The sequence below is a fragment of the Cellulomonas sp. ACRRI genome (genome assembly GCF_022346185.1).
GTDB lineage: Bacteria > Actinomycetota > Actinomycetes > Actinomycetales > Cellulomonadaceae > Cellulomonas.
Genome location: NZ_JAKRMS010000010.1, coordinates 1 through 51,134 on the forward strand (window position 1 = coordinate 1; position 51,134 = coordinate 51,134).

At 72.9% G+C, this 51,134-nt stretch carries 49 protein-coding genes; 46 read left to right on the forward strand and 3 right to left on the reverse strand.

Annotation, left to right across the window (positions count from 1 at the left end):
- From MHY85_RS03915 to MHY85_RS04130, 44 genes are all read left to right on the forward strand, one after another.
- Nucleotides 1-1,335: D-alanyl-D-alanine carboxypeptidase family protein (locus MHY85_RS03915; RefSeq protein WP_239193349.1), on the forward strand; the 1,335-nt coding region annotated here is incomplete at its 5' end.
- Nucleotides 1,336-1,449: 114 nt separating this feature from the next.
- The gene (locus MHY85_RS03920) at nucleotides 1,450-1,890 is read left to right on the forward strand and encodes an OsmC family protein (protein ID WP_154728237.1); all 441 of its coding nucleotides are present in this window, start codon (nucleotides 1,450-1,452) and stop codon (nucleotides 1,888-1,890) included.
- A gap of 119 nt (nucleotides 1,891-2,009) precedes the next feature.
- Nucleotides 2,010-4,964 (forward strand): FAD-binding and (Fe-S)-binding domain-containing protein, encoded by a 2,955-nt coding sequence (locus tag MHY85_RS03925; protein ID WP_374232815.1) that lies wholly within the window; start codon nucleotides 2,010-2,012, stop codon nucleotides 4,962-4,964.
- Nucleotides 4,965-5,240: 276 nt separating this feature from the next.
- On the forward strand, nucleotides 5,241-5,771 hold the full coding sequence (rplJ, locus tag MHY85_RS03930) for a 50S ribosomal protein L10 (RefSeq protein WP_154728239.1): 531 nt from the start codon (nucleotides 5,241-5,243) through the stop codon (nucleotides 5,769-5,771).
- A gap of 81 nt (nucleotides 5,772-5,852) precedes the next feature.
- Nucleotides 5,853-6,245 (forward strand): 50S ribosomal protein L7/L12, encoded by a 393-nt coding sequence (gene rplL / locus MHY85_RS03935; RefSeq protein ID WP_147794369.1) that lies wholly within the window; start codon nucleotides 5,853-5,855, stop codon nucleotides 6,243-6,245.
- Nucleotides 6,246-6,675: 430 nt separating this feature from the next.
- Nucleotides 6,676-10,182, forward strand: a complete 3,507-nt coding sequence (gene rpoB, locus MHY85_RS03940; protein ID WP_239193350.1) for a DNA-directed RNA polymerase subunit beta — start codon at nucleotides 6,676-6,678, stop codon at nucleotides 10,180-10,182.
- A gap of 121 nt (nucleotides 10,183-10,303) precedes the next feature.
- Nucleotides 10,304-14,173: a DNA-directed RNA polymerase subunit beta' gene (locus tag MHY85_RS03945; RefSeq protein WP_239193352.1), complete on the forward strand. Its 3,870-nt coding sequence runs from the start codon at nucleotides 10,304-10,306 to the stop codon at nucleotides 14,171-14,173.
- 447 nt (nucleotides 14,174-14,620) lie between these two features.
- On the forward strand, nucleotides 14,621-14,989 hold the full coding sequence (gene rpsL, locus MHY85_RS03950; RefSeq protein ID WP_122147700.1) for a 30S ribosomal protein S12: 369 nt from the start codon (nucleotides 14,621-14,623) through the stop codon (nucleotides 14,987-14,989).
- Nucleotides 14,990-14,993: 4 nt separating this feature from the next.
- A complete protein-coding gene (rpsG, locus tag MHY85_RS03955; RefSeq protein ID WP_122147699.1) occupies nucleotides 14,994-15,464 on the forward strand; it encodes a 30S ribosomal protein S7 in 471 nt (156 codons plus the stop codon).
- A gap of 42 nt (nucleotides 15,465-15,506) precedes the next feature.
- Nucleotides 15,507-17,624 (forward strand): elongation factor G, encoded by a 2,118-nt coding sequence (gene fusA / locus MHY85_RS03960; RefSeq protein ID WP_308191310.1) that lies wholly within the window; start codon nucleotides 15,507-15,509, stop codon nucleotides 17,622-17,624.
- A 121-nt stretch (nucleotides 17,625-17,745) separates the two neighbouring features.
- Entirely contained in the window at nucleotides 17,746-18,936 is a 1,191-nt protein-coding gene (tuf, locus tag MHY85_RS03965; protein ID WP_239193354.1) for an elongation factor Tu, read from the forward strand.
- 312 nt (nucleotides 18,937-19,248) lie between these two features.
- Nucleotides 19,249-20,238: a type IV toxin-antitoxin system AbiEi family antitoxin domain-containing protein gene (locus tag MHY85_RS03970; protein WP_239193356.1), complete on the forward strand. Its 990-nt coding sequence runs from the start codon at nucleotides 19,249-19,251 to the stop codon at nucleotides 20,236-20,238.
- Nucleotides 20,239-20,598: 360 nt separating this feature from the next.
- Nucleotides 20,599-20,907: a 30S ribosomal protein S10 gene (gene rpsJ, locus MHY85_RS03975; RefSeq protein ID WP_122147693.1), complete on the forward strand. Its 309-nt coding sequence runs from the start codon at nucleotides 20,599-20,601 to the stop codon at nucleotides 20,905-20,907.
- 23 nt (nucleotides 20,908-20,930) lie between these two features.
- Complete coding sequence (gene rplC / locus MHY85_RS03980; protein WP_158374050.1) at nucleotides 20,931-21,590, forward strand: 50S ribosomal protein L3; 660 nt, start codon at nucleotides 20,931-20,933, stop codon at nucleotides 21,588-21,590.
- Nucleotides 21,591-21,595: 5 nt separating this feature from the next.
- Entirely contained in the window at nucleotides 21,596-22,288 is a 693-nt protein-coding gene (gene rplD / locus MHY85_RS03985) for a 50S ribosomal protein L4 (RefSeq protein ID WP_218706665.1), read from the forward strand.
- A complete protein-coding gene (gene rplW / locus MHY85_RS03990) occupies nucleotides 22,285-22,587 on the forward strand; it encodes a 50S ribosomal protein L23 (RefSeq protein WP_154728246.1) in 303 nt (100 codons plus the stop codon). Before rplD ends, rplW begins: the two co-directional genes overlap by 4 nt.
- 33 nt (nucleotides 22,588-22,620) lie before the next feature.
- A complete protein-coding gene (rplB, locus tag MHY85_RS03995; protein ID WP_154728247.1) occupies nucleotides 22,621-23,457 on the forward strand; it encodes a 50S ribosomal protein L2 in 837 nt (278 codons plus the stop codon).
- Between the two features lie 15 nt (nucleotides 23,458-23,472).
- Entirely contained in the window at nucleotides 23,473-23,754 is a 282-nt protein-coding gene (gene rpsS, locus MHY85_RS04000; RefSeq protein ID WP_146838615.1) for a 30S ribosomal protein S19, read from the forward strand.
- A gap of 56 nt (nucleotides 23,755-23,810) precedes the next feature.
- The gene (rplV, locus tag MHY85_RS04005; RefSeq protein WP_147794357.1) at nucleotides 23,811-24,176 is read left to right on the forward strand and encodes a 50S ribosomal protein L22; all 366 of its coding nucleotides are present in this window, start codon (nucleotides 23,811-23,813) and stop codon (nucleotides 24,174-24,176) included.
- Between the two features lie 2 nt (nucleotides 24,177-24,178).
- Nucleotides 24,179-25,009: a 30S ribosomal protein S3 gene (rpsC, locus tag MHY85_RS04010; protein WP_239193358.1), complete on the forward strand. Its 831-nt coding sequence runs from the start codon at nucleotides 24,179-24,181 to the stop codon at nucleotides 25,007-25,009.
- A 3-nt stretch (nucleotides 25,010-25,012) separates the two neighbouring features.
- A complete protein-coding gene (rplP, locus tag MHY85_RS04015) occupies nucleotides 25,013-25,429 on the forward strand; it encodes a 50S ribosomal protein L16 (protein WP_154728249.1) in 417 nt (138 codons plus the stop codon).
- A complete protein-coding gene (rpmC, locus tag MHY85_RS04020; protein ID WP_109130752.1) occupies nucleotides 25,429-25,668 on the forward strand; it encodes a 50S ribosomal protein L29 in 240 nt (79 codons plus the stop codon). The genes rplP and rpmC overlap by 1 nt, the downstream gene beginning before the upstream one ends.
- A 7-nt stretch (nucleotides 25,669-25,675) precedes the next feature.
- Nucleotides 25,676-25,969, forward strand: a complete 294-nt coding sequence (gene rpsQ / locus MHY85_RS04025) for a 30S ribosomal protein S17 (RefSeq protein WP_255731977.1) — start codon at nucleotides 25,676-25,678, stop codon at nucleotides 25,967-25,969.
- Between the two features lie 76 nt (nucleotides 25,970-26,045).
- On the forward strand, nucleotides 26,046-26,414 hold the full coding sequence (gene rplN / locus MHY85_RS04030) for a 50S ribosomal protein L14 (protein WP_146838605.1): 369 nt from the start codon (nucleotides 26,046-26,048) through the stop codon (nucleotides 26,412-26,414).
- A 1-nt stretch (nucleotide 26,415) separates the two neighbouring features.
- On the forward strand, nucleotides 26,416-26,763 hold the full coding sequence (rplX, locus tag MHY85_RS04035; protein WP_154728251.1) for a 50S ribosomal protein L24: 348 nt from the start codon (nucleotides 26,416-26,418) through the stop codon (nucleotides 26,761-26,763).
- A complete protein-coding gene (gene rplE, locus MHY85_RS04040; protein WP_239193360.1) occupies nucleotides 26,763-27,344 on the forward strand; it encodes a 50S ribosomal protein L5 in 582 nt (193 codons plus the stop codon). Before rplX ends, rplE begins: the two co-directional genes overlap by 1 nt.
- A 1-nt stretch (nucleotide 27,345) precedes the next feature.
- The gene (locus tag MHY85_RS04045) at nucleotides 27,346-27,531 is read left to right on the forward strand and encodes a type Z 30S ribosomal protein S14 (protein WP_122147680.1); all 186 of its coding nucleotides are present in this window, start codon (nucleotides 27,346-27,348) and stop codon (nucleotides 27,529-27,531) included.
- Nucleotides 27,532-27,614: 83 nt separating this feature from the next.
- Nucleotides 27,615-28,013, forward strand: a complete 399-nt coding sequence (gene rpsH, locus MHY85_RS04050) for a 30S ribosomal protein S8 (protein ID WP_158374054.1) — start codon at nucleotides 27,615-27,617, stop codon at nucleotides 28,011-28,013.
- 25 nt (nucleotides 28,014-28,038) lie between these two features.
- Complete coding sequence (rplF, locus tag MHY85_RS04055; protein WP_158374055.1) at nucleotides 28,039-28,578, forward strand: 50S ribosomal protein L6; 540 nt, start codon at nucleotides 28,039-28,041, stop codon at nucleotides 28,576-28,578.
- A 3-nt stretch (nucleotides 28,579-28,581) separates the two neighbouring features.
- Entirely contained in the window at nucleotides 28,582-28,953 is a 372-nt protein-coding gene (gene rplR / locus MHY85_RS04060) for a 50S ribosomal protein L18 (protein ID WP_158374056.1), read from the forward strand.
- A 37-nt stretch (nucleotides 28,954-28,990) separates the two neighbouring features.
- On the forward strand, nucleotides 28,991-29,635 hold the full coding sequence (gene rpsE / locus MHY85_RS04065; RefSeq protein ID WP_154728256.1) for a 30S ribosomal protein S5: 645 nt from the start codon (nucleotides 28,991-28,993) through the stop codon (nucleotides 29,633-29,635).
- Entirely contained in the window at nucleotides 29,635-29,817 is a 183-nt protein-coding gene (rpmD, locus tag MHY85_RS04070; protein WP_146838591.1) for a 50S ribosomal protein L30, read from the forward strand. The genes rpsE and rpmD overlap by 1 nt, the downstream gene beginning before the upstream one ends.
- A 2-nt stretch (nucleotides 29,818-29,819) precedes the next feature.
- Nucleotides 29,820-30,515, forward strand: a complete 696-nt coding sequence (gene rplO, locus MHY85_RS04075) for a 50S ribosomal protein L15 (protein WP_239193362.1) — start codon at nucleotides 29,820-29,822, stop codon at nucleotides 30,513-30,515.
- A gap of 262 nt (nucleotides 30,516-30,777) precedes the next feature.
- Nucleotides 30,778-32,073 (forward strand): preprotein translocase subunit SecY, encoded by a 1,296-nt coding sequence (gene secY, locus MHY85_RS04080; RefSeq protein WP_239193363.1) that lies wholly within the window; start codon nucleotides 30,778-30,780, stop codon nucleotides 32,071-32,073.
- Entirely contained in the window at nucleotides 32,070-32,666 is a 597-nt protein-coding gene (locus tag MHY85_RS04085) for an adenylate kinase (RefSeq protein ID WP_239193364.1), read from the forward strand. The genes secY and MHY85_RS04085 overlap by 4 nt, the downstream gene beginning before the upstream one ends.
- 14 nt (nucleotides 32,667-32,680) lie before the next feature.
- On the forward strand, nucleotides 32,681-33,532 hold the full coding sequence (map, locus tag MHY85_RS04090) for a type I methionyl aminopeptidase (RefSeq protein ID WP_239193365.1): 852 nt from the start codon (nucleotides 32,681-32,683) through the stop codon (nucleotides 33,530-33,532).
- A 309-nt stretch (nucleotides 33,533-33,841) separates the two neighbouring features.
- Entirely contained in the window at nucleotides 33,842-42,478 is an 8,637-nt protein-coding gene (locus MHY85_RS04095; protein WP_239193366.1) for an SdrD B-like domain-containing protein, read from the forward strand.
- A 373-nt stretch (nucleotides 42,479-42,851) separates the two neighbouring features.
- Nucleotides 42,852-43,073, forward strand: a complete 222-nt coding sequence (gene infA, locus MHY85_RS04100; RefSeq protein ID WP_146838576.1) for a translation initiation factor IF-1 — start codon at nucleotides 42,852-42,854, stop codon at nucleotides 43,071-43,073.
- A 74-nt stretch (nucleotides 43,074-43,147) separates the two neighbouring features.
- Entirely contained in the window at nucleotides 43,148-43,261 is a 114-nt protein-coding gene (gene rpmJ / locus MHY85_RS04105) for a 50S ribosomal protein L36 (protein WP_013117849.1), read from the forward strand.
- A gap of 200 nt (nucleotides 43,262-43,461) precedes the next feature.
- Nucleotides 43,462-43,842 (forward strand): 30S ribosomal protein S13, encoded by a 381-nt coding sequence (gene rpsM, locus MHY85_RS04110; protein ID WP_147794342.1) that lies wholly within the window; start codon nucleotides 43,462-43,464, stop codon nucleotides 43,840-43,842.
- A 93-nt stretch (nucleotides 43,843-43,935) separates the two neighbouring features.
- Nucleotides 43,936-44,337 carry a 30S ribosomal protein S11 gene (gene rpsK / locus MHY85_RS04115; protein WP_147794341.1) on the forward strand — a complete coding sequence of 134 codons (402 nt, stop codon included), beginning with the start codon at nucleotides 43,936-43,938 and terminating at the stop codon, nucleotides 44,335-44,337.
- A 145-nt stretch (nucleotides 44,338-44,482) separates the two neighbouring features.
- Nucleotides 44,483-45,493 (forward strand): DNA-directed RNA polymerase subunit alpha, encoded by a 1,011-nt coding sequence (locus MHY85_RS04120; protein ID WP_154729327.1) that lies wholly within the window; start codon nucleotides 44,483-44,485, stop codon nucleotides 45,491-45,493.
- A 66-nt stretch (nucleotides 45,494-45,559) separates the two neighbouring features.
- Complete coding sequence (gene rplQ / locus MHY85_RS04125; protein WP_239193367.1) at nucleotides 45,560-46,102, forward strand: 50S ribosomal protein L17; 543 nt, start codon at nucleotides 45,560-45,562, stop codon at nucleotides 46,100-46,102.
- 98 nt (nucleotides 46,103-46,200) lie between these two features.
- Complete coding sequence (locus MHY85_RS04130; RefSeq protein WP_239193368.1) at nucleotides 46,201-46,941, forward strand: alpha/beta fold hydrolase; 741 nt, start codon at nucleotides 46,201-46,203, stop codon at nucleotides 46,939-46,941.
- A gap of 194 nt (nucleotides 46,942-47,135) precedes the next feature.
- Here MHY85_RS04130 and MHY85_RS04135 read toward each other — a convergent pair whose 3' ends face one another.
- The gene (locus tag MHY85_RS04135) at nucleotides 47,136-47,660 is read right to left on the reverse strand and encodes a hypothetical protein (RefSeq protein WP_239193369.1); all 525 of its coding nucleotides are present in this window, start codon (nucleotides 47,658-47,660) and stop codon (nucleotides 47,136-47,138) included.
- 71 nt (nucleotides 47,661-47,731) lie between these two features.
- Between MHY85_RS04135 and MHY85_RS04140 the strand changes: the two genes are divergently transcribed.
- The gene (locus MHY85_RS04140; RefSeq protein ID WP_239193370.1) at nucleotides 47,732-48,583 is read left to right on the forward strand and encodes an HNH endonuclease signature motif containing protein; all 852 of its coding nucleotides are present in this window, start codon (nucleotides 47,732-47,734) and stop codon (nucleotides 48,581-48,583) included.
- Between the two features lie 113 nt (nucleotides 48,584-48,696).
- On the opposite strand, the gene MHY85_RS04145 is transcribed toward MHY85_RS04140, so the two are convergent.
- A complete protein-coding gene (locus MHY85_RS04145; protein WP_239193371.1) occupies nucleotides 48,697-49,707 on the reverse strand; it encodes a YafY family protein in 1,011 nt (336 codons plus the stop codon).
- Between the two features lie 96 nt (nucleotides 49,708-49,803).
- On the opposite strand from MHY85_RS04145, the gene MHY85_RS04150 reads away from it, so the two are divergent.
- Entirely contained in the window at nucleotides 49,804-50,232 is a 429-nt protein-coding gene (locus tag MHY85_RS04150; protein ID WP_239193373.1) for a VOC family protein, read from the forward strand.
- Nucleotides 50,233-50,248: 16 nt separating this feature from the next.
- Here the strand turns inward: MHY85_RS04150 and MHY85_RS04155 are convergent, their stop codons facing one another.
- On the reverse strand, nucleotides 50,249-51,022 hold the full coding sequence (locus MHY85_RS04155; protein WP_239193375.1) for an ROK family protein: 774 nt from the start codon (nucleotides 51,020-51,022) through the stop codon (nucleotides 50,249-50,251).
- Between the last annotated feature and the right edge of the window lie 112 nt (nucleotides 51,023-51,134).

Consider the following 51,134-nt stretch of genomic DNA (forward strand, 5'->3'; position numbering starts at 1 on the left):
GCGCGGCGGCGCGCCGGCCGCCGGTCCGCCGCCCCCGGTGGCCGCCGCGCCGCCGCGCCGGCGACCGCCCGCGGCTCCCACCGCGCCGAGGGCCGCGCGTCCGTGCGCACGCCGTCCCGGGGGGTGCCCGTGGCCACCCTCGCCACGGCCGACGCCGCCAACCGCGCCGAGCGCCGCCGTCGCCGCGCCCCGCGCCGGTCCGCCGCGCGCATGGCGCAGGGCGCCGTGGCCGTGGGCCTCGCCCTCGGCGTGGGCGGGTTCGCCATCGCCCCGGCCGCCGTGGGCGGCGCCTCGTTCGGCGCCGCGAAGAACACGGAGCCCACCCCGTCGCCGAGCGCGACCGACGCCGAGGCCGCCCTCACCCCGCAGGTGGTGCAGGAGCGCGGCGCGGCTGTCGTGGCCGCCGCCGGCACGGTCCAGGAGGCCGGCAACGCCAAGGCCGACGCGATCGCGGCCGCGGTCCCCGCCGACGCCACCGCCGCGCTGGACACCGCGGTGGCCGAGCTCGACACCCTGATCGCGGCGACCCAGGCGGAGCAGCCGGCGCTCAGCGCGCTGCAGCCCGCGACGGACAGCACCCCGGCGCCGGTGCTGTCCGGCGAGGCGCTGGCGGAGGCGGTCGAGCAGGCCGGGTCCTCGGGCCTCGCGGACGCCGCGGCCGCCGCCGGTGCGCAGACGACGTCGGACGACGACGCCGGCGAGCCCGCCGCGTCGCCGTCGGCGCTGCCCACCGGTGCGGCCGCCACGGCCGAGGCGCCCGCCGACGCGGACGCCGACCCCGCCGCCGTCCGCCTCACCGCCGCCCGCGACCGGGTGGCGACGCTGACCGCGGAGCTGCAGACCGTCACGCAGCAGGCGCAGGAGGCGGCCGCCGCCGCCGAGGCCGCCCGGGTCGCCGCCGAGGCGGCGCGCAAGGAGGCCCAGCGGACGTCGCTCGAGGGCTACGCCAACGGCCGCATCCCGTCCTCGGCGCTCTGCGAGCTCGACTTCGCGGCGGGCCAGGAGCTGCGCTGCGACGCCGCGGAGGCGCTGGAGCAGCTGAACGTCGCCTTCACCCAGGCGTTCGGGACCGCCCTGGTCATCACGGACTCCTACCGGTCCTACAGCCAGCAGGTCGCGTGCCGGGCGCAGAAGGGCAGCCTGTGCGCCACCCCGGGCACCTCGAACCACGGCGGCGGCGTCGCGGTCGACCTCGGCGGCAACGCGTACACGTTCGGCACCGACCAGCACGACTGGATGCTGGCGCACGCCGAGGAGTACGGCTGGACGCTGCCGGCCTGGGCCCGCTCGACCGGGTCGAAGCCGGAGCCGTGGCACTGGGAGTACATCGGCTGACGCCGGCGGGCGCGACGTCCCGGACCGGGGGGTGCGCGGCCGGTCGGGGCGACCTACGGTGAGCAGCGCGGCGGCCGCCCGGCCGCCCGGCCACCACTCGTGAGGAGCCCCGACATGCCCACTCGCACCGCACGCACCGCCTGGAACGGGACCCTCAACGAGGGCGGCGGCCAGGTGGAGCTCACCAGCTCGAAGGTCGGCACCTACGACGTGTCGTTCCCGAAGCGGGCGGCCGACGAGGCCGGCGGCACCACCAGCCCCGAGGAGCTGATCGCGGCGGCGCACTCGTCCTGCTACGCGATGCAGCTGTCCGCGCTGATCGGCGAGGCCGGGGGCACCCCCGAGTCGCTGGAGGTCACCGCCGACGTCACGCTGAGCCCGGACCCGGCCGGCGGCTTCCGGATCAGCGGGATCGCGCTGACGGTCCGCGGCGAGGTGTCCGGCCTCGACGAGGCGGGCTTCCTCAAGGCGGCCGACGACGCGAAGGCGACCTGCCCGGTCAGCAAGGCGCTCACCGGCACCGAGATCACCCTGGACGCCGCGCTGGAGTCCTGAGCCGGCGGACCGCCGCACGCACGCCCCCGTCGGCCCACCCGGGCCCGGCGGGGGCGTGGTCGCGTCCGGGGCCTGGACGGTGCGCCACCCAGCGCCCGGGCGGGTGGAACACTGACCGCGTGCCGACCGCCACGTCCCTCCCCCCGGGCGCCGACCCCCGCACGCCGGACGGCCCCGACGCCGCCGAGCTCGTCCGCGCCCTGCGCGCCGCCGTCGCCGGCGGGGTGGACGACTCCGCCCGCCGGCGCGCCGAGTACTCGACCGACGCGTCCAACTACCGCGTGGTCCCGTCCGTCGTCGTGTTCCCCCGGGACGTGGACGACGCCCTCGCCGCGCTGGACGTCGCTCGCGGCCTGGGCGCCCCGGTGACCTCACGCGGCGGCGGCACGTCGGTCGCCGGCAACGCCGTCGGCACGGGCGTCGTGCTCGACTGGTCGCGGCACGTGAACCGGGTGCTCGACGTCGACCCCGAGGCGCGCACCGCGCGGGTGGAGCCCGGCGTCGTCATGGCGATGCTGCAGAAGGCGGCCGCGCCGCACGGGCTGCGGTTCGGCCCCGACCCGTCGACGCAGGCGCGCGCCACGCTCGGCGGGATGATCGGCAACAACGCCTGCGGTCCCCGCGCGGTGGCGTACGGGCGGACCGCCGACAACGTGCTGGAGCTCGACGTCGTCGACGGGCGGGGGCGGCGGTTCACCGCCGGGAAGGGCCTCGACCCCGTCGCCGGCCTCGACGCCCTGGTGCGCGCCGAGATGGCGACCCTCCGCACCGAGCTCGGCCGGTTCGGCCGCCAGGTGTCGGGCTACTCCCTCGAGCACCTGCTCCCGGAGAACGGCGCCGACCTCGCGAAGGCGCTCGTCGGCACCGAGGGCACCGTGGTCACGCTGCTCGGCGCGACCGTCCGCCTGGTGCCCGTGTCCGCCGCGCCGGTGCTGGTCGTGCTCGGGTACCCCGACATGGCGACCGCCGCCGACGCCGTCCCCGCGCTGCTGGCGCACCGGCCCCTGGCTATCGAGGGCATGGACGCCCGCCTGGTCGACGTCGTGCGCCGGGTCAAGGGCGCCGCGGCCGTCCCGCCGCTGCCCGAGGGCGCGGGCTGGCTGATGTGCGAGGTCGGCGGCGACACCCTGGACGAGGCGCTGGAGCGGGCGCACGCCCTGGCGGCCGACGCCGGCACCGGCGCGGTCGGCGTGTTCCCGCCCGGGCCGGAGGCGGCCGCGATGTGGCGCATCCGCGAGGACGGCGCCGGCCTCGGCGGCCGGACGCCGTCGGGCGAGCAGGCGTGGCCGGGCTTCGAGGACTCCGCGGTGCCCCCCGAGCGCCTCGGCGCGTACCTGCGGGAGCTCGAGGCGCTGATGGCCCGGCACGGCGTCGACGGCCTGGCGTACGGGCACTTCGGCGACGGCTGCGTGCACCTGCGGCTGGACGTCCCGATGGAGCGGTCCGGCGACCCGATGCGCGCCTTCATGACCGACGCGGCGCACCTCGTCGCGTCGCACGGCGGCTCGCTGTCCGGCGAGCACGGCGACGGCCGCGCCCGCTCCGAGCTGCTGCCGGTCATGTACTCCGCGCAGGCCATCGGCGCGTTCGAGGCGTTCAAGGCGCTGCTCGACCCCGACGACCTGCTCAACCCCGGGGTGCTGGTCCGACCGCGACCGCTGGACGCCGACCTGCGCCGCCCGCACGCCCGGCCGATCCCCGCGGGCCACGGGGGCTTCGCGTTCGACCACGACCACGGCGACTTCACCACCGCCGTGCACCGGTGCATCGGCGTCGGCAAGTGCCGCGCGGACTCGTCGGCGGCGGGCGGGTTCATGTGCCCGTCGTACCTGGCGACGAAGGACGAGAAGGACTCGACCCGGGGTCGCGCCCGCGTCCTGCAGGAGATGGCCAACGGCACGCTGGTGTCCCGCGGCTGGTCCTCGCCCGAGGTGCACGAGGTCCTCGACCTGTGCCTGTCCTGCAAGGCCTGCTCCTCGGACTGCCCGGCCGGGGTCGACATGGCGCAGTACAAGGCCGAGGTGCTGCACCGCACGTACCGGGGCCGGCTGCGCCCGGTGAACCACTACGCGCTCGGCTGGCTGCCCCGGTGGACCCGGCTCGTCACCGGTGTCCCGGGGCTCGCGCGGCTGGCCAACGCCGCGCTGTCGGTCCGGCCGCTGGCCAAGGTCGTGCTGAAGCTCGGCGGCATGGACACGCGCCGGAAGATGGTGTCGTTCGCGCCCGCCCCGTTCCGGTCCCGCGTGCGTCGCGGCGAGGTCGAGGCGCGGCCGGGCGCGGCACCGACGGCCCAGGGCGCCGGGGCGCTGTCCGTGACCGGCACCTCCGGCCGCCCGCCCGTGCTGCTGTGGACCGACTCGTTCAGCGACAGCCTCGCGCCGTCGGTGCCGGTCGCGGCCGTGACGGTGCTGCGGGCCGCCGGCTACGAGGTGCTGGTCCCCGAGCACGACGCGTGCTGCGGCCTCACCTGGATCTCCACCGGCCAGCTCGACGGCGCCCGCAAGCGGCTCACCCACCTGCTCGAGGTGCTGGGGCCGTACGCGGTGAACGGCGTGCCGATCGTCGGGCTCGAGCCGTCCTGCACCGCCGTGCTGCGCTCGGACCTGCTCGACCTGCTGCCGGGGGACCCGCGGGCCGTCGCCGTCGCCCGCGCCACCCGGACGCTGGCGGAGCTGCTGACCGCGCCCGCGCCGATCGGGCCGGGGGACCGGTGGCAGCTGCCGGACCTGTCCGACGTCACCGCCGTGGTGCAGCCGCACTGCCACCACCACAGCGTGATGACGTACACGGCCGACCACACCCTGCTCACCGAGGCCGGGGCGTCGTTCTCGGAGCTCGCCGGCTGCTGCGGGCTCGCGGGCAACTTCGGCATGGAGGCGGGCCACTACGACGTGTCCGTCCAGGTGGCCGAGCGCGCGCTGCTCCCGGCGCTCCGCGCGGCCGCGCCCGGCGACGTGTTCCTGGCCGACGGCTACTCCTGCCGCACCCAGGCCGACCAGCTGGCGGACGTGCGGGGCGTGCACCTCGCGGAGCTGCTGGCGGCGCACCTGCCGGCGGCGACGGCGGAGCGGTAGGCGGCCGGCCTGCGGATTTGGGCCGCGGCGCCGCGTGCCGTACTCTGGTCGCTGCCCAAGACCGCAGGTCGTCGGCCCCCGTGCTCTCCCCGCCTCCGTGGGGTGCGCGCGAGAGCCGCCCGAAGTCCCGCTCACGCGGAGGCCCGCGCAGGTGATCGATGTTCGATGGTGAGGCGCGCGAGCGCGTCGACTGCGAGCCCCGGCGCCTGCGCCGGGGCTCTTCTCGTGCCGGGGCCGAGGACGACGCCCGGCGGCACCACCATCGGAAGGATTGCCATGGCGAGGCCGGACAAGGCAGCCGCAGTCGCCGAGCTCACGGACCAGTTCCGTGACTCGAACGCTGCCGTGCTGACCGAGTACCGCGGGCTCACCGTCGCGCAGCTCAAGCAGCTGCGCCGGTCGCTGAGCGGCAACGCGAACTACGCCGTGGTGAAGAACACGCTGACCGCGATCGCGGCCAAGGAAGCCGGCATCGAGGGGATCGCCGACGAGCTCAAGGGCCCGTCCGCCATCGCCTTCGTGACCGGTGACCCGGTCGAGGCCGCCAAGGGTCTGCGTGACTTCGCCAAGGCGAACCCCGCACTGGTCATCAAGGGCGGTGTCCTCGACGGGCGCGCCCTGACCGCTGCGGACGTCACCAAGCTCGCGGACCTCGAGTCCCGCGAGGTCCTGCTGGCCAAGGCGGCCGGTGCGATGAAGGCCAAGCTGTTCCAGACGGCGTACCTCTTCACCGCGCCCGCCTCGAAGGCCGTGCGCACCGTCGAGGCGCTGCGCGTCCAGCAGGAGACCGCCGACACCGCTGCCTGAGCCACCCCGGCTCACGCGCTCCCCACACTGCCCCGCACGGTCGACCCGACCGGCGAGGACCGAACGGAAGGAACCGCCATCATGGCGAAGCTCACCACCGACGAGCTCATCGAGCAGTTCAAGGGCCTCACCCTCATCGAGCTCTCCGAGTTCGTGAAGGCGTTCGAGGACGTCTTCGAGGTCACCGCTGCGGCCCCGGCCGCCGTGGCTGTCGCCCCCGCCGCCGGCGGTGCCGGTGCCGAGGCCGCCGCCGAGGAGGAGAAGGACGAGTTCGACGTCATCCTCGAGGCCGCCGGCGACAAGAAGATCCAGGTCATCAAGGAGGTGCGCGGCCTCACCTCGCTCGGTCTGAAGGAGGCCAAGGACCTCGTGGACGGCGCCCCGAAGCCGGTCCTGGAGAACGTCAACAAGGAGACCGCGGACAAGGCCAAGGCCGCCCTCGAGGGCGCCGGCGCCACCGTCACCCTCAAGTGACCCGCTCCGGCGGTCGCTGACCGCCGGGTCGCCTCGCACGCAGGCCCGCACCCCTCGGGGTGCGGGCCTGCGTCGTGCCCGGGGAGGGGGCGCCGGTCGTGCGGCGTCACGGCTCGGCTCCCCGGCAGCGGCGGCGCGCGGAATGTGCGCGCCGGAGCGGGCGTTGCAGCACCCGGAGGCACGACGGAGTGCCCGGTCCGGGCCGCCCGGGGCACGCCCGACCAGGTGTGTCGCACGCCCCATACCACGACGCGTGGACATCGCGCCACGTCTGTACTACGCTAGCGCTTTGCGCTGGCCTGTGCCCGCGACCCCGTATAACCCGCGCCCGACGGCATCGTAGTACGCGATGCCCGCTGGGCCTGAGGCCGGGGGGTCGCGAACCGCCGGGCCCGTCGCAGGGAACTCGATCTGCTGGGAAGGACCCCTCTTGGCTGCCTCGCGCACCTCCTCCGCAACGTCCGAAGCCATCGCGAACCGCACCATCTCCCGCCGCGTCTCGTTCGCCCGGATCGACGAGCCGCTCGAGGTCCCGGACCTCCTGGGGCTCCAGACGGAGAGCTTCGACTGGCTGCTCGGCAACGAGAAGTGGCAGGCCCGCGTCGCCGCCGCTCTCGAGAACGGCCGGCAGGACGTCCCGGAGACCGCTGGACTGGAGGAGATCTTCGAGGAGATCTCCCCCATCGAGGACTTCGGCGGCACCATGTCGCTGTCGTTCCGCGAGCACCGTTTCGAGCCGCCGAAGTACACGGCCGACGAGTGCAAGGAGAAGGACTTCACCTACGCGGCGCCGCTGTTCGTGACCGCGGAGTTCGTGAACTACACCACCGGTGAGATCAAGAGCCAGACGGTCTTCATGGGCGACTTCCCGCTCATGAGCGAGCGCGGCACCTTCATCATCAACGGCACCGAGCGCGTCGTCGTGTCGCAGCTCGTCCGCTCCCCGGGCGTGTACTTCGAGCGCACCGCCGACAAGACGTCCGACAAGGACATCTTCTCGGTGAAGATGATCCCGAGCCGCGGCGCGTGGCTGGAGTTCGAGATCGACAAGCGCGACAACGTCGGCGTCCGCGTCGACCGCAAGCGCAAGCAGAACGCCACCGTGCTGCTCAAGGCGCTCGGCATGACCGAGTCGGAGATCCGCGAGGAGTTCGCGCAGTTCCCGGCCGTCATCGACACCCTGGAGAAGGACCACGTCCAGACCCAGGACGAGGCGCTGCTCGACCTCTACCGCAAGATCCGCCCGGGCGAGCCGCCGACCGTCGAGGCCGGCCGCGCGCTGATCGAGAACTTCTACTTCAACCCGAAGCGCTACGACCTGGCGAAGGTCGGCCGCTACAAGCTGAACAAGAAGCTCGGCATCGACGTGCCGCTCGCCGACTCGGTGCTGTCCAAGGACGACATCGTCGCCGCGATCAAGTACATGGCGGCGCTGCACGCCGACGTCGCGACCCTGCCGGGGCAGCGGGGCGGCGAGGCGATCGAGGTCCGCGTCGAGACGGACGACATCGACCACTTCGGCAACCGCCGCATCCGCGCCGTGGGCGAGCTCATCCAGAACCAGGTCCGCACGGGCCTGTCCCGGATGGAGCGCGTCGTGCGCGAGCGCATGACGACCCAGGACGTCGAGGCGATCACGCCGCAGACCCTGATCAACATCCGCCCCGTCGTGGCCTCCATCAAGGAGTTCTTCGGGACGAGCCAGCTGTCGCAGTTCATGGACCAGAACAACCCGCTCGCCGGCCTGACGCACAAGCGTCGCCTGTCCGCGCTGGGCCCGGGTGGTCTGTCCCGCGACCGCGCCGGCATGGAGGTCCGTGACGTCCACCCGTCGCACTACGGCCGCATGTGCCCGATCGAGACCCCCGAGGGCCCGAACATCGGCCTCATCGGCTCGCTCGCGACGTTCGGGCGGATCAACCCGTTCGGCTTCGTCGAGACCCCGTACCGCAAGGTCGAGTTCGGCCGCGTGACGGACGAGGTGCACTACCTCACCGCCGACGACGAGGACCGCTACGTCATCGCCCAGGCCAACGCGGCCGTGGACGCCGACGGCAAGTTCGCCGACGACACCGTCCTGGTCCGCGTCAAGGGCGGCGACACCGAGGACGTCCCGGCCGAGACGGTCGACTACATGGACGTCTCGCCGCGCCAGATGGTGTCGGTCGCGACGGCGCTCATCCCGTTCCTCGAGCACGACGACGCCAACCGCGCGCTCATGGGCGCCAACATGCAGCGCCAGGCCGTGCCGCTGGTCCGCTCCGAGGCGCCGCTGGTCGGCACCGGCATGGAGTGGCGCGCGGCCGTCGACGCCGGCGACGTCATCGTGGCGAGCAAGCCGGGTGTGGTCACCGAGGTGTCGGCCGACCTCATCACGGTCGCGAACGACGACGCGACGACGAGCACCTACCGCGTGGCGAAGTTCCGCCGCTCGAACCAGGGCACGTCGTACAACCAGCGCGTCCTGGTCGACCAGGGCGCCCGCGTCGAGGTCGGCTCCGTGCTGGCCGACGGCCCGGCGACGGACGAGGGCGAGCTGTCCCTCGGCCGCAACCTGCTGGTCGCGTTCATGTCGTGGGAGGGCCACAACTACGAGGACGCGATCATCCTGTCGCAGCGCCTCGTGCAGGACGACGTCCTGTCCTCGATCCACATCGAGGAGCACGAGGTCGACGCCCGCGACACCAAGCTGGGCCCCGAGGAGATCACCCGGGACATCCCGAACGTCTCCGAGGACGTGCTGGCGGACCTGGACGAGCGCGGCATCATCCGCATCGGCGCCGAGGTCTCCGCGGGCGACGTGCTGGTCGGCAAGGTCACCCCGAAGGGCGAGACCGAGCTGACCCCGGAGGAGCGCCTGCTGCGCGCGATCTTCGGCGAGAAGGCCCGCGAGGTCCGCGACACGTCCCTCAAGGTGCCGCACGGCGAGTCCGGCACGGTCATCGAGGTGCGCACGTTCAACCGCGAGGACGGCGACGAGCTGCCCGCCGGCGTGAACGAGCTGGTCCGGGTCTACATCGCCCAGCGCCGCAAGATCACCGACGGCGACAAGCTCGCCGGCCGCCACGGCAACAAGGGCGTCATCTCCAAGATCCTGCCCGTCGAGGACATGCCGTTCCTCCCGGACGGCACCCCGGTGGACATCGTCCTGAACCCGATGGGTGTCCCGGGCCGCATGAACGTCGGCCAGGTGCTGGAGGTCCACCTCGGGTGGATCGCCAAGCAGGGCTGGGACGTGCAGCTGGCCGAGGGCGACCTGTCGTGGGTCGACGAGGTCCCGGAGATCGCCAAGTCGTCGCAGCCGGGCGTCCCGGTCGCGACGCCGGTGTTCGACGGCGTGCCGGAGGAGACCCTCACCGGTCTGCTCGGCTCGACCCTGCCGAACCGCGACGGCGAGCGCATGGTCGGCGTGGACGGCAAGGCGCGGCTGTTCGACGGCCGCTCCGGCGAGCCGTTCCCGGACCCGGTGGCCGTCGGCTACATGTACATCCTCAAGCTGCACCACCTCGTGGACGACAAGATCCACGCCCGGTCGACCGGCCCCTACTCGATGATCACGCAGCAGCCGCTGGGTGGTAAGGCGCAGTTCGGCGGCCAGCGGTTCGGCGAGATGGAGGTGTGGGCCCTCGAGGCGTACGGCGCGGCCTACACGCTCCAGGAGCTCCTGACCATCAAGTCGGACGACATCCCGGGCCGCGTGAAGGTGTACGAGGCCATCGTCAAGGGCGAGAACATCCCCGACTCGGGCATCCCGGAGTCGTTCAAGGTGCTCCTCAAGGAGATGCAGTCCCTCTGCCTGAACGTGGAGGTGCTGTCCTCCGACGGCGTGTCGATCGACATGCGGGAGAACGACGACGAGGTGTACCGCGCCGCCGAGGAGCTGGGCATCGACCTCTCGCGCCGGCCGAACGCCGCGAGCACCGTCGACGAGATCTGACGCCGAGCGTCCGCCGGCCCCCTCACCGGGGCCGGCGGGCCGCCCGCACCCCTTGCAGCATCTCCATTCCGCCGGAAGCAGGCGCCCCGAGCGCCCCGGCATGCGAAGGAAGTAGGACCCCTTGCTCGACGTCAACGTCTTCGACGAGCTGCGCATCGGCCTGGCCACGGCCGACGACATCCGGACCTGGTCGCACGGCGAGGTCAAGAAGCCCGAGACCATCAACTACCGCACCCTGAAGCCGGAGAAGGACGGGCTCTTCTGCGAGAAGATCTTCGGCCCCACCCGGGACTGGGAGTGCTACTGCGGCAAGTACAAGCGCGTGCGCTTCAAGGGCATCATCTGCGAGCGCTGCGGCGTCGAGGTGACCCGTTCCAAGGTGCGTCGTGAGCGCATGGGCCACATCGAGCTGGCCGCGCCCGTCACGCACATCTGGTTCTTCAAGGGCGTGCCCTCGCGCCTCGGCTACCTGCTCGACCTCGCCCCGAAGGACCTGGAGAAGGTCATCTACTTCGCGGCGTACATGATCACGTGGGTCGACGTCGACGGCCGCCAGGAGGACCTGCCGAACCTCCAGAACGAGATCGACCTGGAGCGCAAGGAGATCGCGGACCGCCGCGACAACGACATCAACACCCGCGCGTCGAAGCTCGAGGCCGACCTGGCCGAGCTCGAGGCCGAGGGTGCCAAGGCCGACGCGCGCCGCAAGGTCCGCGACTCGGCCGAGCGCGAGATGGCGCAGATCCGCAAGCGCGCGGACGCCGAGATCGAGCGCCTGGACACCATCTGGGACAAGTTCAAGAACCTCAAGGTCGCCGACCTCGAGGGCGACGAGCTGCTCTACCGCCAGCTGCAGGACCGCTACGGCAACTACTTCGAGGGGTCGATGGGCGCCGCGGCGATCCAGAAGCGCCTCGAGGCGTTCGACCTGGACGCCGAGGCCGAGAACCTGCGCGAGATCATCCGCACCGGCAAGGGCCAGCGGAAGACCCGTGCGCTCAAGCGCCTCAAGGTCGTCAACGCGTTCCTCACCACGACGAACTCGCCGACCGGCATGGTGCTGGACGCCGTCCCGGTCATCCCGCCGGACCTGCGCCCGATGGTGCAGCTCGACGGCGGCCGGTTCGCCACGTCCGACCTGAACGACCTGTACCGCCGCGTCATCAACCGGAACAACCGCCTCAAGCGGCTCCTGGACCTGGGCGCGCCGGAGATCATCGTCAACAACGAGAAGCGGATGCTCCAGGAGGCCGTGGACTCGCTGTTCGACAACGGCCGCCGCGGCCGCCCGGTGACGGGCCCCGGCAACCGCCCGCTGAAGTCGATCTCCGACATGCTCAAGGGCAAGCAGGGCCGGTTCCGCCAGAACCTGCTCGGCAAGCGCGTCGACTACTCGGGCCGTTCGGTCATCGTCGTCGGCCCGCAGCTCAAGCTGCACCAGTGCGGTCTGCCCAAGCAGATGGCGCTCGAGCTGTTCAAGCCGTTCGTGATGAAGCGCCTGGTCGACCTGAACCACGCGCAGAACATCAAGTCGGCCAAGCGCATGGTCGAGCGCGCCCGCCCGGTCGTGTGGGACGTGCTCGAGGAGGTCATCACCGAGCACCCGGTGCTGCTGAACCGTGCACCCACGCTGCACCGTCTCGGCATCCAGGCGTTCGAGCCCCAGCTCGTCGAGGGCAAGGCGATCCACCTGCACCCGCTCGTCTGCGGCGCGTTCAACGCCGACTTCGACGGCGACCAGATGGCCGTGCACCTGCCCCTGAGCGCCGAGGCGCAGGCCGAGGCCCGCATCCTCATGCTCTCGAGCAACAACATCCTGAAGCCGTCGGACGGCCGTCCGGTGACCATGCCCTCGCAGGACATGATCATCGGCCTGTTCCACCTGACCTCCGACAAGGAGGACGCGAAGGGTGCGGGCCGGGCGTTCAGCTCGGTGTCCGAGGCGATCATGGCGTTCGACCAGGGCTCGCTGGACCTCAACGCGGTCGTCAAGATCCGCATGGAGGGCCTCGTGTTCGGCCCCGGCCAGGAGCCCGAGGGCTTCTCGGCCGACCAGCCGTACCTGTTCGAGACCTCGCTCGGCCGGGCGCTGTTCAACGAGCTGCTGCCGGTGGACTACCCGTACGAGAACGGCGTCGTCGACAAGAAGCGCCTCTCCGTGATCGTCAACGACCTCGCGGAGCGGTACCCGAAGGTCGAGGTCGCCGCCTCGCTCGACGCCCTGAAGGAGGCCGGCTTCCGCTGGGCCACCCGCTCGGGCGTGACCATCGCGATCTCCGACGTGGCGGCCCCGTCCGCCAAGCAGGAGATCCTCACCGAGCACGAGGCGCGCGCGGCGAAGGTGCAGGGCCAGTACGACAAGGGCCTCATCACCGACGACGAGCGTCGTCAGGAGCTCATCGAGATCTGGACGCAGGCCACCGACAAGGTCGCCAAGGCGATGCAGGAGAACTTCTCCGCCCGCAACACGGTGTTCCGGATGGTCGGCTCGGGTGCGCGTGGTAACTGGATGCAGGTCCGCCAGATCGCCGGCATGCGCGGCCTCGTGGCGAACCCGAAGGGCGAGATCATCCCCCGCCCGATCAAGTCCAACTACCGCGAGGGCCTGTCGGTCCTGGAGTACTTCATCGCGACGCACGGCGCCCGCAAGGGTCTGGCGGACACCGCGCTGCGGACCGCCGACTCGGGCTACCTCACCCGTCGTCTGGTGGACGTCTCCCAGGACGTCATCGTCCGCGAGGAGGACTGCGGCACCGAGCGCGGCCTGACGATGCCGATCGGCGTCCCGGGCACCGGTGGCGCCCTGCGCCGGCACGACAAGGTCGAGACCAGCGTCTACGCGCGCACCCTGGCCACCGACGTCGAGATCGACGGCGAGGTCATCGGGAACGCGGGCGACGACGTGGGCGACGTCCTGCTGGACCGCCTGCTGGCGGCCGGTGTCGAGTCGCTCAAGGTCCGCTCCGTGCTGACCTGCGAGTCGCGCGTCGGCACCTGCGCCAAGTGCTACGGCCGCTCCCTGGCCACGGGCAAGCTGGTGGACATCGGCGAGGCCGTCGGCATCATCGCGGCGCAGTCCATCGGTGAGCCCGGCACGCAGCTGACGATGCGGACCTTCCACACCGGTGGTGTCGCGTCGGCCGAGGACATCACGCAGGGTCTGCCGCGTGTCCAGGAGCTCTTCGAGGCCCGCACCCCCAAGGGTGAGAGCCCGATCGCGGAGTTCTCGGGCCGCATCGCCATCGACGAGGCGGACCGGACGCGGCGCATCGTGCTGACGCCGGACGACGGCTCGGAGGAGATCGCCTACCCGATCACCAAGCGCTCGCGCCTGCTCGTGTCCGACGGCGACCACGTCGAGGTCGGCACGCAGCTGGTCCAGGGTGCGGTGGACCCGAAGAAGGTCCTGCGCATCCTCGGCCCGCGCGCCACGCAGAAGCACCTGGTGGACGAGGTCCAGGAGGTCTACAACTCCCAGGGCGTGGACATCCACGACAAGCACATCGAGGTCATCGTGCGGCAGATGCTGCGTCGCGTGACCGTGCTCGACTCGGGTGACACGGACCTGCTGCCGGGCGAGCTGGCCGAGCGCGGCCGGTTCGAGGACGCGAACCGCCGGGCGGTCGCCGAGGGCGGTCAGCCGGCCTCGGGTCGTCCGGAGCTGATGGGCATCACGAAGGCGTCGCTCGCGACGGACTCGTGGCTGTCGGCGGCGTCCTTCCAGGAGACGACCCGCGTCCTCACCGAGGCCGCGATGTCGGGCCGGAGCGACCCGCTGCTGGGCCTGAAGGAGAACGTCATCCTCGGCAAGCTGATCCCCGCCGGTACGGGCCTGCCCCGCTACCACGAGGTGTCGGTGGAGCCCACCGAGGAGGCGAAGGCCGAGCTGTACCCGTCCTTCGGCTACGACGAGATCGACTTCCCCGCCCTGGGCCTCGGCTCGGGCGAGGCGATCCCGCTCGAGGACATCGACTTCGGCGACTACCGCTGACGTCGACCCTCACCGGTCCGAGGGGGTCCGGTCGCGCCGCGTGCGTGACCGGGCCCCCTCGGCCCGTGCGGGGGAGGGCCCGGGAACACCCGGGCCCCCGCCGCTGTTGTGATGGACGTCCTACCGGCCGACCGCCACCAGGTGCTTTGACCCTGGGGTGACGGCCGAGTAACGTGGGACACCGTGCCCGCGCCGTCGGGCCCTCGCGCGCGCTCAGGTGGGTGACCACCTCGGGCGCCGGGTGGACAGCCCCCACCGCACCCCGATCCCGGACCCCCGGGAACCGGTGCGCGGACCAGGAGGGGCCGACACGCCCGGGTGCGGGGGTCGGTTCGGGACGCAAGACCCCCCGGGGTAGTCGCGCGACGGGCGACGATCCGGACCAAGCCGGCCGTCCAGGGCGACGGGTGCCGGTCAGACCAGACTCATCAACAAGACGGAGACGTAGTGCCTACGATCCAGCAGCTGGTCCGCAAGGGCCGGACGCCGAAGACGAACAAGTCGAAGACACCTGCCCTGCAGGGCAGCCCGCAGCGCCGCGGCGTCTGCACCCGCGTGTACACGACCACCCCGAAGAAGCCGAACTCGGCTCTCCGCAAGGTCGCGCGCGTCAAGCTCTCCTCGGGCATCGAGGTCACGGCCTACATCCCCGGTGAGGGCCACAACCTGCAGGAGCACTCCATCGTGCTCGTCCGCGGCGGTCGCGTGAAGGACCTCCCCGGTGTGCGCTACAAGATCATCCGTGGTGCTCTGGACACCCAGGGCGTGAAGAACCGTAAGCAGGCGCGCAGCCGCTACGGCGCGAAGAAGGGCTGAACCGATGCCTCGTAAGGGTCCCGCCCCCCGCCGGCCGCTGATCGTCGACCCCGTCTACGGCTCGCCGGTCGTCACGCAGCTCATCAACAAGGTCCTCCTCGACGGCAAGAAGTCCGTCGCCGAGGCCATCGTCTACGGCGCGCTCGAGGGCGTCCGCGAGAAGACCCAGGGCGACCCGGTCGTCGTGCTGAAGCGCGCGCTGGACAACGTCCGCCCGTCGCTCGAGGTCCGCTCCCGCCGCGTCGGTGGCGCCACCTACCAGGTCCCGGTCGAGGTCCGCCCCGTCCGCCAGACCACGCTCGCGCTGCGCTGGCTCACGGACTACTCGCGCGCTCGCCGCGAGAAGACCATGACCGAGCGCCTCATGAACGAGATCCTCGACGCCAGCAACGGCCTGGGCGCCGCGGTGAAGCGCCGCGAGGACATGCACAAGATGGCCGAGTCCAACAAGGCGTTCGCCCACTACCGCTGGTAATCCCAGCAGTAGGGCGGACCCCACTACCGAGGGGCTGAACCTGTGGCACTGGACGTGCTCACGGACCTGCACAAGGTCCGGAACATCGGCATCATGGCGCACATCGATGCCGGCAAGACCACGACGACCGAGCGGATCCTGTACTACACGGGCGTCAACTACAAGATCGGCGAGACCCACGACGGCGCGTCGACCACGGACTGGATGGAGCAGGAGCAGGAGCGTGGCATCACGATCACGTCCGCTGCTGTGACCGCCTTCTGGAACAAGGGCAAGTCGAACGAGACGCAGATCAACGTCATCGACACGCCCGGTCACGTGGACTTCACCGTCGAGGTGGAGCGCTCGCTGCGCGTGCTCGACGGCGCGGTCGCGGTGTTCGACGGCAAGGAGGGCGTGGAGCCCCAGTCGGAGACCGTGTGGCGCCAGGCCGACAAGTACGAGGTCCCCCGCATCTGCTTCGTCAACAAGATGGACAAGCTGGGCGCGGACTTCTACTTCACGGTCGACACCATCGTGAACCGCCTCAAGGCCAAGCCGCTGGTCATCCAGCTGCCGATCGGCTCCGAGAACGACTTCATCGGCGTCGTCGACCTGGTCGAGATGCGCGCGCTCGTGTGGCGCGGCGAGACCGAGATGGGCGCGAAGTACGAGATCGAGGAGATCCCGGCCGACCTCCAGGAGCGGGCGGAGCAGTTCCGCAGCGAGCTGCTCGAGGCCGTCGCCGAGACCGACGACGAGCTGCTCGAGAAGTTCCTGGGCGGTGAGGAGCTCACGGTCGCCGAGATCAAGGCCGGCATCCGCAAGCTCACCATCTCCGGCGAGGCGTTCCCGGTCCTGTGCGGCTCGGCGTTCAAGAACAAGGGCGTCCAGCCCATGCTCGACGCCGTCGTCGACTACCTCCCGTCGCCCCTCGACGTCCCGGCCATCCAGGGCCACGACGTCAAGGACCCGGAGGTCGTCATCGAGCGGCACCCGGACGCCACCGAGCCGTTCTCGGCCCTGGCGTTCAAGATCGCCGCGCACCCGTTCTTCGGCAAGCTCACCTTCATCCGGGTCTACTCGGGGAAGGTCGTGCAGGGCGCCCAGGTCATGAACTCGACCAAGGGCAAGAAGGAGCGCATCGGGAAGATCTTCCAGATGCACGCCAACAAGGAGAACCCCGTCGACGAGGCCACGGCCGGCCACATCTACGCGTTCATCGGCCTCAAGGACGTCACCACCGGTGACACCCTGTCGGACATGAACGCGCAGGTCATCCTCGAGTCGATGACCTTCCCCGAGCCGGTCATCGACGTGGCCATCGAGCCCAAGACGAAGGCCGACCAGGAGAAGCTCTCCACGGCGATCCAGAAGCTCGCCGAGGAGGACCCGACGTTCCGCGTCCGCCTGGACGAGGAGACCGGCCAGACCGTCATCGGCGGCATGGGCGAGCTCCACCTCGACATCCTCGTCGACCGCATGCGGCGCGAGTTCAAGGTCGAGGCCAACGTCGGCAAGCCGCAGGTGGCGTACCGCGAGACGATCCGCCGCAAGGTGGAGAAGATCGACTACACGCACAAGAAGCAGACGGGTGGCTCGGGCCAGTTCGCGAAGGTCCAGATGACCTTCGAGCCGCTGGAGACCGAGGACGGCGAGCTGTACGCGTTCGAGAACGCCGTCACCGGTGGTCGCGTCCCGCGCGAGTACATCCCGTCGGTCGACCAGGGCATCCAGAGCGCCATGCAGCTCGGCGTGCTGGCCGGCTTCCCGCTGGTCGGCATCAAGGCCACGCTGCTCGACGGTGCGGCGCACGACGTCGACTCGTCCGAGATGGCGTTCAAGATCGCCGGCTCGATGATCCTCAAGGAGGCCGTCCGCAAGGCGGACCCGGTCCTCCTCGAGCCGGTCATGGCCGTCGAGGTGCGCACGCCCGAGGACTACATGGGCGACGTCATCGGCGACATCAACTCGCGTCGCGGCATGATCCAGTCCATGGAGGACGCGACGGGCGTGAAGGTGATCCGCGCCCAGGTGCCGCTCTCCGAGATGTTCGGGTACGTCGGCGACCTGCGGTCCAAGACCCAGGGTCGTGCGGTGTACTCGATGCAGTTCGACAGCTACGCCGAGGTGCCTCGGAATGTTGCCGACGAGATCATCAAGAAGACCCGGGGCGAGTAGTCCCACAGGTCGAACCAAGAACGACCACCCAACCGACCCGTAGGACCGCACGTCCGCGGGGGGCCGCACGGCCCCCCGCATCGTTCGGCAATCTCTACACCAGAGTCCTGAGGAGGACCCAGTGGGCAAGGCGAAGTTCGAGCGGACCAAGCCGCACGTCAACATCGGGACCATCGGTCACGTCGACCACGGCAAGACGACGCTGACCGCTGCCATCTCGAAGGTGCTGCACGACAAGTACCCCGACCTGAACCCCTTCACGCCGTTCGACGAGATCGACAAGGCGCCGGAGGAGAAGCAGCGCGGCATCACGATCAACATCGCGCACGTCGAGTACCAGACGGAGAAGCGTCACTACGCTCACGTCGACGCGCCGGGTCACGCCGACTACATCAAGAACATGATCACGGGTGCGGCGCAGATGGACGGCGCCATCCTCGTGGTCGCCGCCACCGACGGCCCGATGGCCCAGACGCGCGAGCACGTCCTGCTCGCCCGCCAGGTCGGCGTGCCGTACCTGCTCGTGGCGCTCAACAAGTCCGACATGGTCGACGACGAGGAGATCCTCGAGCTCGTCGAGATGGAGGTCCGCGAGCTGCTGTCGTCGCAGGGCTTCGACGGCGACAACGCGCCCGTCATCCGCGTCTCCGGCCTGAAGGCCCTCGAGGGCGACCCGCAGTGGGTCAAGTCCGTCGAGGACCTGCTGGACGCCGTGGACGAGTCCGTGCCGGAGCCGGTGCGTGACATGGACAAGCCGTTCCTCATGCCGATCGAGGACGTCTTCACGATCACCGGTCGTGGCACCGTCGTCACCGGCAAGGTCGACCGCGGCAAGCTGCAGATCAACTCCGAGGTCGAGATCGTCGGCATCCGCCCGGCGCAGAAGACCACGGTCACCGGCATCGAGATGTTCCACAAGCAGATGGACGAGGCCTGGGCCGGCGAGAACTGCGGTCTGCTGCTCCGCGGCACCAAGCGCGAGGACGTCGAGCGCGGCCAGGTCGTCGTGAAGCCGGGCTCGATCACCCCGCACACCGAGTTCGAGGGCCAGGTCTACATCCTGGCCAAGGACGAGGGCGGGCGTCACAACCCGTTCTACTCGAACTACCGTCCGCAGTTCTACTTCCGGACCACGGACGTCACCGGCGTCATCACGCTGCCCGAGGGCACCGAGATGGTCATGCCCGGCGACAACACGGAGATCTCCGTGACGCTGATCCAGCCCATCGCGATGGAGGAGGGCCTCGGCTTCGCCATCCGCGAGGGTGGCCGCACCGTCGGCTCGGGCCGCGTCACCAAGATCATCAAGTGATCTGACCCCCTGCGGGGGGATCTGATCCACCGGGAGGGCCCGGGTGCTTCGGCACCCGGGCCCTCCTGCGTGCGCGGGGCGTGCCGCGCTCGTGTGCCCGCCGGCCGGGCCTACGGTTTCCGGCCCGGCCCACCCCGGCCGGGGGAGGCCGGGCCGGAAACCGTAGGTGGGAGGCCGGAGCGCAACCCGAAGGCCGGACGCATGCGGCGCTGCGCGGTCGCCGAGTCCTCCACAGCGCGACGCCGGTGTCGCGTCCCCCGGGGTGGGGCCGGCTGCGGCGCGTCCGCTCCCGCCGTCGCCTGGGGTGGGGTCATGGACGATCAGCTCGACCTCCTGCCCCCGGGTGCGTTCCTCGCCCGGGACGCCGCCCGCGCCGGCGTCGACGACGGCGCCCTGCGCCGTGCGGTGCGCGCGGGGCTGCTCGTGCGGCCGCGCACCGGGGTGTACGTCCGGGCGGACCAGTGGGGCGGTGCCGGTCCCGAGGCGCGGCACCTGCTGGTCGTGCAGGCCGTGGCCCGGCAGCTCGACCACCCGGTGTTCTCGCACGAGTCGGCCGCGGTGCTGTGGGGGCTCCCGCCCGTCGGCACGGCGGACGCGGTGCACGTGCTCGGTCCGGTGACCTCGACGGGGGCGCACCGCGGCACCGGAACCCGGGCGGGTCTGGTGCGGCACGCGGCGCGGGCAGGGGTGCCGATCACCTCGCGGTCGGGCCTGCGTGTCACTGCGGCCGCGGAGACCCTGGTCTCCCTGGCCCGGGCGCGCGACCTGGTGCGTGCGGTCCCCGTCGTCGACCACGCGCTGCGGGCGGGCCTCGCCACGCGCGAGGACCTGTGGGCGGCCCTGGCGGACCACGCCGGCGGGCCGGGCGCCCGTCGCGCCGCCCTGGCCGTCTCGCTCGGCGACGGTGCCTCCGAGTCGGTGGGGGAGTCGGTGAGTCGCGTCCGGATCCACCTCGACGGACTGGAACCGCCCGCGCTCCAGGTCCGGCTCGCGCACCGCGGGGACGTCGTGGCGCGCGTCGACTTCTGGTGGGAGGCGGCGCGTGTGGTGGGCGAGTTCGACGGGCGCAAGAAGTACCGCGTCGACGGTGTGCCGGACGGACGCGCGGTCGAGGACCGCGTGTGGGCGGAGAAGCAGCGCGAGGACCGGCTGCGAGACCTGGGCGTGCGCGTCGTGCGGTGGACCTGGTCGGACGTCCGGGCGCCCGGCGTGCTGGCGCGGCGGCTCGTGGCCGCGGGGATCCGACCTACGCTTTCCGGTGCGGCCTGCGCCGATCGTCGTCGGGTGGGCCGGAAAGCGTAGGCGGTGCCACGCGCGTCCGGCGCCCCGCGGCGGGCCGCGCCGCGTGATCGCGCGGGTGTGACGGACGCCCGGTTGGACCTTTCGGGTCCCGGCTGGCACACTAGACAAGTTGCCCGACGACGGGGGTGTCTGCGCGCGTGCGCCCGGACACCCCGAGAGCGGGCACGGGACGCGTGCGGGTCCAGCAGCAAGCCCGGGGTCACCCGGCGTCGGACCCGATCACCACAACGACCTCGTCCCAGCCGGCGCGCGCCCCGCGCACCCGGCCGGGACCAGCGCGGAGGAACGTCGCGAAACGCGACACGCCCGAGTGCGGGGGTCGGACACCAAGCAGTTCGAGAGAGAGAAGCAGACGACGCCATGGCGGGACAGAAGATCCGCATCCGGCTCAAGTCCTACGACCACGAGGTCATCGACAGCTCGGCGCGCAAGATCGTCGACACGGTGAGCCGCGCTGGTGCGACGGTCGTGGGTCCGGTGCCGCTCCCGACGGAGAAGAACGTCTTCGTCGTCATCCGGTCGCCCCACAAGTACAAGGACAGCCGCGAGCACTTCGAGATGCGGACGCACAAGCGGCTCATCGACATCATCGATCCCACGCCGAAGGCGGTCGACTCGCTCATGCGTCTCGACCTGCCGGCCGACGTGAACATCGAGATCAAGCTCTGACGCTGGGAAGGAACTGATCTTTCATGGTTACCCAGCAGAACGCGCGCCCCGTCACGGCGGTGCTCGGCACGAAGCTCGGCATGACGCAGGTGTGGGACGCCAACGGGCGTCTCGTCCCCGTCACCGTCGTCTCGGTCGGCACCAACGTCGTGACCCAGGTGCGCTCCGCTGAGGCCGACGGCTACGCCGCGGTGCAGCTGGCCTACGGCCAGGTGGACCCGCGCAAGGTCACGAAGCCGCTGAAGGGCCACTTCGAGAAGGCGGGGGTCACCCCCCGTCGGCACGTGGCCGAGATCCGGACGCCGAACGCCGCCGAGTTCACCCTCGGCCAGGAGATCACCGCGGAGGCCTTCGAGGCCGGCGCGCTGGTCGACGTCATCGGCACCACCAAGGGCAAGGGCACCGCCGGTGTCATGAAGCGCCACGGGTTCGCCGGTGTCAGCGCCTCCCACGGTGCGCACCGCAACCACCGCAAGCCGGGCTCGATCGGTGGCGCCTCGACGCCGTCGCGCGTGTTCAAGGGCCTGCGGATGGCCGGTCGCATGGGCGCCGCCCGTCAGACCACCCAGAACCTGACCGTCCACGCGGTCGACGCCGAGAAGGGTCTGCTGCTGCTCAAGGGCGCGGTTCCGGGCCCGAAGCGTGGCGTCGTCGTCGTGCGTACCGCCGTGAAGGGGGCATGAGCCTCATGTCCGAGACGCTGACCGTCGACGTGCTCGACGCCCAGGGCAAGAAGGCCGGCACGGCCGACCTGCCCGGTGAGGTGTTCGACGCGCAGACGAACGTCCCGCTGATCCACCAGGTGGTCGTCGCCCAGCTCGCCGCCGCGCGCCAGGGCACCCACGACACCAAGACCCGCGGCGAGGTCCGCGGTGGTGGCAAGAAGCCGTACAAGCAGAAGGGCACCGGCCGCGCCCGCCAGGGTTCGACCCGTGCGCCGCAGTTCGCCGGCGGTGGCACCGTCCACGGCCCGACCCCGCGCGACTACTCCCAGCGGACCCCGAAGAAGATGAAGGCCGCGGCGCTCCGCGGTGCTCTCTCGGACCGCGCCCGCGCCGGCCGCGTCCACGTCGTCACCGGCTTCGGTGTCGACGAGGCGCCGTCGACCAAGGCCGCGCTGCAGGTCCTGGACACGCTGTCCGGCCGCAAGCACGTCCTCGTGGTCGTGGAGCGCGCGGACGAGCTGGCCTGGAAGTCGCTGCGCAACGTCGAGCGGGTCCACCTGCTCGTCGCCGACCAGCTCAACACCTACGACGTGCTCGTCTCCGACGACGTCGTGTTCACCCAGGGCGCGCTCGACACGTTCCTCGCCGGTCCCGTCAAGGGCCGCGGCGCGACCGCCGTCGCGACGTCGTCCGAGGCCGAGGAGGACGCCAAGTGACCACCGTCGCCAAGGACCCCCGCGACATCCTGATCGCGCCGGTCGTCTCCGAGAAGAGCTACGGGCTGCTCGACGAGGGCAAGTACACCTTCATCGTCGACCCGCGCGCGAACAAGACCGAGATCAAGATCGCCGTCGAGCAGGTCTTCTCGGTCAAGGTCGACTCCGTGAACACGATCAACCGCAAGGGCAAGACGCGGCGGACCCGTTCCGGCACCGGCAAGCGCAAGGACACGAAGCGCGCGATCGTCACCCTCCGCGAGGGCACGATCGACATCTTCGGCGGACCGGTCGGCTGACCGGGCCCGAGAGCAGATTGAGGACAGATCCCCATGGGAATCCGTAAGTACAAGCCGACGACGCCGGGGCGCCGCGGCGCGAGCGTCGCCGACTTCGTCGAGATCACGCGCTCCACGCCGGAGAAGTCTCTGGTCCGCCCGCTGCACAAGACCGGTGGTCGCAACTCGACCGGCCGCGTCACCATGCGGCACCAGGGTGGTGGCCACAAGCGCGCCTACCGCGTGATCGACTTCCGTCGTCACGACAAGGACGGCGTGCCGGCCAAGGTCGCGCACATCGAGTACGACCCGAACCGCACGGCACGCATCGCGCTCCTGCACTACGCGGACGGCGAGAAGCGCTACATCATCGCGCCGAACAAGCTGAAGCAGGGCGACGTCGTCGAGAACGGCGCCGGCGCCGACATCAAGCCCGGCAACAACCTGCCGCTGCGCAACATCCCGACCGGTACGGTCATCCACGCCATCGAGCTCAAGCCCGGTGGCGGCGCGAAGATCGCCCGCTCGGCCGGTGCGTCGGTGCAGCTCGTCGCCAAGGACGGCCCGTACGCGCAGCTGCGCATGCCCTCCGGTGAGATCCGCAACGTCGACCTGCGCTGCCGCGCCACGGTCGGCGAGGTGGGCAACGCCGAGCAGTCGAACATCAACTGGGGCAAGGCCGGCCGCATGCGCTGGAAGGGCAAGCGCCCCTCGGTCCGCGGTGTCGCGATGAACCCGATCGACCACCCGCACGGTGGTGGTGAGGGCAAGACGTCCGGTGGTCGTCACCCGGTGAGCCCCTGGGGCCAGCCGGAGGGCCGCACGCGTCGTCCGAACAAGCCGAGCGACAAGCTCATCGTCCGTCGCCGCCGCACCGGCAAGAAGCGCTGATAGGAGCCGGGAGATATGCCTCGCAGCCTGAAGAAGGGGCCCTTCGTCGACGGGCACCTGCAGAAGAAGGTCGACGCGCAGAACGCCGCCGGCACCAAGAACGTCATCAAGACGTGGTCGCGTCGTTCGATGATCACCCCGGACTTCCTGGGCCACACGTTCGCGGTGCACGACGGCCGCAAGCACACGCCGGTGTTCGTCACGGAGTCGATGGTCGGGCACAAGCTCGGCGAGTTCGCCCCGACGCGGACGTTCCGCGGCCACGAGAAGGACGACCGGAAGGGCCGTCGCCGCTGACCCCCGGGTCGGCTGAGCGACTGCCCTGACGGCAGAGACAAGAAGGCAGGACAGCAATGGAAGCCAAGGCGAAGGCGCGGTTCGTCCGCGTCACGCCCCAGAAGGCCCGGCGCGTCGTGGACCTCATCCGTGGCAAGCAGGCCGGCGAGGCCGTGTCGACGCTGAAGTTCGCGCCGCAGGCCGCTGGCGAGACGGTCCTCAAGGTCGTCGAGTCGGCGATCGCGAACGCCCGCGAGGGCGCCAAGCGTGCCGGTGAGCGCTTCGACGAGGGCAACCTCTACGTGGCCGAGGCGTTCGTGGACGAGGGTCCGACGCTGAAGCGGTTCCGCCCCCGGGCGCAGGGCCGCGCGAGCCAGATCCTCAAGCGCACGAGCCACATCACCGTGGTCGTCGCCGAGCGTGAGACGAAGGGAAGGGCCTGACAGTGGGACAGAAGGTCAACCCGCTCGGGTACCGCCTGGGCATCACGACCGATCACCGCTCGCGGTGGTTCGCCGACTCGACCAAGCCGGGTCAGCGCTACCGCGACTACGTCCGCGAGGACGTGCAGATCCGCAAGCTCATGAGCACGGGTCTGGAGCGCGCGGGCATCGCGAAGGTGGAGATCGAGCGCACGCGTGACCGCGTCCGCGTCGACATCCACACCGCGCGCCCGGGCATCGTCATCGGCCGCCGCGGCGCCGAGGCGGACCGCATCCGCGGTGAGCTCGAGAAGCTCACGGGCAAGCAGGTGCAGCTCAACATCCTCGAGGTCAAGAACGCCGAGATCGAGGCGCAGCTGGTCGCCCAGGGCATCGCGGAGCAGCTCGCCTCGCGCGTGTCCTTCCGTCGTGCGATGCGCAAGGGCATGCAGTCCGCGCAGCGCGCCGGCGCCAAGGGCATCCGGGTGCAGGTCTCCGGCCGCCTCGGCGGCGCGGAGATGAGCCGCACGGAGTTCTACCGCGAGGGTCGCGTGCCGCTGCACACGCTCCGCGCGAACATCGACTACGGCTTCTTCGAGGCCCGCACGACCTTCGGCCGCATCGGCGTGAAGGTCTGGGTCTACAAGGGCGACATGACCGAGCGCGACTTCGCCCGCGAGCAGGCCACCCAGGCCCCGCGGCAGTCCCGTGGCCCCCGCGGTGACCGCGGCGACCGCGGCCCGCGTGGCGGTGGCCGCCGGAACGAGCGGACCGAGGCCCCCGCGGCCGAGTCCGCCGCCCCGGCCGCGGCCGCTGCGGAGACGTCGGCTCCTGAGACCGGAACGGAGGCCTGAGCCGTGCTGATCCCGCGCAGGCTGAAGCACCGCAAGCAGCACCACCCCGGGCGCTCCGGCGCCGCGACGGGTGGCACCTCGATCGCGTTCGGCGAGTACGGCATCCAGGCTCTCGAGCCCGCCTACGTGACGAACCGCCAGATCGAGGCTGCTCGTATCGCGATGACCCGCCACATCAAGCGTGGCGGCAAGGTCTGGATCAACATCTACCCGGACCGTCCGCTCACGAAGAAGCCCGCCGAGACCCGCATGGGTTCCGGCAAGGGTTCGCCGGAGTGGTGGATCGCCAACGTCAAGCCCGGCCGAGTGATGTTCGAGCTCGCCGGCGTCCCGGAGCCCCTGGCGCGCGAGGCCATGCGCCGCGCGCAGCACAAGCTCCCGATGAAGACCCGTTTCGTGGTTCGCGAGGGTGGTAACTGATGGCTATCGGCACCAAGGACCTGGCTCCCACCGAGCTGGACGCCTTCGACGACGAGCGCCTCGTGGCCGAGCTGAAGAAGGCCAAGGAGGAGCTGTTCAACCTGCGCTTCCAGTCGGCCACCGGTCAGCTCGAGAGCCACGGCCGCCTCAAGGCCGTGCGTCGCGACATCGCGCGGATCTACACGATCCTGCGCGAGCGCGAGCTCGGCATCCGGACCGCGCCCAGCGCGAGCGAGTGAGGACTCGATGAGCGAGAACACCAACGAGACCACCACCGCTACGGGGACCGCGCGTCCCTACCGCAAGACGCGGCGCGGCTACGTGGTCAGCGACAAGATGGACAAGACCGTCGTGGTCGAGGTCGAGGACCGGGTCAAGCACCCGCTCTACGGCAAGGTCATCCGGCGGACCAGCAAGGTCAAGGCGCACGACGAGGCCTCGGCGGCCGGCATCGGCGACCTGGTCCTCATCATGGAGACCCGCCCGCTCTCCGCCACCAAGCGGTGGCGTCTGGTGGAGATCCTCGAGAAGGCGAAGTAAGGCGCAGCCTTCTCGTCCACTACCCGTTCGGCCAGGCTCGCCGTGTGCGAGAACCGGCAGACGACAGGAGTTGTAGATGATTCAGCAGGAGTCGCGACTGCGTGTCGCCGACAACACGGGTGCCAAGGAGATCCTCTGCATCCGCGTTCTCGGTGGCTCCGGCCGTCGCTACGCCGGTATCGGTGACGTCATCGTCGCCACCGTCAAGGACGCGATCCCCGGCGGCAACGTCAAGAAGGGCGACGTCGTCAAGGCGGTCGTCGTGCGCACCCGCAAGGAGCGCCGTCGCGTCGACGGCTCGTACATCAAGTTCGACGAGAACGCCGCGGTGATCCTCAAGAACGACGGCGAGCCCCGTGGCACGCGCATCTTCGGCCCGGTGGGCCGCGAGCTGCGCGACAAGAAGTTCATGAAGATCATCTCGCTGGCGCCGGAGGTGCTCTGACATGGCGAAGATCAAGAAGGGCGACCTGGTGGTCGTCATCTCCGGTTCCCGCAAGGACCGGGGCAAGCAGGGGCGCGTCCTCGAGGTCCTCACGGACCGCGACCGCGTCCTGGTCGAGGGCGTGCACCGCATCACGAAGCACACCAAGGTGGGCCAGAGCCAGCGCGGCTCCCGCACCGGTGGCATCGAGACGGTCGAGGCGCCCATCCACATCAGCAACGTGATGCTGGTCGACCCGGAGACCAAGCGTGGCACCCGGGTCGGCTACCGCACCGAGCAGGTCGAGCGCGACGGCCGGACCCGCACCGTTCGGGTCCGCGTCGCCAAGCGCTCCGGTAAGGACATCTGATGACCGCCACCGACGAGACGACCCGGGCGTACCCGGTCCCGCGCCTGAAGGTCCGGTACAACGACGCCATCCGCACCGCGCTCCGCGAGGAGTTCTCCCACGAGAACGTGAACCAGGTCGCGCGCCTGGTGAAGGTCGTCGTGAACATGGGTGTCGGTGACGCGGCGAAGGACTCGAAGCTGATCGAGGGCGCGATCCGCGACCTCCAGCAGATCACGGGCCAGAAGCCCCAGGTCACCAAGGCCCGCAAGTCCATCGCGCAGTTCAAGCTGCGCGAGGGCATGCCGATCGGCGCCCACGTGACGCTGCGCGGCGACCGTGCCTGGGAGTTCCTGGACCGCCTGCTGTCGACCGCCCTGCCCCGCATCCGCGACTTCCGCGGCCTGTCGGGCAAGCAGTTCGACGGCCACGGCAACTACACCTTCGGTCTGACCGAGCAGTCGATGTTCCACGAGATCGACCAGGACAGGATCGACCGGGTCCGCGGCATGGACATCACGGTGGTCACCACCGCGACGACCGACGCGGAGGGCCGGGCGCTCCTGAAGCACCTGGGCTTCCCGTTCAAGGAGGAGGACTGACATGGCGAAGACCGCCCTGATCAACAAGGCCGCGGGCAAGCAGAAGTTCGCCGTGCGGGCCTACACCCGGTGCCAGCGGTGCGGCCGTCCGCACTCCGTGTACCGCAAGTTCGGCCTGTGCCGGATCTGCGTGCGCGAGATGGCCCACGCGGGCCAGCTCCCCGGCGTGACCAAGAGCAGCTGGTAACAACGACGTCGTAGGTCCGCGGCGACCCGCCCCTCGCAGGGCGGGCGCCGCGGAAACCACGGCGAGGAAGGGCGGAAGCCCCCATGACGATGACCGACCCGATCGCAGACTTCCTGACTCGTCTGCGCAACGCGAACTCGGCTCACCACGACACGGTGACCATCCCGTACTCGAAGCTGAAGTCGCACATCGCGGAGATCCTGCAGGCCGAGGGCTACATCGCCGGCTGGACGACCGAGGACGCCCGCGTGGGCAAGAACCTCGTGGTCGAGCTGAAGTACGGCCCCAGCCGCGAGCGTGCGCTCGCCGGCATCAAGCGCGTGTCGAAGCCCGGCCTCCGGGTGTACGCGAAGTCCACCAACCTGCCGAAGGTCCTCGGTGGCCTGGGCGTGGCGATCCTGTCCACGTCCTCCGGTCTCCTGACGGACAAGCAGGCCGCCAAGAAGGGCGTGGGTGGGGAAGTCCTCGCCTACGTCTGGTAAGTCCGAGACGGAAAGGAGCTAGCCAATGTCTCGTATCGGCAGAATCCCCGTCACGGTCCCGGCCGGCGTGGACGTCACCATCAACGGCGCCGTCGTGACGGTGAAGGGCCCGAAGGGCACCCTCACGCACACGGTCGCGTCCCCCATCGAGGTCGCGCGCGACGAGGACGGGGCCCTCGTGGTCACCCGTCCCAACGACGAGCGCCTCTCGCGGTCGCTGCACGGCCTCACGCGCACCCTGCTGGCCAACCTCGTCACCGGCGTCACCGCCGGCTACGAGAAGAAGCTGGAGATCGTCGGCACCGGTTACCGCGTGACCGCGAAGGGCGACGCGCTCGAGTTCGCGCTCGGCTTCAGCCACCCGGTGTCCGTGACGCCGCCCGCCGGCATCACCTTCGCCGTCGAGTCCCCGACCAAGTTCTCGGTCGCGGGCATCGACAAGCAGCAGGTGGGCGAGGTCGCCGCGAACATCCGCAAGATCCGCAAGCCCGAGCCGTACAAGGGCAAGGGCGTGCGCTACGCGGGCGAGAACGTCCGCCGCAAGGTCGGAAAGGCTGGTAAGTGAGCCATGGCGATCACCATCATCGGTAAGGGCAAGTTCAAGGCCCGCAAGCGCCGCCACCTCCGGCTGCGCAAGAAGGTCGCCGGCACCGCCGCGCGCCCGCGCCTGGTCGTCACCCGGTCGAACCGCAACCTCGTCGCGCAGGTCGTCGACGACGCCGTGGGCCGCACCCTGGTCTCCGCCTCGACCCTCGAGGCGGACCTGCGGGGCGCCGAGGGCGACAAGACGGCCAAGGCCCGTCGCGTCGGCGAGCTGATCGCCGAGCGCGCCAAGGCGGCCGGCATCGACGCGGTGGTCTTCGACCGCGGCGGCAACAAGTACCACGGGCGTGTGGCCGCAGTGGCCGACGCCGCCCGCGAGGGCGGTCTGGCGCTGTGACGACGACCATTCCCGCATCGAAGAAGAGGATCCACTGATGGCTGCTCCTCAGCGCAGCAACACGGGCGCTCCCCAGGGCCAGGGTGGCGGTGACCGCCGGGACGGCGGTCGTCGCGACGGCCGCCGGGGCGACGCCGCCGAGAAGAGCGCGTTCCTCGAGCGCGTCGTGTCCATCAACCGCGTGGCCAAGGTCGTCAAGGGTGGTCGCCGGTTCAGCTTCACCGCCCTGGTCGTCGTCGGCGACGGCGACGGCACGGTCGGTGTCGGCTACGGCAAGGCCAAGGAGGTGCCCGCGGCGATCGCCAAGGGTGTCGAGGAGGCGAAGAAGAACTTCTTCCGCGTCCCCCGCATCCAGGGCACCATCACCCACCCCATCCAGGGTGAGGCCGCTGCCGGCGTCGTCTTCCTGCGTCCCGCCTCCCCGGGTACCGGCGTGATCGCCGGCGGTCCGGTGCGTGCGGTGCTCGAGTGCGCCGGCGTCCACGACATCCTGTCGAAGTCCCTCGGCTCCTCCAACGCCATCAACATCGTGCACGCCACGGTCGCGGCGCTGAAGGGTCTCGAGGAGCCGGCCGCCGTGGCGGCGCGCCGTGGCCTGCCGCTCGAGCACGTCGCCCCGGCGCCGCTGCTGAAGGCGCAGGCGGCGGGTCGTGCGGCCAAGGCCGAGAAGGTGGGTGCCTGATGGCCCGCCTCAAGGTGACCCAGACCAAGTCCGCCATCGGCGGCAAGCAGAACCAGCGCGACACGCTGCGCACCCTGGGCCTGAAGCGGATCGGCGACGTCGTCGTCAAGGAGGACCGTCCTGAGATCCGCGGCATGGTCAAGACGGTGACGCACCTCGTCGCGGTCGAGGAGGTGGAGTGACGATGGCGGAGAAGGAGACCGAGAAGGTCGACCAGGCCGCTGCCGCGGCTCCCAAGGCCACGCGCGCCAAGAAGGCGACGGCGACCGAGTCGGCTGCCGCCGACAAGCCGGCCCGGAAGACCCCGGCCCGCACGACCAAGGCGAAGGCCGAGGCCGAGGCGGCTGCCGAGGAGAAGCCGGCGGCGAAGGCGAAGGCCCCCAAGGCCGCCGCCGCCAAGGCCCCCAAGGCCGAGGCGCAGGCGACCGAGGGTGCCGGCGGCACGCTCAAGGTGCACCACCTGCGTCCCGCCCCGGGTGCCAAGACCGCCAAGACCCGCGTGGGTCGTGGTGAGGCGTCCAAGGGCAAGACCGCCGGTCGCGGTACCAAGGGCACCAAGGCCCGGTACCAGGTGCCGGACCGCTTCGAGGGCGGGCAGATGCCGCTGCACATGCGGCTGCCCAAGCTCCGCGGCTTCAAGAACCCGTTCCGGGTCGAGTACCAGGTCGTGAACCTGGACAAGCTGTCGGCGCTGTACCCGCAGGGCGGCGACGTCACCGTCGCCGACCTGGTCGCGAAGGGTGCCGTCCGCAAGGGCGCCCCGGTCAAGGTGCTCGGCACCGGCGAGCTCACGGTCAAGCTGTCCGTGGCCGTCGACGCGTACTCCGGCTCGGCCAAGGACAAGATCCTGGCCGCCGGCGGCAGCGTCGCGCAGGACTGACCCAGACGAACGGGGTCGGCGAGGGCTCCAGGCCCCGCCGGCCCCGTTCGGCTTTCCCCCCGGGGGACCGGGCCGACGCGGCCCGCGCACCTGCACCGCCCCGCCAGCGCACGGCCGTGGGGGCGATGCCCACCCAGCGACGGAAGTCCGTTAGGGTTCGGCAGGGTGTCGGGCGCCGCGGTGCGCCCGACCCGACGACGGACCGGCGCGCGGCGCGCCGGCCGCCTCGACGACATCCCGCTTCGGCGGAGCAGGAGGACACGTGCTCAGCGCATTCGTGCGGGCGTTCCGGACACCCGACCTGCGGCGCAAGCTGCTGTTCACCATCGGCATCATGGTGGTCTTCCGGATCGGCTCGTTCCTGCCGACCCCGGGCGTGTCCTACCCGAACGTGCAGATCTGCATCGAACAGGGCGAGTCCAACTCCCTGCTCGGCCTGGTGAACCTGTTCAGCGGCGGTGCGCTGCTGCAGCTGTCGGTGTTCTCGCTCGGGATCATGCCGTACATCACGGCGAGCATCATCATCCAGCTGCTGCGCGTGGTCATCCCCCGGTTCGAGGCCCTGCACAAGGAGGGCCAGTCCGGCACCGCGAAGCTCACGCAGTACACGCGCTACCTGACGATCGGCCTCGCGGTCCTGCAGTCGACGACCGTCATCATCACGGCCCGCAACGGCCAGCTGTTCGCGGGCTGCTCCGTGGACGTGATCCCGGACGACAGCATCGTGACGACGCTGCTCATGATCATCACGATGACCGCGGGCACCGGCCTCATCATGTGGCTCGGCGAGCTCATCACCGAGCGCGGCGTGGGCAACGGCATGTCGCTGCTCATCTTCACCTCGATCGCCGCGTCCTTCCCGGGCGCCATGTGGTCGATCGCGGGCGGCTCCGGCGGCATCGGCGCGTTCCTGATCATCATGGCGATCATCGTCCTGGTGATCGCGCTGGTCGTCTTCGTCGAGCAGTCCCAGCGCCGGATCCCGGTGCAGTACGCCAAGCGCATGGTCGGCCGCCGCACGTACGGCGGGTCGTCGACGTACATCCCGATCAAGATCAACATGGCCGGCGTCATCCCGGTGATCTTCGCGTCGTCCCTGCTGCAGGTCCCGGCGCTGCTCGCGGGCTTCGGCGACCAGACCGCCGGGTGGAAGCAGTGGGTTGCGGCCAACCTCGCCGACCCGGGCGCACCGCTGCACATCGCGCTGTACGTCCTGCTGATCATCTTCTTCTGCTACTTCTACACCGCGATCACGTTCAACCCGGACGAGGTCGCCGACAACATGAAGCGGTACGGCGGGTTCATCCCCGGCATCCGCGCCGGCCGCCCGACGGCCGAGTACCTGGACTACGTGATCACCCGCATCACCGCGCCCGGGTCCATCTACCTCGCGCTGGTCGCGCTCATCCCGACCATCGCGTTCATCGCGCTCGGCGTCGGCACGAACATCCCGTTCGGCGGCTCGTCGATCCTCATCGTCGTGGGCGTCGGCCTGGAGACGGTGAAGCAGATCCAGTCGCAGCTCGAGCAGCGCCACTACGAAGGGTTCCTCCGATGAGCTCCGACTCCGGCTCCACCGCCCGCCTCGTCCTGCTCGGCCCTCCCGGGGCCGGCAAGGGCACCCAGGCCGCGCGCCTCGCCGAGCGGCTCGGCGTCCCGGCCATCTCGACCGGCGACATCTTCCGCGCCAACATCAAGGGCGGCACCGAGCTCGGCCGCACCGCCCAGGAGTACACCGCGCGGGGCGAGCTCGTCCCCGACGAGGTCACGAACGCGATGGTGCGCGACCGGCTCGCGCAGCCGGACGCCGCCCAGGGCTTCCTGCTCGACGGCTACCCGCGGAACACCGCGCAGGTCGGCGAGCTGGACGCGATCCTCGGGGCCGACGGCCGCGCGCTCGACGCCGCGCTCGAGATCACCGCGGACGCGGACGTCGTCGTCGAGCGGCTGCTCAAGCGCGCCGAGATCGAGGGCCGCGCGGACGACACCGAGCCGGTGATCCGCCGCCGCCTGGACGTGTACGCCGAGCAGACCGCCCCCGTCTCGGGGCTGTACGCCGAGCGCGACCTGCTGGTGCGCGTGGACGGCATCGGCGAGGTCGACGAGGTCACCGACCGCCTGCTGGCGGCCCTCGCCTCGCAGGTCGGCTGACCGGCGGGGGAGTCGTGTTCGGACGCGAAAAGATCGAGCTCAAGACGCCCGACCAGGTGCTGCTGATGCGGCGCGCCGGGCTCGTGGTCGCCGACGCCCTCGCGGCGGCGCGCGCGGCCGCGGTGCCGGGCGCGACGACGGCCGACCTGGACGCGGTCGCCGCGGCGGTGATCGCGGACGCCGGCGCGCTGCCGTCGTTCCTCGGGTACTACGACTACCCGGCGACCATCTGCGTGTCGGTGAACGACGAGGTGGTGCACGGCATCCCGTCCGGCCGCGAGCTGCAGCCGGGCGACGTCGTGTCGATCGACTGCGGCGCGATCGTGGAGGGCTGGCACGGCGACTCGGCCCTGACCCTGGTGCTGCCCGAGGCCGACCCGGCGGACGTGGCGCTGGCGGACCTGACGGAGCGCGCCATGTGGGACGGCATCGCGGCACTGGCCGCGGACGGCGGGCTCGCCGACCGGCTGGCCGTGGTGGGCGAGGCCGTCGAGGACGCGGTCGCGGCCGCCGACCCGGTGGCGAACGGCGGCGTGCCGTTCGGCATCGTGCAGGACTACGTCGGGCACGGCATCGGCTCCGCCATGCACCAGCCGCCGGACGTGCTGAACTACCGCGCCCGGGACCGCGGGCCGAAGCTGCGCCCCGGCATGTGCCTGGCGATCGAGCCGATGATCACCCGCGGCGGCCACGCCACCGAGGTGCTCGACGACGACTGGACGGTCGTCACCGCCGACGGCTCGCGGGCCGCGCACTGGGAGCACTCGGTCGCGCTGCACGAGGGCGGCATCTGGGTGCTCACGGCCGTCGACGGCGGCGCGGCGGAGCTCGCCGCGCGCGGCGTGACGGTCGCCCCGCTGGGCTGACCCGGCCGCACCACCCTCCCGAGACCCACCTCCCCGCCCGGGGACGGTGGGTCTCGGCGTCCCCGGGGGTGCGCCGCCCCTGGCCGCGGTGCGCGTCACCCGGCCGGGGCGCCGCGCAACCCGGGCGGGTGAATCCGGTCCCCCCGGCGGGTGCTAGCACCTCACCCCAAAGCGGACAGACCAGGTCAGAGGGGTGCTTTCACCCCATAGCGGACTCATGACGGGTCAGGTGATCGCCGAAGGTATGGCGTCCCCCTCCGCGCGGCGCCCCGCCGCCGCGTGCCCGTGCCAGCCCCCGGGAAACCCCGCATGCCTGCCTCGTCCCGCCTCCGCCTCCGCCTCCGCCGTCCCGCCGTGCTGGCGGTCGTCGGCGCGCTGCTCGCCTCCCTCGTGGTCGGCGCGGGTGCCCCCGCCGCCGTCGCCGCGGCGGACCCCGTCCTCACGGTCACCGGGTTCTCCGTGACCTCCGGCGCGGCGGCTCAGGCGGCCCCGCCCGCCGACCCGGCGTACGGCTTCGACGCGGCCTACACCGCGAACCCCGCGGCCGGCACCGTCAGCAGCACCCTCGGCTACCGGTGCGCGGGCGACGAGTCGTCCTGCGAGCACGCGACGATGGACGTGGCGCTCGACGCCCTCCGGCTGACCCAGGCGCTCGACGTCGCCGGGCTCGGAGCGACGGTGCAGTACTGGACGGACGCCGTGGGTGGCACGCCGACGGCCGACTTCGCCGCGGCCGCCGCGCTCTCGGTGCGGTTCACCAACGAGACGTCCGACGGCCTGACCGGCCTGCAGTCCGGGGTGAGCGGCGACCTGCGCCTGTCGACCCGGCTGGTGACCCCGAGCGGCGGCGGCACGCAGACCGGGACGATCACCGCCACGCCGCGGGCCACGGGTGGCGTCGGGACCCAGGGGCGGATCCGGGTCACCGGCGACTTCCCGGTGAACCTCGCCACGAGCACGCAGGTCACCTGGTCCCGCGAGGGCTTCCTCTCCGGCGTCGAGGACGGCTCCGACACCCCGACGAACTCCGCGACGGTCACCGGCGCGCTCACCGGCGACCCGGCGGACAGCCTGACCCTCGGCTGGGGCGGCTCCGACCCCGCGGCGGCGCCCGCCGCGCGCACCGTCGGGATGCTCACCGACCTGACCGGCCTGGCGATCACCGCCTGGCCCGCCGGCGCCGCGGCCGCCACCGTCACCGGGTGGACCTGGGCCGGCACGGGCACCCCGACGCGGGTCACGATCGGCACCGCCACCGGCGCGGACGCCGCGGCGGACCTGCTCGCCGGCCTCGACGCCACCACGCGGTCCCGCCTCACCGGCCTGCAGGTCGTGTTCGCCGCGGCGACCGGCGGCCTCGTCGCCTCCGGGTCGCCCGCCACGCTGCGGGTCGACGTGCGCGAGCACCTCAGCCAGGACGCGACGCCCGTCGCGCGGACGGGGGCCGCGGCCGACTACGTCACCGCGGGCGCCGCGACCTTCTCCGCCGCCTCCGACATGAACACGCTGACCGTGACGGGCACCGCCACCACGCGGGCCGTGCGCGGCGCCACCACCTCCGCGACCACCACCGACACGCGGGGCTTCCGCATCTACGACCCGCGCGCCTACGCCGGCTCCGCGACCGCGCTCGTCGGCCTGAGCGCGCCCGTGTACGGCGGCGGCTTCGTCCGCGGCACCGCCGCGGGCACCAACTGGTCGCGCCGCGCCGTGGACGCCCTCGTCGTCGAGGTCCCGGCCACCGCCGCGCAGGTCTCCGCCACGAACGCGGCCCTCGACCCGGACCTGCCGGCCCTCGCCAACCCGCTCGGTGCGGGCCTCGCCTTCGCCGGCTTCGGCGCCGCGCGCGGCACCGCCCCCGGCGGCACCGACAGCGCGGACGGCTCCGGCGTCGCGGTGCAGGGCCTCACCGGCCCCGCTCGCCTCGAGCTGGCCGTGCTCGCCGGCGGGACCGAGCACACCGTCGACCTGGACGCGACGGCCCCTGCCGTGCCGACCGACCCGGCGGCGTTCGGCCTCACCTCGTGGTCCGAGGTCACCGGGTTCCGCGCGACGGTGCACGGCGCCGGCTCCGCGGTGCCGATGGGCGCCTCGGTCACCCTGCCGTACCTCGCGCGCACCGCGACGTCGAGCACCGCCGCGACGTACGCCGTGCACACCGTCGCCACCACCCGGCTCGGCACCGACACCTCCGCCGTCACGCCGCGCACCCCGGCGAGCGGCAACCGCCCCGTCACCGCGGCCACCGTGTCCGTCGCCGTCCCGACCGTCGACGTCGCCGGCGCCAAGTACGTCGCCGAGCCGTACGTGACCCGCACCGCGGGCGCGACGGTCAACGCCGTGCTGGAGGCGACCGCCCGGCCGCTGAGCGGGGGGAGCGGGCACCTGCCCGACACGCTGACCCTCGAGGACAGCGCCGCGGCCCGCACCGCCGCGACCGGCGGGACCACCGGCGCCGCCTGGTGGACCGCGTTCGCGCCCACCTCCCTCGACGCCACGGTGCCCGCGGGCGGGTCCGCGCAGCTGCAGTACGCCACCGTGGACGGCCAGTGGGTCGACTACACCGGCTCCACCGCCGCGCTCGGGGACACCTCCGCCTGGCGCGGCGTCCGGGTCGTCGTCACGCGCCCCGGGGGCGGCACGTTCGCCAACGGCGACCGCGCGCGCGTCCGCCTCACCTTCGCGCTCCGGTCCGGCGTCACCGCCGGCACCTGGGCGGACGGCACCGACCGCACCAACGTCGCCCAGATCACCTCGTCCGCGGCCATCGAGGGCTTCGTCGTCACCAGCGCGGTCCGCCGCGTCTCCGACACGGTGCAGATGCTCGGCGGCACCGGCACGGGCGGCTACCCGGCACTGGTCAAGACGATGGACAACCGCGACCGGACCGAGGGCAACGGCGACGCGACCACCGCGACACTCACCTGGGGGACCGGCGGCGAGGACCTGTCGAGCGTGACGGTGACCGACGCGAACGGCGTCACGGGCGCGCAGCCGGACCCGGCGACGGGTCCGGCCGCCAGCTTCTACGACACCTTCGACCTGTCCGGCATCCAGCCGATCACCTCGGGCGCGGCCGCCTCGGGCGTCTACGACCCGTACCTCGTCTTCGACCGGGTCACCGACGTGCGGGTGTTCGACGTCGTGGACGGCCGCTGGGAGTCGCTGGCGACCCGCGTCTGGACCGGCTCGGCCTGGGCCGACCGGACGAACCCGGCCGCGGCCCGGTCGGACGTCGCGTTCGGCGGGTCCGCCGCGCAGGGCGCGTTCCCGTACGCCGGCTCGTTCCCGGGCGTGGCCGTGCAGTCGGCGAGCCTGCGGGCCCGGATCGGCGGCGTGCAGCTCGTGTACGCCGCGCGCCCGGATTCCGAGCGCCAGGCGCTCGCCGCCTCCGACTGGCGCCGCGGCCTGCTCGGCACGCTGACCACCGGCGCCGTCGCGACGACGGACGCCCCCGCGCGCAAGGTCGCGCTCACGTTCGCGCTGCGGGACACGTCCCGCGCCACGGGTGAGCCGGTCAACGACGCGTACACCTACACCGGCTCTGCGCCCGGCGCGGTCGAGAACTCCGGTGCCGTGACCGGGACCGCGTCGTCCGACGGCTCGGCCGTGGACCTCGGCGGCCCGGTGAACCCGGTCGGCGAGCGCACCGTGACCGTGCAGCCCGCCTCGCTCGGGGCCACCGCCACCAAGACCTGGCTCCGGGACGCCAACGGCAGCCCGCTGACCGGCAGCAGCAACCTGCACGACCTCGCGCTGCCCGTCGACCCGTCGGCCGCGCCCGCCTCCGCGTGGCCCACCGCCACCCTGACCGCCACCGCCGCCAGCGCCTCGGGGACCCGGGTCGACCAGCTCGTCCTCACCGAGCCGCGGGGCATCGACACCGCCACGTCGATCGACGCCGACGCGCCGTTCGCGGCCTTCGCGGTCACCGACGTCCGCGAGCTCACCGACGCGTCCGGCCTGCCGGGCGCCTCCGCGGTCGAGGTCGTCGTCTACGAGCGGGCCGCCGACGGCGGCGTCAGCCACCGGACGGTCCTGCGCGCGGAGCTGCTCGACGCGGACGAGGCCGCGCTGGCCGACGTCGTGGGCGTGCAGGTCCGGTACACCGGCCGCATCGCCTGGACGAACCAGGCCCGTCTGGTGCTCGGCACCCGCCTCCTGGCGCACAACCGCGTGACCGGTGACGTCCCCGAGGCGAGCGCGGTCTCCGGGCAGGGCGAGGAGGTCACCGTCGCCAACGTCGCCGAGGCCCGCGTCACCGACGCGCGCGTCTGCGCGGACGAGACCCGCGGGATGTCCCGCACCCCCACCTGCGCGCCGGGCACCGCCTCCGGCACCGCGCACGACGCCGTCACCCTCCGGGGCGCCCAGCTCGAGGCGTTCCCGACCGTGACCGTCTCGCCCGTCGACGTGCAGCGCGACGCCGCGACGCCGGCGGTCACCAGCACGCTGTCCGTGCAGAACTTCGGCCTCACCCCGGCCGACCAGCTGCTGCTCACCGACGCCGACGCGCGGTTCTTCAACGCGGTCGGCCTCCAGACCGTCGCCGTGCAGTCCGTGCCGTCCGGGGTCGAGCGCGCCGAGCTGGAGGTCCTCGTCGCGGGCGACGGCCTCGACGTCGCCGGCGACGGCACCTACGCCGGCACGCAGGCGTGGCAGGCCTGGGGCGCCGTGGTGCCGACGGGCACGTTCGACCTCGCCGCCCTCGCGCCGCAGCACGGCGTCCAGGCTGCCGACGTGATCGGCGTCCGCGTGCGGTTCCTCGACACCGACGGCTCGACGATCCCCGCGCCCGGCCAGGGCTACGGGCGCGTCGTGCTCGCCGGCACGCTCCGCGAGGAGCTCCGCACCGGCGGGCTGCCCAGCGCCGTCGGCGCCGACGGCTGGCGGTACCAGGGGCGCGCCGAGCTGACCGTGAACCCGGGCGAGAGCGCGCGCGGCACGATCAGCAACTCCGTCACCGCCCAGGCCCTGCGCGCCGACCTCGGCTCGCAGGCGCAGACCGCCGGCCCCGTCGGCACCACCGTGCACGCGGGCGCCGCCACGATCCGCGTGCAGAAGGCCGAGCTCGACGCCGCGTCCCGCGCACCCGGTGACTTCGTCCGGTACCGGATCGCCGTCACCAACACCGCGAGCGGCACGAACGCCGCCGACCTCACCGGCCTCGTCGTCACCGACCGGCTTCCGGAGGACGGCTCGCTGATCTACGGCGCCGCGCCCGAGGGCCAGGCCCCGGTGGTGGTCCAGGCCGCGGGCGGCGGCGCGAACCCGCTCGGCGACCCCGACGTCGTCGAGCGCGACGGCCTGCTCACCGTGACGTTCCCGGCCGACAGCCGGCTCGTCCCCGGCGCCGGCGTCGAGGTCCTGGTCTGGCTGCGGATCGCGACCGACCTGTCGACGACGTCCATCGTGAACACGGCCACCGCGGCCTCCGCGACCCGCCCCGTGCAGGCCGCGCCGACGGGGAACGACGGCGGCACGGCGTGCGCGCCGGGCAGCTACGACGCGGCCACCGCGTCCTGCCTCGCCCGCGCCGGGGCCGTCACCATCGGCGGGGCGAACGTCTACGTCTCCGAGGAGTGGGTCCGCGACGCCGCCGGCACCCAGGGCGCGGTGCGCACCACCCCCGCGCGCACCGGCCAGTCCGCCGACTGCGCCCCGCGGGGCACCGGCGCCACCGACCGCGACTGGTACCGCTTCCCGTGCTCGGTCGTCACCACCGCCGGCTCGACGACGCAGTGGCAGGTCCAGGTGACCAGCCGCGCCACGATCTCGACCGACCGGCTCGAGATGGTCACGATGCTCCCGACCACCGGCGACTACCCGGCGATGGACGGCAGCGCGACCGGCGCCCGCGGCAGCCAGTGGCGTCCGGTGTGGGACGGCGTCGTGCCGACCCTGGTCGCCACCGCGGGCCTCCCGGCCGGGGCCACCGTCGCGGTGTACACCACCACGGCGGACTACCGGCAGGGCGGCCTCGCCGCCAGCCCGGCGTTCGACCCGGTGCCCGGCACCTGGAGCGCCACCGCGCTGACCCCCGGCCAGCAGGTGCCGGCCGCCCAGGCCGCGCGGGTGACGGGCCTGAAGCTCGTCGTGGGCTTCGCCGCGGCCGACCGGTTCTCCTCCGGCGAGTCCGTCCGCGTCCAGTGGGCCATGCGCACGCCGCTGTCCGGTGCGCCCGTCGCCGCCGACACCTGGAGCTCGTTCGCGTTCCGCGTGCCGTCCGACGCCACCGCCGGCCGTCCGGCCGACGTCACCTCCGTGCCGCTCAAGGCGGGCGCGCGGTACGCCGTCGCCGCGGCGGGCGCCGACCCGCTGGTCGCCGTCGGCGACCGCGTGTGGCTGGACGCCGTCCGGGACGGCCGGCAGTCCGGCGACACGGCCGCCGAGCCCGGGGTCGCCGGCGTGGCGGTCGACGTGTTCGCCGTCTCCGGCGGCACGACGACCTACGTCGCGTCGGCCGTCACCGACGCCGCGGGGGACTGGCTCGTCGACGGCCTGCCCGCCGGGTCCTACGACATCGGCTACACGCTGCCCGCCGCGCTCGCCGCGCAGTACCGATTCACGGCGGCGGGCACGGGCACCGACGACACCGTCGACTCGGACGCCGTCGTGGACCCGGGCGCGCCCGCCTCCGCGGTGGACGCGGGCGTGGTGCTCGGCGCCGGCGGTGCCGAGACGACCGCGGTCGGCTCGATGCCGCAGGCGTGGCAGGACGCGCACCCCGGCCTGGTCGCGACCCAGGTGGACGCGTCGCACGACGCCGGACTGCAGTGGCGGCCGCTGGCCGTCGGCGACCGGGTCTGGTTCGACGCCGACCGTGACGGCCGCCAGGGCGCGGCCGAGCCGGCCGTCGAGGGCGCGACCGTGCGCCTGCTCGGGGCCGACGACGCCGTGCTCGCGACCACCGTCACCGGCGCGGACGGCGGCTACGTCCTCGACGCGCTCGACCCGGGGACCTACCGGGTCGAGGTCGAGCTGCCCGCGGCGCTCGCGCAGCGGTGGACCTTCACCTCCGCGCTCGTCGGGGACGCCGCGGGCGACTCCGACGTGGTCGCCGTCGCGCCCCGCGTCGGCCGGACGGCGCCGTTCACCCTGGCGCCCGGCGCGCCCGGGCTGGCGGTGGTCTCCGACCTGGCCGGCGACCCGGTCTGGGCCGGCGCGGACGCCGACTACGCGGACCCGACGCGCGACGCCGGCCTGGCCGAGCGGCCCGTGCGGGTCGGCGACCGGGTGTGGGTGGACCTCGACGCCGACGGCGTGCAGGACGCCGGCGAGCCCGGCCTGGCCGGCGTGGTCCTCACGCTGACCGACGCCGCCGGGGACCCGGTCACCGACGCGGCCGGCGCTCCGGTCGGGCCGGTCACCACGGATGCCGACGGGGCGTACGCCTTCACCGGCCTGCTGCCCGGCGGGTACACCGTCACGGTCGACGAGGCCGCCTCCGCGGTCGCGCTCGCGCCGTACCGCCCGACCGTCACCGGGGCCGGCGACGCGGCGACCGACTCGTCCGCGGGCTCGGCCACCACGGCCGCCCCGCTCGTGGGCGGCGAGGCCGACGACACCCTCGACTTCGGCTTCCGGCCGCTGTGGGCGCTGGGCGACCGGGTGTGGCTCGACGCCGACCGCGACGGCGTGCAGGACGCCGGCGAGCCGTCGTTCCCCGGCGTGACCGTGCGGCTGCTCGACGCGTCCGACGCCGAGGTCGCCAGCACCGTGACCGGCGCCGACGGCCGCTGGCTGTTCGACCTCCTCGAGCCCGGCACCTACCGCGTCGAGCTCGGGCTGTCCCCGGCGGACGCCGCCCGGTACACCTGGACCACCGCGCGCTCCGCGGCCGCTCCGCGCGCGGACGCCGACTCGGACGTCGAGGAGACCGCCCCCGGCGTCGCCCGGACCCCGGCGCTCACCGTCGGGCCGGGCACGCCCGGCGTGCGCGCCGCCACCGCCGCGGACGGGCTCACCGCCGCGTACGTGGACGACACCTGGGACGCGGGCCTCGTCGAGCGGCCCGTCACCGTCGGCGACCTCGTCTGGTTCGACGAGGACGGCGACGGCGTGCAGGACGCCGGCGAGCCTGGCCTGCCCGGCGTCGTCGTGGAGCTGCGGACGCCGGACGGGCGTCCCGTGGTCGACGCGGCCGGCGCGCCCGTCGGCCCTGCCACGACCGACGCCGACGGCGCGTACGCCTTCCCCGGGCTGCTGCCCGGGGAGTATGTCGTGCGCATCGACCGCCTCGCGTCCGCCGCGGTGCTGGCCGGCTACGCGCCGACCCTCGCGGGCGCCGGCGGGGACCGCGGGCTCGACTCCGCCACCTGGTCCGCGGCCTCCCTGGTCCTCGTGGGCGGCGAGTCCGACCCCACGCTGGACTTCGGCCTGGTGCTCGCGGACGACGTGCAGCTCGCGCTGCGCAAGGTCCCGGTCGCCCGGACGGCGGACAGCATCACCTGGGACGTCACCGTGATGTCCACGGGCACGCAGGACGCCTACGCCGGCTTCACCGTCGTGGACGCCCTGCCCGGCGCGCTGACGTTCCGGTCCGCCTCCGGCGCCGGGTTCGACTGCGTCGCGGTCGACCGGGTCGTCACCTGCGACCACGACGGCTCGCTGCCCGCGGGCCAGTCCGCCACCGTGCGGATCGTCACCGGCCTGACCGCGGCGGGCGCCGACGTCACCAACACGGCCTCCGTCTCCGTCGAGGGACGCGGGTACCTGTTCGAGGTGCTCGCCGCCGAGGACGTCGCGTGGAGCGAGCCGGTCGAGAGCACGGACGGCGCGACCGCGACCGCGCCCGCGCCCGGCGGCGACCTGGCGACCACCGGGTCCGACGCGGCGTGGCCGCTCGTGGCGGCGGGCGTCCTGCTCGCGCTCGGCGCGGTCCTGCTGGCGCTCGCGGGCGGCCGGCCGGTGCGCCGCGCCAGGGGGAGCCGGCACCGGGCGTGACGCCCGGACGCCGGGTGCGGTGGCTGCGGCCGCCGCACCCGGCGTCGACGGCCCCGGCGCGCCCCGGGGGGCGGGAAGAACGCGCCCCGCCGACGTGTTGAGGCGTCGTACCCGGCACCGGCGCGTCCGCTTGACGGAGCCGCACCGCGTTTCCCCGAGAGCGCCCGATGGCGTATGATCGTCCGTTGGGTGTGCGCCCTCGCGCTGTCGCACGTCCCGCCCGAGCAGGCCGCACCGCGGTCGTGCGCGTGCGGGCCGGTCGCCGGACGTCAGGACCAGGGCACGTCCACCACGTCCGCACCGGACCCGCCGGCACCGCCGGGGGGAGACGACGGCGTGGACAGGCAGTTCAGGACAAGAGTTAGCGGAGGACATGGCGAAGAAGGACGGTGTCATCGAGATCGAGGGCAGCGTGATCGAGGCTCTCCCCAACGCGATGTTCCGCGTGGAGCTGACCAACGGTCACAAGGTGCTCGCCCACATCTCGGGCAAGATGCGCCAGCACTACATCCGGATCCTCCCGGAGGACCGGGTGGTGGTCGAGCTGAGCCCGTACGACCTGTCCCGCGGGCGCATCGTCTACCGCTACAAGTAACCGACCGAACGAGCATCGCCGTCGGCTTGCTTCCCGCGAGGGACCAAGCACATTCGGCGGCGGAGGAACAGGCCATGAAGGTCAAGCCCAGCGTCAAGAAGATCTGCGACAAGTGCAAGGTGATCCGCCGGCACGGTCGCGTCCAGGTGATCTGCGAGAACCTGCGCCACAAGCAGCGCCAGGGCTGAACGCCCTGCCGCTCGGGACGCACCTGAGCAGCACCGCCGCCGGATCCTGACGGACCGGCACCAGCGCATCGCCGAACCGGCAGCGCACCCGCCACGGCGGGTCGCCACCGGTGAACCCCCGGCTCGGAGGCCGGGGCCCGCAGCACGCGGGAGGACGGTGCGGCAGACCTCCGATCGAAGTCCAAGGAGCCGAAAGGCACATGGCACGTCTTGTCGGCGTCGACCTCCCCCGCGAGAAGCGGCTCGAGATCGCGCTCACCTACATCTACGGCGTCGGCCGTACCCGCGCCCAGCAGACCCTGGCCGCGACCGGCATCAGCCCGGACACCCGCGTCAAGGACCTGGACGACTCCCAGCTCGTCACCCTCCGTGACTACCTCGAGGGCAACTTCAAGCTCGAGGGCGACCTCCGCCGTGAGGTCGCCGCGGACATCCGCCGCAAGGTCGAGATCGGCAGCTACGAGGGCCTGCGTCACCGCCGCGGCCTCCCGGTGCGCGGTCAGCGCACCAAGACCAACGCGCGCACCCGCAAGGGCCCGAAGCGCACCGTCGCCGGCAAGAAGAAGGCCGGCCGGAAGTAACCCGCCCGCGGCCCGCCGGGCCTGTCGACCGACAGCCGCCCGCGCCGCGACGGGGCACCGACCTCACGACCAGCAGCGAGAGAGAACGAGCAGATGCCTCCGAAGACCCGCAGTTCCGTGCGCAAGCCGCGCCGCAAGGAGAAGAAGAACGTCTCCCACGGCCAGGCGCACATCAAGAGCACCTTCAACAACACGATCATCTCGATCACGGACCCCAGCGGCGCCGTGATCTCCTGGGCGTCGGGCGGCGACGTGGGCTTCAAGGGCTCGCGCAAGTCGACCCCGTACGCCGCGGGCATGGCCGCCGAGGCCGCCGCGCGCAAGGCCGCCGAGCACGGCATGAAGAAGGTCGACGTCTTCGTCAAGGGCCCGGGCTCCGGTCGCGAGACCGCGATCCGCTCCCTGACCGCGGCCGGCCTCGAGGTCGGCTCGATCCAGGACGTGACGCCGCAGGCCCACAACGGCTGCCGTCCGCCGAAGCGCCGCCGCGTCTGACCCGTAGCCGGGCCGCCGCGGGCGGGGGAGCGATCCCCCGCCCGCGGCGGTGCCGGCCGGTCGCGCGGGTGGACCGAGACCCGCGCCGCCCAGCGAGTACCTGCGCTGCGTCATATGGCGGACGCACGCTGAGAGGAACCCCGAAGTGCTCATCGCACAGCGCCCCACCCTGACCGAAGAGGTCATCTCGGAGTACCGCTCGCGGTTCTCCATCGAGCCGCTCGAGCCCGGCTTCGGCTACACGCTCGGCAACTCCCTGCGCCGGACCCTGCTGTCGTCCATCCCGGGCGCGGCCGTGACGAGCATCCGGATCGACGGCGTGCTGCACGAGTTCAGCACGGTGCCGGGCGTCAAGGAGGACGTCACCGAGATCATCCTCAACATCAAGAACCTCGTCGTCTCCTCGGAGAACGACGAGCCCGTCGTGATGTACCTGCGCAAGCAGGGTGCGGGTGACGTGACCGCGGCGGACATCGTCCCGCCGGCCGGCGTGGAGGTCCACAACACGGACCTGCACCTCGCCACGCTGAACGAGAAGGGCAAGCTCGAGATCGAGCTGACCGTCGAGCGCGGCCGCGGCTACGTGTCGGCGAACCAGAACAAGTCGTTCGAGGCCGAGATCGGCCGCATCCCGGTCGACTCGATCTACTCGCCGGTGCTCAAGGTGACGTACAAGGTCGAGGCGACCCGCGTCGAGCAGCGCACCGACTTCGACAAGCTCGTCGTCGACGTCGAGACCAAGCCGGCGATCAGCCCGCGCGACGCCCTGGCGTCCGCCGGCAAGACCCTCGTCGAGCTGTTCGGCCTCGCCCGCGAGCTGAACGTCGAGGCCGAGGGCATCGAGATCGGCCCGTCGCCGACCGACGCCGCCCTGGCCGCCGACCTGGCCCTGCCGATCGAGGACCTGCAGCTGACCATCCGGTCGTACAACTGCCTCAAGCGCGAGGGCATCCACTCGGTGGGCGAGCTCGTGGCGCGTTCCGAGGCCGACCTGCTCGACATCCGCAACTTCGGTGCGAAGTCGATCACCGAGGTCAAGGAGAAGCTGGCCGAGCTGAACCTGTCCCTCAAGGACAGCCCGCTCGACTTCGACCCCACCGCCGCCGCGTACTACGACGGCGACGAGGGCGACTTCACCGAGGACGAGCAGTACTGACGCCGGGGAGGCGGCGCACGGCTGACGTGCGCCGCCGGCCCATCACTGGAACCAAGGAGTAACGACATGCCCACGCCCACCAAGGGTCCCCGGCTCGGTGGCGGCCCGGCGCACGAGCGGCTGATCCTGGCCAACCTGGCCACGGCGCTGTTCGAGCACAAGCGCATCACGACGACCGAGGCCAAGGCCAAGCGCCTGCGCCCGCTCGCCGAGCGCCTGGTGACGTTCGCCAAGCGCGGCGACCTGCACGCCCGCCGCCGCGTCCTCACCGTCGTCCGCGACAAGTCGGTCGTCCACGAGCTGTTCGTGGAGATCGCCCCGCAGATGGCCGAGCGCCAGGGTGGCTACACCCGCATCACGAAGATCGGCCCCCGCAAGGGCGACAACGCGCCGATGGCCGTGATCGAGCTCGTCCTCGAGCCCGTCTCGCCGAAGCAGGCCGTCGTCCGCGAGGCCACCAAGGCCGCGCAGAAGGCCGCGCCGAAGGCCGAGGAGACCCCGGCGGAGGAGACCCCCGCCGAGGAGACCCCCGCCGAGGAGACCACGGAGGCCGCCGACGCCCCCGAGGCCGAGGCCGCCGACACCAAGGACGAGGCCGACAAGGCCTGACCTGACGTCAGCACCGGGAGGGCCCGGACCCGGCGAGTTCACGCTCGCGGGGTCCGGGCCCTCCTGCGTCCGCCCCGCGCGCGGGATACGGTCGCGGCATGGCCGTCCCCGTGGTGCTCGTGCACGGGCTGCGCACGTCGCGGACGATGTGGCGCGCCCAGGTCGAGGCGCTGCGGGGGTACGGCGTCGAGGCGCTGGCCGTCGACCTGCCGGGGCACGGCGCGCGACGCGGGGAGCGGTTCACGCTCGACGGGGCGGTGCAGTCCGTCGCGGACGGCGTCGACGCCGTGGGCGGGCGCGCGCTCGTCGTCGGGCTGTCGCTCGGCGGGTACGTCGCGATCGCGCACGCCGCGCGGCGGCCCGCGCAGGTGGCGGGGCTCGTCGCGGCCGCGTGCTCCACCCGGCCGCTCGTGGCGCTCGTCGACGGGTGGGCCCTCCTCGCGCGGGGGATCGCGCGGCTCCCCGACGCCGGTGCCGGCCTGAACCAGGGGATGGTCGACCGGGTGCTGTCGCCGTCCGCGGCTGCGGACGTGGCCGCGGGCGGGTTCGCGCTCGACGTCATGGACGACGTCCTGCGGGCCATGCGGGCCGCGACGCCCGTCGAGGACCTCGCGCGGGTCGAGGCGCCCGTGTGGCTCGTGAACGGGCGGTACGACCACTTCCGCGGCGAGGAGCGGCGGTTCCTGCGCGCCTGCCGGGACGGGCGGCTCGTCGTCGTGCCGGGCGCGACGCACCTGGTGTCGCTCACCGCGCCCGTGGGGTTCACGCGCGCGGTGCTGGGCGCGGTCGACGCGGTGTCGGCCCGCCGGGAGCGGGCGGTGAGTCCTCCACAGGCGTGACGTCGTGCTTCGTCCCCAGGTCCCGTCGGGCGGCGGGACGGTGGGGCGGCGGTGGCTCCTAGCGTGCTCGTATGCCAGACGACCTGCAGGACCGCCACGCTGCCGACACCGACGGCGGCCGTCGGGCCGCGGCGTCCGGCGTGCCGGGCGTGGGCGACGGCCTCGGGGAGCGGTTGGACGCCATGCCGGCCGGTTCACGCCTCCTGGCCGAGCTGGAGGCCCTCGACCTGGACGCACTGCCGTCCTACGAGCTGCCGGAGGTCGTGGTGCAGGCGCGGCGCATCGGGGCGCACGCGCACGCCATCGAGACCGCGGCGGCGGCCGTCCTGGCGCGGCACCCCGACCTGCGCCACCCCGACATCGCCGCGGTGTGCCGGTCGCTGCCCGAGGGCACCGCGTTCGTGCACGCCGACATCGCCGCGGCCGACCTGTCCGCGCGCCTGCTGGTGCCGCCGGCTGAGGCGAAGATGCTCATCCGGGAGGGGCGCGCGTACGCCGGTGCCCTGGCCGAGACCGGGGCCGCCCTGGCCGACGGGCGGATCGAACCGGCCAAGGCCCGCGCGGTCGTGCAGGGCGCCGGGGACGAGCCCGCTGACGTCGCGGCCGCCGTGGAGGCGGCGGTCCTGCCGCGGATGTCGGGCCGGTCCGTCGCTCAGGTCCGCACGGACGTCGCGCGGGCGCTGAACCGGGTCGACCCCGAGGGGGCCGCCGACCGCCACCGCACCGCCCGGTCCTGCCGGACGGTGTCCCGGCCCCGCGTCCTGCAGGACGCGGGGCCGGGCTGTGGGCCGTGCTCCCGGCGACCGAGGCCGTCCGGATCGACAGCATGCTCGACGCCCTCGCCCGACGGTCGCGCGAGGCCGGCGATCCCCGGACCCTGGACCAGCTGCGCGCGGACGAGCTCGTGGACCGCGTCCTCGGCCGCGGGACGCACCTGGTCGCGCCCGACGGCACCGTGCTGCCGTCCCGGCGGGACGGCGCCCACCAGGACCTCGACCCCGCCGACCTGCCCACGGCCGCTCCCGCCGAGACCGCGCCCCCTGCTGACGAGGCCACCGAACGGCCCCCGCACGCGAGCCCGACCGGCCCGCGAGCCGTCGTGCACGTCACCGTGCCGCTGTCGACGCTGCTGGGCGCCGACGACGAACCCGGCGACCTCGCCGGGTACGGTCCGGTCGACGCCCAGCAGGCCCGGGGGATGGCCCTGGACCTCGGGTCGACCTGGCAGCGGCTCGTCACCGACCCGCTGTCCGGGACCGTCCTGGACGTCGGGCGCACCACCTACCGGCCACCGGCCGCCCTGGCCGACCACGTCCGGCACCGGGACAAGTACTGCACCGCCCCCGGCTGCCCCGTGCCCGCCGCGCGCTGCGACCTCGACCACACCGTCGAGTACGACCCGCCGGCAGACGGGTCACCGCCCCGACCGCTCGGGACCACCTGCGCCCACAACCTCGGCCCGCTGTGCCGCACCCACCACCGGCTCAAGACCGCCGGCGTCCTGCGCGTGCGCCAACCCACCGCCGGCGAGTTCGTCTGGCACACCGCCACCGGCCACGCCTTCCGGGTCAGGCCCGGCACCGAGGAACCCACGCTGCACCTGACCGGACCGCCGCCGCCCGCGGCAGGACCGCCGTTCTGACGCGGCCGCCGCGGATCTCGGGGCGCGACCGCCGAGTCGACTGGCCTGCGGCCAGGCCGGTGTCGGCCGTCGGAGGGTGATCGGCTCGCCCGAGCGCGGCGAGCGTGCGCGCATCAGGCGGGCGAGCGCGGCTGGCCCGTCGACGCGGCGGCGCGCGCGAACCGGTCCCCCAGCACGGCGCAGGCGTCGGCCAGCTCTCGCGGCTCGACGTGCAGGATCGCGGCGTCGAACCGCGCGGCCGCTGCCGCCAGTGCGACCCAGGACCAGGATCCCAGCGTGACCCGGCACCGGCCTGCGTCCAGGCTCTCGACGGCTCCGTCCGTCACGAACGGCACGACGTGCCGGACGTCGGCGTCGAGCACGATCGTCCCGCGGCACGGCCAGGCGCCGTCCGTCGTGGACGCCCCGCGGAACCGGGCGGCGACGAACGCCTCGACGTCCCCGCCCGGGACCTCCCGCGGGCCGAACCGAGGCCCTCCGGACACGCGAGGTCGGACACGGTCGGCGCGGAACACCCGCCAGTCGTCGCGGTCGAGGTCCCACCCGACGAGGTACCAGCGGCCGGTCCTCGCGACCAGGTGGTGCGGCTCGACGCGACGGGTCGGGGAGTCGTCGTCGGCCGCGGCGTCGCCCGCACCCCGGACGTAGCCGAACCGCAGCACCTCCCGCGCCCGCACGGCCGCGCCGATCGCCGTGAGGACCGCCGGGTCGACGGTCGGCGCGCCCGCGGCCGTCATGACGGTGACCGGCACGGCGTCCGCGCGGTGGGCGAGCCGCGCGGGCAGGACCTGGCGCACGGTGCGCAGTGCGCGCTCGGCGGCCTCCTCGACGCCGGCACCCGACGCCGCGGCGGTGCGCAGGGCGACCGTGAGCGCCACGGCCTGGTCGTCGTCGAACAGCAGGGGCGGCAGCGAGGTCCCGGCGTCGAGCCGGTACCCGCCCTCGCGTCCGCGGGTGCTGGTGATGGGGTAACCGAGCGCACGCAGCCGGTCCACGTCCCGGCGCACGGTCCGGTCGGTGACGTCGAGGCGGTCGGCGAGCACCGCCGCGGGCCAGTCGCGCCGCGCCTGCAGGAGCGAGAGCAGGGCGAGCAGCCGGGGCGCGGTCGTGGGCACGTCGCCCATCCTGCCGCGGTATCAGGACACCACCTGTCCTGAATGGGTCCCAGTGTGGTGCCAGCGCCGGCCGACCGGGCCGCGCACCACCGGATCGAGGAGACCATGACCATCACGACCACGACCCACCTGAACTTCCGCGGCGACGCCCGGGCGGCCCTCGAGCACTACCGCGACGTGTTCGGCGGCGAGCTGACGATCGCGACGCACGGCGACGCCGGCGCGGTGGAGGACCCGGCCGAGGCCGACCTGGTGCTCTGGGGGCAGGTCCTCTCGGACGACGGCTTCCACGTCATGGCGTTCGACGTCCCGGCGGCCCGGCCGTGGGACGCGGGCACGGACGCGTTCTACGTGTCGGTGCGCAGCGGGTCGGCGGCGGAGATCTCGTTGCGCTGGGAGCGGCTCGCGGCTGCCCCGGGCGCGACGGTCCTGGTGCCGCTCGCACCGTCGCCGTGGGCGCCGCTGTACGGGATGGTGCGCGACCCGTTCGGCGTCACGTGGGTGCTGGACGTCGCGGTGCCGTTCGCGGGCTAGGCCCGGGACCCGACCGTCAGGCGTCGCCGCCCAGCTGCCAGGCGCGCACGCCGCCGACGATGCCCGCCTGGTTCGGCACGACGACCACGTCGTCGCCGAGCCGGGCGAGCACCTGCGGGGTGATCTGCCGGGCGTTGCCGCCGCCGAGGTAGAGCCGGTCCCACAGCACGACGGGTCGCAGGCCCTCGACGACCTGGCGGACGCGGCGGGACCACAGGCCGTCGCCGAGCCGGGCGCGCTGGATCTGGCCGATGTACTCGTCGTACGTGGTGAGCCGGCGTACGGGGGCGTGGGACCACTCGAGGTGCGGGGCGAGCCGGCCGCCGTCGAACAGGGCGGAGCCGAGCCCGGTGCCCAGGGTGAGGACGAGCTCGACCCCGGTGCCGGACACGACGCCGGCGCCGTGCACCTCGGCGTCGTTCAGGACGAGGGCGGGGACGCCGAGCCGCTGCTCGACGGCGGCGCGGATGTCGCAGCCGGACCAGGCGTCGACGAGCTCGGGGTCGACGCGGGTGTGCGGCCCGGACCGGGTGACGTAGTGCGGGGTGGCCACGACGACCCCGTGCCGGATCATCCCGGGCATGCCGACGGTGGCCCGCTGGAACGGCGGGAGCCGGTCGGCGATGTCGGCGATGGCGTCGACGAGCCGCGTGGGCGGCAGGGGGTAGGGCGTCGGCACCCGGACGGCGGGGGCGTGCAGGGTGCCCGAGGTGTCCAGCACGGAGGCCTTGATGCCGCCGCCCCCGCAGTCGACGGCGAGCGTGTACGGGGCGGGGTCGGGTGTGGGCACCGGACCACGGTAGAGGAGGCACCCGCCCCGTACCCTCGGGGGCGTGCCCGACCTGCCCCCCGACGCCGGCCGCCCGGCCCCCGAGGGTACGGGGCGGGTGCCTCATCTACCG

Bases quoted from the DNA above. Each gene is read 5' to 3' on its own strand.
- MHY85_RS03920 (WP_154728237.1), top strand. From the start codon at position 1,450: ATGCCCACTCGCACCGCACGCACCGCCTGGAACGGGACCCTCAACGAG.
- rplJ (WP_154728239.1), top strand. From the start codon at position 5,241: ATGGCGAGGCCGGACAAGGCAGCCGCAGTCGCCGAGCTCACGGACCAG.
- rplL (WP_147794369.1), top strand. From the start codon at position 5,853: ATGGCGAAGCTCACCACCGACGAGCTCATCGAGCAGTTCAAGGGCCTC.
- rpsG (WP_122147699.1), top strand. From the start codon at position 14,994: ATGCCTCGTAAGGGTCCCGCCCCCCGCCGGCCGCTGATCGTCGACCCC.
- MHY85_RS03970 (WP_239193356.1), top strand. From the start codon at position 19,249: ATGGACGATCAGCTCGACCTCCTGCCCCCGGGTGCGTTCCTCGCCCGG.
- rpsJ (WP_122147693.1), top strand. From the start codon at position 20,599: ATGGCGGGACAGAAGATCCGCATCCGGCTCAAGTCCTACGACCACGAG.
- rplC (WP_158374050.1), top strand. From the start codon at position 20,931: ATGGTTACCCAGCAGAACGCGCGCCCCGTCACGGCGGTGCTCGGCACG.
- rplD (WP_218706665.1), top strand. From the start codon at position 21,596: ATGTCCGAGACGCTGACCGTCGACGTGCTCGACGCCCAGGGCAAGAAG.
- rplB (WP_154728247.1), top strand. From the start codon at position 22,621: ATGGGAATCCGTAAGTACAAGCCGACGACGCCGGGGCGCCGCGGCGCG.
- rpsS (WP_146838615.1), top strand. From the start codon at position 23,473: ATGCCTCGCAGCCTGAAGAAGGGGCCCTTCGTCGACGGGCACCTGCAG.
- rplV (WP_147794357.1), top strand. From the start codon at position 23,811: ATGGAAGCCAAGGCGAAGGCGCGGTTCGTCCGCGTCACGCCCCAGAAG.
- rpmC (WP_109130752.1), top strand. From the start codon at position 25,429: ATGGCTATCGGCACCAAGGACCTGGCTCCCACCGAGCTGGACGCCTTC.
- rpsQ (WP_255731977.1), top strand. From the start codon at position 25,676: ATGAGCGAGAACACCAACGAGACCACCACCGCTACGGGGACCGCGCGT.
- rplN (WP_146838605.1), top strand. From the start codon at position 26,046: ATGATTCAGCAGGAGTCGCGACTGCGTGTCGCCGACAACACGGGTGCC.
- rplX (WP_154728251.1), top strand. From the start codon at position 26,416: ATGGCGAAGATCAAGAAGGGCGACCTGGTGGTCGTCATCTCCGGTTCC.
- rplE (WP_239193360.1), top strand. From the start codon at position 26,763: ATGACCGCCACCGACGAGACGACCCGGGCGTACCCGGTCCCGCGCCTG.
- MHY85_RS04045 (WP_122147680.1), top strand. From the start codon at position 27,346: ATGGCGAAGACCGCCCTGATCAACAAGGCCGCGGGCAAGCAGAAGTTC.
- rpsH (WP_158374054.1), top strand. From the start codon at position 27,615: ATGACGATGACCGACCCGATCGCAGACTTCCTGACTCGTCTGCGCAAC.
- rplF (WP_158374055.1), top strand. From the start codon at position 28,039: ATGTCTCGTATCGGCAGAATCCCCGTCACGGTCCCGGCCGGCGTGGAC.
- rplR (WP_158374056.1), top strand. From the start codon at position 28,582: ATGGCGATCACCATCATCGGTAAGGGCAAGTTCAAGGCCCGCAAGCGC.
- rpsE (WP_154728256.1), top strand. From the start codon at position 28,991: ATGGCTGCTCCTCAGCGCAGCAACACGGGCGCTCCCCAGGGCCAGGGT.
- rpmD (WP_146838591.1), top strand. From the start codon at position 29,635: ATGGCCCGCCTCAAGGTGACCCAGACCAAGTCCGCCATCGGCGGCAAG.
- rplO (WP_239193362.1), top strand. From the start codon at position 29,820: ATGGCGGAGAAGGAGACCGAGAAGGTCGACCAGGCCGCTGCCGCGGCT.
- MHY85_RS04085 (WP_239193364.1), top strand. From the start codon at position 32,070: ATGAGCTCCGACTCCGGCTCCACCGCCCGCCTCGTCCTGCTCGGCCCT.
- MHY85_RS04095 (WP_239193366.1), top strand. From the start codon at position 33,842: ATGCCTGCCTCGTCCCGCCTCCGCCTCCGCCTCCGCCGTCCCGCCGTG.
- infA (WP_146838576.1), top strand. From the start codon at position 42,852: ATGGCGAAGAAGGACGGTGTCATCGAGATCGAGGGCAGCGTGATCGAG.
- rpmJ (WP_013117849.1), top strand. From the start codon at position 43,148: ATGAAGGTCAAGCCCAGCGTCAAGAAGATCTGCGACAAGTGCAAGGTG.
- rpsM (WP_147794342.1), top strand. From the start codon at position 43,462: ATGGCACGTCTTGTCGGCGTCGACCTCCCCCGCGAGAAGCGGCTCGAG.
- rpsK (WP_147794341.1), top strand. From the start codon at position 43,936: ATGCCTCCGAAGACCCGCAGTTCCGTGCGCAAGCCGCGCCGCAAGGAG.
- rplQ (WP_239193367.1), top strand. From the start codon at position 45,560: ATGCCCACGCCCACCAAGGGTCCCCGGCTCGGTGGCGGCCCGGCGCAC.
- MHY85_RS04130 (WP_239193368.1), top strand. From the start codon at position 46,201: ATGGCCGTCCCCGTGGTGCTCGTGCACGGGCTGCGCACGTCGCGGACG.
- MHY85_RS04145 (WP_239193371.1), bottom strand. From the start codon at position 49,707: ATGGGCGACGTGCCCACGACCGCGCCCCGGCTGCTCGCCCTGCTCTCG.
- MHY85_RS04150 (WP_239193373.1), top strand. From the start codon at position 49,804: ATGACCATCACGACCACGACCCACCTGAACTTCCGCGGCGACGCCCGG.